Source organism: Uniformispora flossi (genome assembly GCF_049534875.1).
Classification (GTDB): domain Bacteria; phylum Actinomycetota; class Actinomycetes; order Streptomycetales; family Streptomycetaceae; genus Yinghuangia; species Yinghuangia aomiensis.
The window spans coordinates 744109-800207 of the sequence record NZ_JBMULZ010000001.1 but is presented as its reverse complement, the minus strand read 5'-3'; the positions used below and the strand labels follow the sequence as shown (position 1 = coordinate 800207).

At 69.7% G+C, this 56099-nt stretch carries 51 protein-coding genes, 1 tRNA gene and 1 pseudogene (2 of these 53 only partly in view); 25 read left to right on the top strand and 28 right to left on the bottom strand.

The window, feature by feature from the left end; all coding sequences use genetic code 11:
• The 3 genes in view from ACPA54_RS03560 to ACPA54_RS03550 are tightly spaced (each overlapping or abutting the next) and all read right to left on the bottom strand, a layout consistent with a single transcriptional unit that may run on beyond the window.
• Positions 1-771, bottom strand: the 5' portion of a protein-coding gene (locus tag ACPA54_RS03560; protein ID WP_423526630.1) for a protein NO VEIN domain-containing protein. It extends 87 nt beyond the left edge of the window; 771 of the gene's 858 nt are visible here — the first part of the coding sequence; its start codon is at positions 769-771; its stop codon lies off the left edge, out of view.
• Positions 755-2587 (bottom strand): DEAD/DEAH box helicase, encoded by a 1833-nt coding sequence (locus ACPA54_RS03555; RefSeq protein ID WP_423526629.1) that lies wholly within the window; start codon positions 2585-2587, stop codon positions 755-757. The genes ACPA54_RS03560 and ACPA54_RS03555 overlap by 17 nt, the downstream gene beginning before the upstream one ends.
• Positions 2584-3957 (bottom strand): transcriptional regulator, encoded by a 1374-nt coding sequence (locus tag ACPA54_RS03550; RefSeq protein WP_423526627.1) that lies wholly within the window; start codon positions 3955-3957, stop codon positions 2584-2586. The genes ACPA54_RS03555 and ACPA54_RS03550 overlap by 4 nt, the downstream gene beginning before the upstream one ends.
• A gap of 99 nt (positions 3958-4056) precedes the next feature.
• On the opposite strand from ACPA54_RS03550, the gene ACPA54_RS03545 reads away from it, so the two are divergent.
• Complete coding sequence (locus tag ACPA54_RS03545) at positions 4057-4800, top strand: hypothetical protein (RefSeq protein ID WP_423526626.1); 744 nt, start codon at positions 4057-4059, stop codon at positions 4798-4800.
• 367 nt (positions 4801-5167) lie between these two features.
• On the top strand, positions 5168-6469 hold the full coding sequence (locus tag ACPA54_RS03540) for a DNA cytosine methyltransferase (RefSeq protein WP_423526625.1): 1302 nt from the start codon (positions 5168-5170) through the stop codon (positions 6467-6469).
• Between the two features lie 22 nt (positions 6470-6491).
• On the opposite strand, the gene ACPA54_RS03535 is transcribed toward ACPA54_RS03540, so the two are convergent.
• Positions 6492-6968 carry a very short patch repair endonuclease gene (locus tag ACPA54_RS03535; RefSeq protein WP_423526883.1) on the bottom strand — a complete coding sequence of 159 codons (477 nt, stop codon included), beginning with the start codon at positions 6966-6968 and terminating at the stop codon, positions 6492-6494.
• Positions 6969-7218: 250 nt separating this feature from the next.
• Positions 7219-8394 (bottom strand): NaeI family type II restriction endonuclease, encoded by a 1176-nt coding sequence (locus tag ACPA54_RS03530; protein WP_423526623.1) that lies wholly within the window; start codon positions 8392-8394, stop codon positions 7219-7221.
• Between the two features lie 280 nt (positions 8395-8674).
• Between ACPA54_RS03530 and ACPA54_RS03525 the strand changes: the two genes are divergently transcribed.
• From ACPA54_RS03525 to ACPA54_RS03505, 5 genes are all read left to right on the top strand, one after another.
• Positions 8675-9292 (top strand): HD domain-containing protein, encoded by a 618-nt coding sequence (locus ACPA54_RS03525; protein ID WP_423526622.1) that lies wholly within the window; start codon positions 8675-8677, stop codon positions 9290-9292.
• A gap of 641 nt (positions 9293-9933) precedes the next feature.
• Positions 9934-10131, top strand: a complete 198-nt coding sequence (locus ACPA54_RS03520; protein WP_423526620.1) for a hypothetical protein — start codon at positions 9934-9936, stop codon at positions 10129-10131.
• 13 nt (positions 10132-10144) lie between these two features.
• The gene (locus tag ACPA54_RS03515) at positions 10145-11077 is read left to right on the top strand and encodes an ADP-ribosylglycohydrolase family protein (protein ID WP_423526618.1); all 933 of its coding nucleotides are present in this window, start codon (positions 10145-10147) and stop codon (positions 11075-11077) included.
• 653 nt (positions 11078-11730) lie between these two features.
• Positions 11731-13020 (top strand): hypothetical protein, encoded by a 1290-nt coding sequence (locus tag ACPA54_RS03510; RefSeq protein ID WP_423526616.1) that lies wholly within the window; start codon positions 11731-11733, stop codon positions 13018-13020.
• A 150-nt stretch (positions 13021-13170) separates the two neighbouring features.
• Positions 13171-13584, top strand: a complete 414-nt coding sequence (locus tag ACPA54_RS03505) for a VOC family protein (protein WP_423526614.1) — start codon at positions 13171-13173, stop codon at positions 13582-13584.
• A 143-nt stretch (positions 13585-13727) separates the two neighbouring features.
• Here the strand turns inward: ACPA54_RS03505 and ACPA54_RS03500 are convergent, their stop codons facing one another.
• A complete protein-coding gene (locus ACPA54_RS03500) occupies positions 13728-15143 on the bottom strand; it encodes an aldehyde dehydrogenase family protein (RefSeq protein ID WP_423526613.1) in 1416 nt (471 codons plus the stop codon).
• Positions 15144-15441: 298 nt separating this feature from the next.
• Here ACPA54_RS03500 and ACPA54_RS03495 point away from each other — a divergent pair, with 298 nt between their 5' ends.
• Together ACPA54_RS03495 and ACPA54_RS03490 are read left to right on the top strand one after the other, a co-directional pair.
• Positions 15442-16632, top strand: coding sequence for a thiolase family protein (locus ACPA54_RS03495; RefSeq protein ID WP_423526611.1), 1191 nt, complete (start codon positions 15442-15444; stop codon positions 16630-16632).
• Between the two features lie 68 nt (positions 16633-16700).
• Positions 16701-17462 (top strand): 3-hydroxyacyl-CoA dehydrogenase, encoded by a 762-nt coding sequence (locus tag ACPA54_RS03490; RefSeq protein WP_423526610.1) that lies wholly within the window; start codon positions 16701-16703, stop codon positions 17460-17462.
• A gap of 18 nt (positions 17463-17480) precedes the next feature.
• Here ACPA54_RS03490 and ACPA54_RS03485 read toward each other — a convergent pair whose 3' ends face one another.
• On the bottom strand, positions 17481-18107 hold the full coding sequence (locus ACPA54_RS03485; RefSeq protein ID WP_423526608.1) for a TetR/AcrR family transcriptional regulator: 627 nt from the start codon (positions 18105-18107) through the stop codon (positions 17481-17483).
• 129 nt (positions 18108-18236) lie between these two features.
• Entirely contained in the window at positions 18237-21011 is a 2775-nt protein-coding gene (locus tag ACPA54_RS03480) for an ATP-binding protein (protein WP_423526607.1), read from the bottom strand.
• Between the two features lie 239 nt (positions 21012-21250).
• Between ACPA54_RS03480 and ACPA54_RS03475 the strand changes: the two genes are divergently transcribed.
• The 3 genes from ACPA54_RS03475 to ACPA54_RS03465 all read left to right on the top strand — a co-directional run bounded on the left by ACPA54_RS03475 (position 21251) and on the right by ACPA54_RS03465 (position 24598).
• A complete protein-coding gene (locus tag ACPA54_RS03475) occupies positions 21251-21640 on the top strand; it encodes a nuclear transport factor 2 family protein (protein WP_423526605.1) in 390 nt (129 codons plus the stop codon).
• A 166-nt stretch (positions 21641-21806) separates the two neighbouring features.
• Positions 21807-23309 (top strand): MFS transporter, encoded by a 1503-nt coding sequence (locus ACPA54_RS03470; RefSeq protein WP_423526603.1) that lies wholly within the window; start codon positions 21807-21809, stop codon positions 23307-23309.
• A 473-nt stretch (positions 23310-23782) separates the two neighbouring features.
• Positions 23783-24598 (top strand): hypothetical protein, encoded by an 816-nt coding sequence (locus ACPA54_RS03465; RefSeq protein WP_423526602.1) that lies wholly within the window; start codon positions 23783-23785, stop codon positions 24596-24598.
• Positions 24599-24744: 146 nt separating this feature from the next.
• Here the strand turns inward: ACPA54_RS03465 and ACPA54_RS03460 are convergent, their stop codons facing one another.
• On the bottom strand, positions 24745-26706 hold the full coding sequence (locus ACPA54_RS03460) for a phosphocholine-specific phospholipase C (RefSeq protein WP_423526600.1): 1962 nt from the start codon (positions 26704-26706) through the stop codon (positions 24745-24747).
• Between the two features lie 698 nt (positions 26707-27404).
• On the opposite strand from ACPA54_RS03460, the gene ACPA54_RS03455 reads away from it, so the two are divergent.
• The gene (locus ACPA54_RS03455; RefSeq protein WP_423526598.1) at positions 27405-28346 is read left to right on the top strand and encodes a CAP domain-containing protein; all 942 of its coding nucleotides are present in this window, start codon (positions 27405-27407) and stop codon (positions 28344-28346) included.
• 506 nt (positions 28347-28852) lie between these two features.
• Positions 28853-28936 (top strand) — tRNA-Leu (locus ACPA54_RS03450).
• A gap of 178 nt (positions 28937-29114) precedes the next feature.
• Here the strand turns inward: ACPA54_RS03450 and ACPA54_RS03445 are convergent.
• The 6 genes from ACPA54_RS03445 to ACPA54_RS03420 all read right to left on the bottom strand — a co-directional run bounded on the left by ACPA54_RS03445 (position 29115) and on the right by ACPA54_RS03420 (position 36792).
• A complete protein-coding gene (locus ACPA54_RS03445) occupies positions 29115-29405 on the bottom strand; it encodes a hypothetical protein (RefSeq protein WP_423526597.1) in 291 nt (96 codons plus the stop codon).
• On the bottom strand, positions 29332-30120 hold the full coding sequence (locus ACPA54_RS03440; protein ID WP_423526595.1) for a recombinase family protein: 789 nt from the start codon (positions 30118-30120) through the stop codon (positions 29332-29334). The genes ACPA54_RS03445 and ACPA54_RS03440 overlap by 74 nt, the downstream gene beginning before the upstream one ends.
• A gap of 987 nt (positions 30121-31107) precedes the next feature.
• Positions 31108-32049 carry a hypothetical protein gene (locus ACPA54_RS03435; RefSeq protein WP_423526593.1) on the bottom strand — a complete coding sequence of 314 codons (942 nt, stop codon included), beginning with the start codon at positions 32047-32049 and terminating at the stop codon, positions 31108-31110.
• 521 nt (positions 32050-32570) lie between these two features.
• Positions 32571-33236: a hypothetical protein gene (locus tag ACPA54_RS03430; protein ID WP_423526592.1), complete on the bottom strand. Its 666-nt coding sequence runs from the start codon at positions 33234-33236 to the stop codon at positions 32571-32573.
• A gap of 104 nt (positions 33237-33340) precedes the next feature.
• Positions 33341-36076, bottom strand: a complete 2736-nt coding sequence (locus ACPA54_RS03425; RefSeq protein WP_423526590.1) for a hypothetical protein — start codon at positions 36074-36076, stop codon at positions 33341-33343.
• A 140-nt stretch (positions 36077-36216) separates the two neighbouring features.
• Positions 36217-36792: a hypothetical protein gene (locus tag ACPA54_RS03420; protein WP_423526588.1), complete on the bottom strand. Its 576-nt coding sequence runs from the start codon at positions 36790-36792 to the stop codon at positions 36217-36219.
• A 266-nt stretch (positions 36793-37058) separates the two neighbouring features.
• On the opposite strand from ACPA54_RS03420, the gene ACPA54_RS03415 reads away from it, so the two are divergent.
• Both ACPA54_RS03415 and ACPA54_RS03410 read left to right on the top strand, forming a co-directional pair.
• Positions 37059-37142 carry an SEC-C metal-binding domain-containing protein gene (locus tag ACPA54_RS03415; protein WP_423526881.1) on the top strand — a complete coding sequence of 28 codons (84 nt, stop codon included), beginning with the start codon at positions 37059-37061 and terminating at the stop codon, positions 37140-37142.
• Positions 37143-37714: 572 nt separating this feature from the next.
• On the top strand, positions 37715-39295 hold the full coding sequence (locus tag ACPA54_RS03410) for a hypothetical protein (RefSeq protein ID WP_423526586.1): 1581 nt from the start codon (positions 37715-37717) through the stop codon (positions 39293-39295).
• A gap of 295 nt (positions 39296-39590) precedes the next feature.
• Here ACPA54_RS03410 and ACPA54_RS03405 read toward each other — a convergent pair whose 3' ends face one another.
• The 4 genes from ACPA54_RS03405 to ACPA54_RS03390 form a co-directional block, all read right to left on the bottom strand.
• Positions 39591-39764, bottom strand: coding sequence for a hypothetical protein (locus tag ACPA54_RS03405; protein WP_423526584.1), 174 nt, complete (start codon positions 39762-39764; stop codon positions 39591-39593).
• Positions 39761-40297 carry a DUF5994 family protein gene (locus ACPA54_RS03400; protein ID WP_423526582.1) on the bottom strand — a complete coding sequence of 179 codons (537 nt, stop codon included), beginning with the start codon at positions 40295-40297 and terminating at the stop codon, positions 39761-39763. Before ACPA54_RS03400 ends, ACPA54_RS03405 begins: the two co-directional genes overlap by 4 nt.
• Positions 40255-40806, bottom strand: coding sequence for a DUF5994 family protein (locus ACPA54_RS03395; protein ID WP_423526580.1), 552 nt, complete (start codon positions 40804-40806; stop codon positions 40255-40257). The genes ACPA54_RS03400 and ACPA54_RS03395 overlap by 43 nt, the downstream gene beginning before the upstream one ends.
• 72 nt (positions 40807-40878) lie before the next feature.
• Positions 40879-42189: a PP2C family protein-serine/threonine phosphatase gene (locus ACPA54_RS03390; RefSeq protein WP_423526578.1), complete on the bottom strand. Its 1311-nt coding sequence runs from the start codon at positions 42187-42189 to the stop codon at positions 40879-40881.
• Between the two features lie 355 nt (positions 42190-42544).
• Between ACPA54_RS03390 and ACPA54_RS03385 the strand changes: the two genes are divergently transcribed.
• Positions 42545-43327 carry a ferritin-like domain-containing protein gene (locus ACPA54_RS03385; RefSeq protein ID WP_423526576.1) on the top strand — a complete coding sequence of 261 codons (783 nt, stop codon included), beginning with the start codon at positions 42545-42547 and terminating at the stop codon, positions 43325-43327.
• Positions 43324-44436 carry a ferritin-like domain-containing protein gene (locus ACPA54_RS03380; protein WP_423526574.1) on the top strand — a complete coding sequence of 371 codons (1113 nt, stop codon included), beginning with the start codon at positions 43324-43326 and terminating at the stop codon, positions 44434-44436. Before ACPA54_RS03385 ends, ACPA54_RS03380 begins: the two co-directional genes overlap by 4 nt.
• On the opposite strand, the gene ACPA54_RS03375 is transcribed toward ACPA54_RS03380, so the two are convergent.
• A complete protein-coding gene (locus tag ACPA54_RS03375) occupies positions 44408-45316 on the bottom strand; it encodes a slipin family protein (RefSeq protein WP_423526572.1) in 909 nt (302 codons plus the stop codon). The genes ACPA54_RS03380 and ACPA54_RS03375 overlap by 29 nt on opposite strands.
• A gap of 189 nt (positions 45317-45505) precedes the next feature.
• Entirely contained in the window at positions 45506-45754 is a 249-nt protein-coding gene (locus ACPA54_RS03370; protein ID WP_423526570.1) for a hypothetical protein, read from the bottom strand.
• Between the two features lie 151 nt (positions 45755-45905).
• Between ACPA54_RS03370 and ACPA54_RS03365 the strand changes: the two genes are divergently transcribed.
• Positions 45906-46460 (top strand): universal stress protein, encoded by a 555-nt coding sequence (locus tag ACPA54_RS03365; protein WP_423526568.1) that lies wholly within the window; start codon positions 45906-45908, stop codon positions 46458-46460.
• A gap of 79 nt (positions 46461-46539) precedes the next feature.
• Here ACPA54_RS03365 and ACPA54_RS03360 read toward each other — a convergent pair whose 3' ends face one another.
• The 4 genes from ACPA54_RS03360 to ACPA54_RS03345 form a co-directional block, all read right to left on the bottom strand.
• Positions 46540-46776: an SCO5918 family protein gene (locus ACPA54_RS03360; RefSeq protein ID WP_423526566.1), complete on the bottom strand. Its 237-nt coding sequence runs from the start codon at positions 46774-46776 to the stop codon at positions 46540-46542.
• A gap of 160 nt (positions 46777-46936) precedes the next feature.
• On the bottom strand, positions 46937-48010 hold the full coding sequence (locus ACPA54_RS03355) for a fatty acid desaturase family protein (protein ID WP_423526565.1): 1074 nt from the start codon (positions 48008-48010) through the stop codon (positions 46937-46939).
• A gap of 780 nt (positions 48011-48790) precedes the next feature.
• Positions 48791-49210, bottom strand: a complete 420-nt coding sequence (locus ACPA54_RS03350; protein ID WP_423526564.1) for an ATP-binding protein — start codon at positions 49208-49210, stop codon at positions 48791-48793.
• A 402-nt stretch (positions 49211-49612) separates the two neighbouring features.
• Entirely contained in the window at positions 49613-50449 is an 837-nt protein-coding gene (locus tag ACPA54_RS03345) for a recombinase family protein (protein ID WP_423526562.1), read from the bottom strand.
• 127 nt (positions 50450-50576) lie between these two features.
• Between ACPA54_RS03345 and ACPA54_RS03340 the strand changes: the two are divergent.
• Positions 50577-50768 (top strand): annotated as a pseudogene (locus ACPA54_RS03340) (transposase); the annotation flags it as partial.
• 168 nt (positions 50769-50936) lie between these two features.
• On the opposite strand, the gene ACPA54_RS03335 reads toward ACPA54_RS03340, so the two are convergent.
• Complete coding sequence (locus ACPA54_RS03335) at positions 50937-51341, bottom strand: hypothetical protein (RefSeq protein ID WP_423526893.1); 405 nt, start codon at positions 51339-51341, stop codon at positions 50937-50939.
• 46 nt (positions 51342-51387) lie between these two features.
• Here ACPA54_RS03335 and ACPA54_RS03330 point away from each other — a divergent pair, with 46 nt between their 5' ends.
• The gene (locus ACPA54_RS03330) at positions 51388-51585 is read left to right on the top strand and encodes a hypothetical protein (RefSeq protein WP_423526561.1); all 198 of its coding nucleotides are present in this window, start codon (positions 51388-51390) and stop codon (positions 51583-51585) included.
• A gap of 234 nt (positions 51586-51819) precedes the next feature.
• Here the strand turns inward: ACPA54_RS03330 and ACPA54_RS03325 are convergent, their stop codons facing one another.
• Complete coding sequence (locus tag ACPA54_RS03325; RefSeq protein ID WP_423526559.1) at positions 51820-53040, bottom strand: sensor histidine kinase; 1221 nt, start codon at positions 53038-53040, stop codon at positions 51820-51822.
• Complete coding sequence (locus tag ACPA54_RS03320) at positions 53037-53681, bottom strand: response regulator transcription factor (RefSeq protein ID WP_423526557.1); 645 nt, start codon at positions 53679-53681, stop codon at positions 53037-53039. Before ACPA54_RS03320 ends, ACPA54_RS03325 begins: the two co-directional genes overlap by 4 nt.
• Before the next feature lie 87 nt (positions 53682-53768).
• Between ACPA54_RS03320 and ACPA54_RS03315 the strand changes: the two genes are divergently transcribed.
• The 4 genes in view from ACPA54_RS03315 to ACPA54_RS03300 are tightly spaced (each overlapping or abutting the next) and all read left to right on the top strand, a layout consistent with a single transcriptional unit that may run on beyond the window.
• Positions 53769-54326: a hypothetical protein gene (locus ACPA54_RS03315; RefSeq protein ID WP_423526555.1), complete on the top strand. Its 558-nt coding sequence runs from the start codon at positions 53769-53771 to the stop codon at positions 54324-54326.
• Positions 54323-55369 (top strand): peptidoglycan-binding protein, encoded by a 1047-nt coding sequence (locus ACPA54_RS03310; RefSeq protein WP_423526553.1) that lies wholly within the window; start codon positions 54323-54325, stop codon positions 55367-55369. Before ACPA54_RS03315 ends, ACPA54_RS03310 begins: the two co-directional genes overlap by 4 nt.
• Positions 55366-56019 (top strand): ABC transporter ATP-binding protein, encoded by a 654-nt coding sequence (locus ACPA54_RS03305; RefSeq protein WP_423526551.1) that lies wholly within the window; start codon positions 55366-55368, stop codon positions 56017-56019. Before ACPA54_RS03310 ends, ACPA54_RS03305 begins: the two co-directional genes overlap by 4 nt.
• On the top strand, positions 56016-56099 hold the start of the coding sequence (locus ACPA54_RS03300; RefSeq protein ID WP_423526549.1) for an ABC transporter permease. 1128 nt of this gene lie beyond the right edge of the window; the window shows 84 of its 1212 coding nt (coding positions 1-84); its start codon is at positions 56016-56018; the stop codon falls past the right edge of the window. Before ACPA54_RS03305 ends, ACPA54_RS03300 begins: the two co-directional genes overlap by 4 nt.

The window sequence follows — 56099 nt, the reverse complement described above, 5'->3', positions numbered from 1 at the left end:
GACGTCGGGCGGGACGTCTAGGCGGCACGCTTCCCAGCGGCCGTGTCCGCGATCGGCCGGTGCTTGAGCCAGGATCCAATCGCGTCCCACAGATGCGATCGCGGAGGCTCGGAGTTCGGGACCTAGCCTGACGACCACGAGGTGCCACGTCGGGTCCCGGCGCATGGTCTCGAACTCGTGGCGGCTGATGAACACCGTGAGGCGCGTGCGGCGGGTCGTGGCCTTCACCTCGAGGCGCGCGTCGAAATTCGCGGCGCGCACGGCGATGTCGTAGCCGTAATGGTCGGAACGGGCCGCAACGTGTTCGACTTCGGCTGCTACCGCACCGCAGAGCAACCGCATGAGTTCGTGTTCCCCTGCCGACCCGACCCGGGCACGCTCGGCAGTGTCGACCTTTCCCCAGACTTCGAGGACACGGGCGAAAGCCTGCTCGGCATCGAGTCCGAGTGCTACTGCCGCCCGGAGGGCGTCGTCGGGCAGCTCGTCGGGGGACTGCACCAGCGTGTCCGCATCAGGAAGCCAGGCAGCGCCGCTGTCGGCGATGGCTGCATCGAACAGGAGAACCCGCGCCTCGATCGGTGCGGTGGTGTTCCGCTCAAGCAATCCCAGGGACCGAATCCAGGTGTAGGCGGTGTCGTACTGGGTCGGGGTGAGGTCGCTGAACTCCGCATGGGTGGTGAAAAGGGCACGGCAGCGCGCGGGACCGGAAGCGGGCAGACGCTCAAGCCACCGCCGCGCCGCGAGCAGGACCGGATCAGGGGGTACGGGCACGGACGTGGCCGATGAGCGCCTGGATATCCCGCATGTCCATCCCGCCGCCGATGGCCGGCTCCTCATCGAGGTCGGCGAGTTCTTGGACGGTCGGGTCGTCGAGGATGCGGCCCATGAACTGCAGTTTGTCGTTGAGCCGCTGGGCGACGACTTCGTCGACGGTGCCCTCCGACGCGAGGACGACCACGCGTGTCTCGGTGTCTGGCGCGAGGCCGAGCCGGTGGATGCGGTCGAGGCTCTGCAGGAAGCGTCCAGCCGCGAAGTCCCGGTCGACGTAGACCGCGTCGTGGCAGTCGTGGTGGAGACTGATGCCTTCGCCGAGGGTTGCCGGGTTGGACAGCAGCACCATGCAGTCGGGGTCGTCCCGGAAGCGGCTGATCTGCTGTTCGCGGTCCTCGGTGCCTCCGTGGACCACGGCCGGCGAGTAGCTTGCCAGAAGCCGCTGCAGTGTGTTGAGGCTGCGGATGAACGTCGACCACACCAGGGTCTTCCGGCCCAGGGCCGCGTTTGCGGCAACAATGGCCAGAACCTCCTGGTACTTCGGTGACATCTCGTAGCTGGGCAGATCCTGCATGAGGTCGTACAGCGGGGTGCCCTCGCCGGCGGTGAGAGGAGGCACGCGGTAGGCGAGCGGCTCGTACTTCGTGGTACCGACAGCGAGGAGGGCTGGGCTTGTCGCAGCCATCAGCATGTAGACGACAGCACGTCCGAGGGCGCGGAAGTCGTCCTCCCAGCCCGTGGCCCGGGAGGAGTAGCGGCCAGCCAGCGCGTCGTACACTTCTTGGTGCAACGGCGGCAGGGGAAGAAGGCGGATGCTCGTCGTTACTGGCGGGAGCCCGAGTTCGTGCTTCGTGGTGCGGGTGAACAGCGGCCGCAGCACTCTGCTGGCCTTGGCCAGGTCGCCACCCGCGACGGCTTGGACGACCTGCTGCCGCCCGTGCCCCGGCCAGACGAAGCCGAACAGGTTCTCCAGGTCTTTGACCCCGTTGGGGGCGGGCGTCCCCGTGAGGATGAGCCGACGGCGGGCCCGGGGGCCGAGGGCGAGGCATGCGGAGCCGTACGTGCCCTCCGCACCGAGCTTCATCCGGTGGGCCTCGTCGAGCAGGAGCAGGGATGGCCGCGCGGCCAGCCATGCGCCGAGTTCGTTCACGGCGCCGTCAAGGCGTTCGTAGTTCACGATCAGTGCGTCAGCAGCGGCGTCCGCATCCCGGGAGAAAACCTGCATCCGCAATGGCTCGCCCAGGCACTGCCGGTTCTCGTACGCCCAGGATTCGTAGCACGATTTGGGGCCGACGATCAGGAGCCGACGGACGTCGCCGGCGTGCCGCAGGGCCTGGAACAGAGCAAGGCCGACCCGGGTCTTGCCAGCTCCGGGCACGGAGAAGTTCGCGCCGTGCCGAAGCGAGAGCAGCTTGGCGGTGTCGCGTCGCTGGAACGGCGTCAGTGCTCCCATCCAGCCGGGGCCGAGGATCTCGAGCAGGTCGTCCGGGTGCACTTCGCCGTTGTGGTCCGCGGTCGGGTCAAGCCGTGCTGCGACGGCCTGCGCATCGGCAGCCGAGTCCGTGGCGAGCGCGGCCAACTGCGGGTCCCAGGAGACTGTGTCGTGCTGCGGCCAGTTGGCGAGAGCCGCAAGGTTGGTCAGCAGATCGTCGATCGCCACCTCCATCGTGCCCGCGGAGCGTTGCACGCTGGTGCGGAATCGCAGAGCGAGGCGCCGCAGATCGCTCTCGAAGCTCTTAGCCGCCCGCAGCCGGGCCTTGGTGACGTCCTCGCCGAAGCCGATGGCGAGGCTTGGTTCGGCCGACGGTGCGGTCACCGGGCATCCCGGGTGGAGTCGAGGAGCCAGGCCACGCCCTCACCCGGGTCGCTGAACGCTCGCCCGGCCTGTTTGGCCAGCCGTACAAGGCTTGCGCGCAGCGTGATCAGCGCCTCGTCGAAAGCCTCCTCATCCAGCGTCCGCTTGGCGCGGGCGTCGGCGAACTCGGCTGCGCATTGCGCGACATAGTCGGCAGCATCGGACAGCCGGGTAGGAACGGCGATCTTGCGCTTCTCCAGCATGGCGTTCTGGCCTGCGAGCCGGACAGCTGTGTCGAACGTTTCGCGCGCGGCACGCAGCAGGCCGTCAGCTTCGGAGACCCGCGCGGGATCGGCCTTGGCGTCGACCTGGGACGCTGCTTTGGCTTGGAGAAGCGTGTCCGTCAGCGCCCTCCCGGTCCTCACAGCCGTGCTGCCGTCGGCGATTGCGACTCCTGGGAGGCCCGGGATGGCGACCGACGAGGCTTCCTGGACGCTCGGACGCAGTTGCGGGGGAAGCCGCTCGTCGAGGTACCGCGCGTGGAAGTCGGCTTCAGCCAAACGGAGCGAGGTCTTCGGGAAGTTCAGCACGACCATGGCCAAGCGCGACTCCTTGAGCTGCTCGGCCGCGTCGGGGTCGACCTTGGCCAGCTTGGTGAAATCGCGGCACAGCTCGCGGAGCTTCTCCTGGTGGTCTTCGAAGTCCACGAGGCGCAGCGACGCCTTCCCTGCCGACTTGCTGCGTTCGATCGCTTCAAGGATCAACTGGTAGACCCATCTGTCCTGGTGGAGGGTGGGGGTCTTGATGTTGAAGGCCTTGGCGACGTCCTCCTCACGGCGCCCTGCCGCGAGTTCATCCTCGATGGCGATGAGCCTGTTGATATAGGAGTAGTCGCGCCGCTTGTCCCGCCGCAACTGGATGGACAGTTCGACGTCGTTGATGTCGGAACGCGACGTATCGGGCGGCAGGACGGCTACGCGGATGTCCTTGATACCCAGGTCGCGGAGTGCGGCGGCCCGGGTGTTCCCGTCGACGAGGATGCCGTCCGGAGTGATGATCCCCGGTTCCTTCTGGCCGAAGTCGTCCAACTCGTCGCGCAGGGCGATGTAGTCGGGGTCGATGTCCTCCTGCTTCGACGGGTTCCATCGGAGCAGGTCGCTGAGGTACTGCTGTCCCTCTTCGCTCCAGGGAGACTGCTCCAGAACCCGGTTGCGGTCCGGGTTGAGCGTGCGCTGGGCGCGGATGCGGTGGGTGTCCGGGTTGAAGTAGAGCGTGTGCACCGGCATCGTGATGACGTCCAAGTGCCTGGGCTCTCCCCGCCATTCGACGGTGAGCCGCGCGCCTCCCTCGCGGATGACCTGGGCGAGGCGCTCTTCCACCAACGAGCGCACGTTCTCAGCCTCAGGGGGGACGCCGAACCTCACAGCCATGCCAAAGCCTCCAGGGCAATACCAGCGCGTTGGTGTGCAGCATCATGTCAGGATTCGCCGATGACGGCGTCCAGCACGACGATTTGGGCCGACACGGCCTGGGGAACGGAGCGAACGGTGGCGCTGCCTGTCTGGAATGACCCGAATTCCAAAGCGGGAACCATGGTCCGCGGCGCACTCTGGCTTATGCAGGAAGTCGGTGAAGGCGGAACCTTCACCAAAGAAGACCTGAGGCAGGCATTTCCCGGTGTCGCGCAGGCCGACCGCCGGATCAGGGACCTCCGCACCCACGGCTGGGTGATCCTGGCAAGCACTGAGGATGCGACCTTGATGGCAGAGGAGCAGCGCTTCGTGCGGGCCGGGGTACCCGTATGGGACCCCGCCGCCCGCCGTGCCGGCGCCTCGAAGGCGGTCACTGCAAAAGAGCGTCTGGATGCCATGGACCGGGACGACTTCATGTGCACGGTGTGCGGCATCAGCGGCGGCGACGTCTACCTAGAGGACTCCAACCAGACGGCCGTGCTGTCGGCGACCCGCCGCGAAACCGTCATGCCCGACGGGCGGCGGGAGACGCTGCTCGTCACGGAGTGCAAGCGGTGCCGCTCCGGGTCCGGCGGGGGTACAGCCGACGCGGCCGGACTGCTCGGTGATATCCGGGCGCTTGATGCCGAGGACAGGCGACGCCTCGTCCGATGGATGGAGCGCGGCAGGCGGGGCTCGACCCCGCTGGACCGCGCGTGGAACGCCTATCGCCGGCTGCCCGCCGATGCCCGGGCGGCGCTGAAGGCATCGCTGGACGATTGACGCGCCGGCGCTGGCCGCGTTGGCGCACGGCGGATTCGGCCGTTTTGCGAGGTTGCTCTACCCTGTGGACTCGCACCTTCGAATGCACTTCACGGCGCCAGGCCACTGCTGCGCCCTCGTCTGCGGCGCAGCTGCGGCGTCTGCGTCGGCATGTCTGACCAGCGGGAATGAGGATTCGAGGCCGTGTCGGGGCGAGTCTCTAGAGTCGCACATATGATCGACTCGCGGTCCCGGGATCCGCTGGCGGAGCGGCAGCTGGGGATAGGGTTCTGGACGCGGCATGCCAAGGGTTGCGTTGCCGTTTGACCGGCAAGTCGTTGGTCACTTGACCCGGCCGGATCTGTCCGTGCGCATTGGGAGGGACGTCATGTCGGCATCGGAGGGCACTGGCCCGCTCGACGTCGTCGAAATCTGCGCTGGTGCCGGCGGGCAGTCGCTCGGCCTGCACCGGGCTGGATTCCGCCACCTCCTCGCTGTCGAATTGGATGCGAACGCCGCCGAGACGCTGCGCGTGAACGCTGCGAGGACCGGCGAGGACTGGGACATCCGGATCGGTGACGCCGCCGACCCGGATATCTGGGAGCCCGATGAGTACAAGGGAGTTGACCTCCTCGCTGGAGGTGTCCCCTGCCCTCCGTTCAGCATCGCCGGGAAGCAGATCGGCGCCGGGGATGAGCGGGATCTGTTTGCGTGGGCAGTGTCCGTCTGCACGCGGATCCAGCCCAAGGCGCTGCTGCTCGAGAACGTCAGGGGTCTCAGCACCGGCCGGTTCGCGGCGTACCGCCAGGAAGTCTGGAACCGGCTCCAAGACGCGGGCTACATCCCGTTCTGGCAGCTGATCCACGCTGCTGACTTCGGTGTGCCCCAGCTTCGGCCCCGGTTCGTGCTCGTGGCCCTGCAGGCTGAGTTCGCCCCGTACTTTGCGTGGCCGCAGCCCAAGGCCGGCCGCCCGCCGACGGTGGGCGAGACCCTCGTCGACCTCATGGCGGCCAACGGCTGGGAAGGTGCCGCTGCCTGGGCGGAAGGTGCGAACGACATCGCTCCGACCATCGTGGGCGGCTCCAAGAAGCACGGCGGCGCCGATCTGGGGCCGACACGGGCGAAGAAAGCGTGGGCGAAGCTGGGCGTCGATGCCCTCGGTGTCAACGACGCGGCACCGCCCGCGGGGTGGCGCGCCCCAGACGGCGTGCCAGGTCCCAAACTGACTACCGAGATGGTGGCCCGTATCCAGGGTTGGTCGGGCGACGACTGGGTGTTCCACGGGAAGAAGACAACGCGGTACCGGCAGATCGGCAATGCGTTTCCCCCGCCGGTCGCCCAGGCGCTCGGCGAGTCCATTGCCCGGGCGCTCCGCAAAGAAGGGGAGCCGCAGGCCCTCGTCGAATCCACCGAAATCGTGCTCGACCCGGTGTACAAGATCCTGCGGAGCGTCACAAAGCCGCTGAGTGTTGAACAGATCATTGCGCAGCTTGCCAAAAGCGGGGTGCAGTTGTCTGTGCCCGAAGTCGAGCGGCATCTGAGCCACATCAGCCGTGACTTCGCGCTGGACACCGTGGAGCGGGCATCCGGACGCCTGGGATACGAGCTCCGTGAGTTCAAGGCGTTCGTCGGACAGGAAGACCACGAGCGCCATGACTTGTTCACGCAGTTGCGGATGAAGATCAGCTGACCTGCCCTGGTTTCTGAGGAGATCAGCCCTCCAGTTTCTTCAGCCGCGTCACCGTGGCACACACCTGTCGTGCGCAGTCTGCGGCAGGCTGGTGCTCCCAGAACCGGAGGACCGTCCATCCGTTCTCGACGAGTTTCGCGTCCGTGTCGTGGTCCCGCTCGATATTGCGGGCGATTTTGTTGCGCCAGTAATCCGGATTCGTCTTCGGCGGGACGTAATGTTCCGGGCAGCCGTGCCAGTAGCAGCCGTCGATGAAGACTGCGACGCGGACCGGACGGAACACCAGGTCAGCCGTCCGGCGCATGCCCGGCAGGGGCTTGGCGGCGACTCGGTAGCGGAGGCCTGCGGCGTGCACGAGCTTGCGCAGCGCAAGCTCCGGAGACGTGTCCCGGCTCCTGTTGCCGCGCATGCTGCGCCGGTTCGCCGCTGAGGATGCCCAGGACCCGTCCGGCGCTGTCCACTCCGGGGGTGCGGCCGAGGAATCAGAAGAAGGCGTCATCGTTGTCTTCGGGGTTTCAGGAGCGGTGGTCACCGGGTCGTCGTCAGTTGGACGGCACCGAGTACCGTCCACTTCGACGGTACCTGGCCCACCCGCCGTCGACGGATGTGCGGCCGCATTTCGTATACCGGTGGATTCTCCGCCCATGGCGTCGGAACTCCGTGCTGCTAGGTGATTTCTGTCGGGATCTCTGAGACCCGGGCAGCTGCTAGTGGGTGCTGAAGCCGGAGCAGTCCGGCGCATCGATTTCTCAACTGTCAGGCAGGTCGGGCGCCGGAACCGGATCAAGCTGCACCGGGTCATCCCCACGAGCGCGTGCCCAGCACTGGCCGTCGAGCGAGAACTTCGGCCGCACATCGTCAGACGGGACTGGAACGAGGCGGGTGGAGATCCACTCACCCTTGACCGGTACCAGCAATCCGAGCGCACGGGCGATGTTCGGATGGGAGCCTTGGTGGCCCAGCACGACGATGCCCTCTCGGCGCAGCCGCTTCCGCGCGTCGCGGGCTCGCTTCGGCGCGTCATCCTGCTGACCCACGGTTAGCACGGTCTGTCGGCCGATGACCCGGTCCTGCACCTCGCGGAACAGCTGGTTCACCCGCTGCTGGCCCGACGAGGCGCGGCGCGGCAGCGATGCTGTGAGAATCCGCTCGCGTGCTGCGGCATCCAGGTGGAGCAGCAGGTTCGTCGGCAGATCCGACTGGAGCCCGCCCCAGAGCCAGTACACCTGGGACTTGGCGCTCTCGGAGATCTTGCGCTTGTTGTCCCGGTTGTAGGCACGGACACGGTTGCCGTCTGCGTTCCGCTCCTTCTTCCAGCGCAGGCGCTCATCAGTGATCCGCACTACGCCCGCGGCCCACTGGCTCGTGTCGTCGTTCATCCAGGTCAGCAGTGCGGCATGGTCGGCACGGCCGCTCCGCTCGCCGTGGTCGGCGCACAGGTACATCTCCATGGGGATCTCCCAGCCGCCGAGATCCTTGGAGAACTTGCAGTCGATGTCGAGGCCGGCGATGGACCAGTCGAGGTCTGCGCCGTTGTCGATGGCGAACTCCTTGGTGAGGTTCACCTCGACGGTCGTGCCGAGATGAGTCCTCTCAGTCTTCGTCAGATGCTGGTACGCCCACCGCCCCGTCCGCTGGCCGTCGAGCAACTCGTCGAGGGAGTCGCGGAGTGCCCAACGGAAACGCTCCCGTGCCTCCGGCTGCTCGGCGAACCACGTCACGAACGGAGCAAGGTCGTCAGGGATGTCCTGCGTGAGGCCTGCCGGGATCCGCCACTCGCGCGGCATCTTGCTCATGGCCCCGCGCGGGGGATCCCAGGTACGGAAGGTGTTACGGCGTGAGTGCTTCGCAGCCAACGCCCGCGACTCCTGCATGCCGGCCTGCGCAGCACCCTGCGGGAAAGGGAGGCCCTCTTGTGTCGTCACGCAGGAAAGTCTGGCAGGTTTCCGGGGTGGCGGATTCGGTGGCCTATCTGTGAACGGCACGATGAATCGTTCTGCTCCTGCAGGCCGTTGGGTTGTCTGTCACGATGCGGCTCCGCCAAAGAGAGGCCGTCGGGAGAGCGGCGCCCGGAGCGGGGGCGACGGCGATGCGTTCACGGGGATCCTGACTCGCTGGAGAGGCGGCCTAACCGCCGGACGAAGTTCATCCGTCGGCGGGGGAGTTGTTACGGGAGTGCAGGGGAGGGTGACGTACCGTTAGGTGATGGTGTCTGATGCGTTGCGGCGGGCGTTGGTGGATTCGGGGGATCCGGATCCGCGGCCCTTGCCGGTGTGGGTGGCGGAGTTGCTGTGTCGGGTGGAGGCGCCGCCTCGGCTTGCTGCGCATTTGCGGTTGGTGCACGACGTGGCGTGGCGCCTCGTGGGGTGGGTGGAACGGGCTTATCCCGGGTTGGAGTTCGACCGGGAGGCGGTGTTGTTCGGGGCGGCCACGCATGACATCGGCAAGGTGGCGCATCCGGAGGAACTGTCGGGGCCGGGGCACGCGCACGAGTTGGGCGGGTACGAGCTGTTGTACGACAGCGGTGTCGCCGCGGAGATGGCGCGGTTCGCGTGTACGCACGGGACGTGGGCGCAACCCGGCCTGCCTGTCGAGGACTTGCTGGTGTGCTTGGCCGACAAGGTGTGGAAGGGCGTACGGGTCGAGCAGCTGGAGAACCTGGTCGTCGCCCGGCTGGTCGCGGCGGAGGGCGGGCGGCGGGAGCCGTGGGAGGTGTTCGCGGGGTTGGACGATGTGCTGACGGACCTGGCGGCGGACGCGGACATGCGGCTGGCGTTCCAGGCCCGGCATCCGGTGGCGGGGGATGCCGTTCCGCGTTGGTAGACGTCGAGGGCGCGGTTGACGGCGACGCGTCCCGCCGAGACCCCACCCCGGCCGACCCTCGCCTCGCGCGGCATGATGCCCCCATGACGGGGACACACGCTTGGTTGCGGACGTGCCGGCGTATACGGCGCTCACGTGGACGTGCCACTGCCGTGCGCACCGCAGGCACGGCCGCAGCGATGGTCACGATCCTCACGCTTGGCCTTGGTGCGTGCGGCGAGGGTACGCAGGAGGCCGACGCCGCCGGTGGGCGGCAGCGGTGGGCCGAGCCGACTGGGGTGGTGGAGAGTCCGGGGGAGCGGGTGTGCGCTACGTGTGTGCCGGTGCCGGTTGCGGGACCGCAGGACGTTGCGCCGCCGGTGTGCGAGCCCCCCGGCCCCAGCCGTACCGCGGGCACCGGCCCTGCTGCCGGGTCGCCTACCCCTCGCCGCGAGGGGGGTGACGACGCGCCGCCCAATTACGAGGACAACACCGCGTGGAAGCGCCGTCAGCCGCTGCCGGAAGGGGATCGGGCGGCCGTCGAGGCGGCGCAGGTGGCGGTGCGGGCGGCGTTGGCGGGCATGTCGAGCGCCGGCGGTGGGAGTGGGAGCGGCAGCGCGAATGGGAATCGGAGCGGGAGTGGCAAGCCGACGCCCGAAGGGGTGACCTCGGCGCTGGTCGCGGCCGGGTTCGATGCGGCGCGGGTGCAGACTCGGGTGGCGGGGGAGTGGGTCGTGTACGGGCTGAAGGTCGGTGTCGCCGGGTGTGTGTACGGCGAGGTCGGCGGCCCCGAGCCGGCCGCCCGGGTCGGCGGCACGATCATGGAGTTCGGCTGTATGGAACCGCCGAACCCGCATTGAGCGGCGTGAGCGCATGAACCGATCCACGCACGCTGCCGCCTTCGTCGGCACCGCCATCGGGGACGCTCTGGGCGCGCCCTTCGAACTCACCGCGCCCGGCGGGCTCTCCGCGCGTTTCCCGTCCTGGGACGACGTGCAGCTCGACGGCGGCGGAGGCTGGGACCCGGGCGAAGCCACCGACGACACCCAGATGGCCGTCCACGTTGCCCTGTCGATCGTCGATCGCCGTGGTGTCGAACTCCCGGACATGTTCGGGCGGTTCGTGGCGTGGATGGCCGCGGATCCCAAGGATGTCGGGCTTCAGACCGAAGTGGTCCTCAGCTCCGGCCTGCCGTATGACCAGGCGGCCGACGACTACGTCGCGCACCATCACCTCGCGGCCGGCAACGGCTCGCTCATGCGGGCGATCGCCGGGGCGCTGTACGGGGCCACGCTGCCGCGTCCGCGGAGTGCCGAGGTGGCGCGGGCGATCTCGCGGCTCACGCATGCCGATCCGGCGACGGGCGAGGGCTGCGTGATCTTCCACGAGCTGACCCGGGTGGCCTTGGACGGTGGCAATCCGATCGCCGCCCTGCCGACGGCTCTTGCGCAGGTGCGGGAAGACGAACGCGACCGCTGGGAAACGGTGTTGGTCGAGGACTGGCACCCGGACAAGGCCACCGAGTTCAACGGTGCGGTGTGGCCCGCGCTCGGGTCCGCCGTGTGGGCCTTGCGGCATACGCGCACGTTCCGTGATGCGGTGTGTGTCGCGGTGGATCTGGGTGGCGATACGGACACCGTCGCCGCCATCACCGGCGGGCTCGCCGGGGCCGTCTACGGGTTCGACGGCATTCCGGCCGCCTGGCGCGCGGCCGTTCACGTCCCGCTCCCCGGCGCCCGGCCCGGCGAACGAGCTGTCTGGTGCGCCGACGACTTGGCGCGTTTGGCGGACGCACTGGCCGGATGACGCGCCCCACGCGGTAGGGTCACGGCGTCCGCTGACGGCACACCACACCGCGGACACCCAAGCCCGAGATCCACCGCATCGAGCGACGCATCACGCCGAAGAGCCGGCGGGCCACAGAACCACCGCACCAGTGCACCCCCGCACCACCGAACCAGTGCACGAGCACCACAGAACCACGGACGATCGCACCATCGAACGACCGCACCACCTGTACGCACCACCTGTACGCACCACCGTAACCAGACGCGGCACACGGGGAGTCGGCCATGGGGCGCGAGGCGAGGCATCGTCTGCCGAAGGAACTGCGCGGGGAGCGCCCGAGGTCCGAGCGGCGCAAGTCCGAGCGTTCGGCTTCCGGGCATGCCGCCCCCGAGCCTCCGGCCCCTGAGCTTTCGGCCATCGAGCGCGTGCGATCCGAGCGTCTCGCGCTCGAACGCCCGGATCCCGAACGCGCAGCGCTCGAAACCTCGAGGTCCGAACGGCCGATCCGCGAACGAGAAAGCCGTCAACGAGTCTTTCCCCAAAGTGCGTTCCGCGGCCGCGCGGCCTTCGAACGCCGTCCCGCCCCCGTTCCCGCCAAGCCGGACAGTCCCACACCGCCGCCACCCCCGCGCCGCCGCCGCTACCTCGTGTGGACCGTCTCCCTCCTCATCGTGGCCCTCACCATCACGACCGGCACGCTAGTCGCGCTCTCCTACACCGACTCCGGACGGGACGGCCGCGACCGGTTCGGGCCCAACTTCGACACGCTGCCGGCCGGGCCGCTCCCCAGCGAGACGTTCGGCTTCTACCGCGTGGACAAGGACGCGGACGGCCGCTGGGGGTTGCGCACGCCCGACGGGCGCCCGTTCTACTCGCTGGGCGTCGATGCGGTGCGGCCCGGCGAGGACACCGATCGTGCGACCGGCACCTGCACATACTGCGCCGCCATGTCGGCCGCCTATCCCGATCCGGCGGACTGGATCTCCGCGACGACCAAGCGGCTCGGTACGTGGGGCTTCAACACGCTCGGGGCCGGGTCGGACTATGCGATGTTCGGGCCGAGCTTTGCGTACGTTCCCCAGCTGGACTTCGACGGCGGCTGGCAGCCCGGCGGCCAGTCCGGCACCACGCATGACTGGTTCGATCCCGCGTTCGCCGACCACGCTGCCGATGTGGTGCGTGCCAAAGTGGCGCCGCTTGCCGTCGACCCGTACCTGATGGGCTGGTACCTCGACGACAAGCCGAATTGGGGCTTGGGCCAGAGCGGCAGTACGACGCTGCTCGAGGCGTACCTCGCGCTCCCCGACGGCGCGCCGGGGCGGCTGACGGCCGAGCAATACCGCGGCGATCCGCAGGGCTTCGTCCGGGTCGCCGCCCGGCGCTACTTCGAGGTGACGACGCGCGCGGTGCGCCAGGTCGACCGGCACCACCTCATCCTCGGGTTCCGCGCCTCGCTGCTGTCCACCCCTGTCGAGGTGGTGAAGGAAGCCGGTTCCTGGGTGGACGTGTTCAGTGTCGACGCCTTCCAAGCGACGGATGAAGCGAAAGAGTTCACCACCACGCTCGGCGGATCGTCGGTGGTCGCCGCGGAACCCGATCTGCGGGCGTTCCACGAGCTGAGCGGACGCCCGGTCCTGGTGTCCGGCTTCACCGCCCTCGCCGCCGACGCCGGACTGCCCAACACCGTGCCCGGCGCCCAGATTGTCGACGCCGACCAGGACCGGCGCGCCGAGCGCTACGCCCAAGTCGCGCAGACGTTCTTCGACACGCCGTGGATCGTGGGCGTGCACTGGTTCCGGTACGTCGACCAGCCCGCCGGCGGACGTACCCCCGACGGCGCGGACGGCAACGTCGGCGTGGTCGGCCTCGACGACCAGCCCTGGTCCGTCCTGACCGACCGCATGTCCGCCGTGAACGCGAAGGCGCCATACCACGACGGGTATGCCACACCGACACCATAAGTCGCCGGTAAGTCAGGCCGACACGGTAAGCCGCCGACAAGCCACGCCACCGGCAAGCCACATCACCGGCAGCCACGCCGCCGCCCGACCCGCCCCGTCCCGAGCGGGCCGCGCGCCCCGCCCTCGCCCCACCGCGCCTAGGATCGCCCCATGTCATCTTCTGTACGTCATGTCACGATCGACTGCCGTGAGCCGTACACGCTGGCGCTGTTCTGGGCCGAGGCGCTCGGCGGAAAGCTCGGCGAAGGCGATGAGCCCGGGGACGACGAGGTGCTCGTCGAGAACCCGGTCGTGGGGCTGCTGTTCGAGCGGGTGCCGGAGCCCAAGGAGATCAAGAACCGGGTGCACCTCGACCTCCAGCCGCGGGACCGCAGCCGCGACGCCGAGGTCGAACGGCTGACCGCCCTGGGTGCGACCGTCGTCGACGACCGCCGGACGCCGGACGGCAAGGGCTGGGCCGTCATGGCGGACCCGGAAGGCAACGAGTTCTGCGTCGAACGCAGCGCCGCGGAACTGGCAGCCACCGAGGGACCCACCGAGGGATCCACCGAAAGCGCCACCTGAAGCGCAATCTAAAGCGCGCCACCGAAAGCGCCACCGAAAGCCCAACCCAAGCCTGAACGCACCGGGGCAGGGCGGCACCAAGCCGCCCGGCCCCGGTGTCGAGCCCTACCTCCTCCGGCCGCGGTCGGAAACCGGGGTCCGGATCACCGCGCCCGGTGCAGCACCTGCAGCTCCGTGAACCCGTACAGTCCCCAAGGCCCGTTCTCCACGCCGATGCCGCTCCACTTCGCGCCGCCGAAGGGCTGGTTCGGGGCGAGGGCGAGGTGGGTGTTGACCCAGGCGGTGCCGACGTCGAGGCGGGCGGCGACGTCCGCGGCGCGGTCCGGGTCGCCGGACCACACCGAGCCGCCAAGGCCGAAGCGGCCGGTGTTGACGTGGTCGACGGTCGCCTCGAGGTCGCGGTACGTGACCACGGGCAGCGCGGGCCCGAACTGCTCCTCGTCGACGATGCGCGAGCCGTTGCCGACCCCGGTGAGGATGGTCGGCGCGTAGAAGTAGCCGCCGCCGTCGCCGACCTCCAGGCGCTGGCCGCCCGCCACGGCGACCGCGCCGCCGGCCAGCGCGTCCTCGACGAGTTCGTTCACCCGCTCGAACTGGGGCTTGTTGTTGACCGGGCCGAGCTGCACGCCCTCGTCGGTGCCGACGCCGACGCGTACCGCCTTGGCCTGCGCCGCGAGGGCCTCGACCAGGTCGTCGTGCAGGGACTCGGGGACGTACACGCGCTTGACGGCCGCGCACACCTGGCCGCTGTTGGTGAACGCGCCCCAGAAGATGCGCTCGGCGATCTTCGCCGGGTCGGCGTCGTCGAGGACGATCGCGGCGTCGTTGCCGCCGAGTTCAAGGGTGACGCGCTTGAGGTCGGGGGCGGCCGACGCGGCGACGTGCTTGCCGGTGGCGACCGAGCCGGTGAAGCTGATCTTGCGGGCGAGCGGGTGGGCGGTCATCCACGCGCCGAGTTCGTCGCCGCCGCTGACCGTGTTGACCACGCCGGCCGGGAGGACGTCGCGCAGGATCTCGCCGACGATCAGCGTGGACAGCGGAGTGTAGGGCGACGGCTTGATGACGACCGTGTTGCCCGCCCGCAGCGCCGGGGCGATCTTCCAGAACGCGAGGGTGAGCGGGAAGTTCCACGGGGTGATGGCGGCGACCACGCCGACCGGGCGGCGGACCACCTCGACCAGGCCGCGTTCGTCGTCCTGGATGACCTCGCGGGGCAGTTCGAGGCCCGCGTAGTAGTTCAGCCAGGCGGCGGCGGTGTAGACCTCGCGGACCGCGTCGCCCAGCGGCTTGCCCTGTTCGGCGGTGAGGATCGCGCCGATGTCGTTCGCGCGGGCGGTCAGCGCGGCGGCGCAGGCGCGCAGGGCGGTGCGGCGGGCATCCTCGTCGCGGCGCCACGCGGCGAACGCGCGGTCGGCGGCGGCGAACGCGGCGTCGAGCTGGTCGCGCGAGCAGTCCGGGGCCTGCGCGAAGACCGCGCCGGTCGCCGGGTTGACGACGCCGATGGTCGCGGCGGTCTCGACCGCCGCGCCGTCGATGGTCATGGAGGGGGTGGCGGTCATGGACGGCTCCGTTCTCGTGGTTCGTGGTCCCGACCCTGACCGGGCGGCGCCGGTAAGTCCAGAGGGACAGCTGTGCACTCTCCCCGCGATCCCGACTCGGCGGTCGGAAATCCGCCTTGTGCGTCGGTTCGATGCTTGACACCCCGAGCGAGGCCCGGGATAGGCTGGGCTTAGCGCCCGTTCAGTAACTCTGTGTGCCTATCGCCGCCCCGGCGTCACGCCGCGTCGGGGGCTGCCGATCGGCCCGTGTCACCGCAGTTCGCCCACCTCGCCCACCACCGCGACGGGAGACCGCCCCATGACCACCGCAGTGATCGTCGACGCCGTCCGCAGCGCTTCCGGCAAAGGCAAGCCCGGCGGCGCGCTGTCCGGCACCCACCCGGTGGCCCTGCTCGGGGAGGTGCTGCGCCACTTGGTCGAGCGCAACGGCCTCGACCCGGTGCTCGTGGACGACGTCATCACCGGCTGCGTCTCGCAGGGCGGCGACCAGGCCCTCAACATCGCCCGCAGCGCGCTCCTCGCCGCGGGCTTCCCCGAGTCGGTGCCCGGCACCACCGTCGACCGGCAGTGCGGATCCAGCCAGCAGGCCGCGCATTTCGCCGCGCAGGGCGTGATCGCGGGCGCGTACGACATCGCCATCGCGGCGGGCGTCGAGTCCATGAGCCGGGTGCCGATGGGCTTCACCGCGCAGGGCCGCAACCCGTTCGAACCGCTGGCCGAGCGGTACCCCGACGGCCTGATCCCGCAGGGCTACTCCGCCGAACTCATCGCGGCTCGTTGGAAGTTCGACCGCGAGGAACTCGACGCCTTCTCGGCCCGCTCGCACCGGCTCGCGGCCGAGGCCGCCGCCGCGGGTGCCTTCGACCGGGAGATCGTGCCGATCGCGGTCACCGGGCCGGACGGGTCGGCGTACGAGCACCGCGTCGACGAGACCGTGCGCGCGTCGACGACTCCGGAAGGGCTCGCCGGGCTGAAGCCGGCGTTCGTCCACGAGGCCATGGGCGCGCGCTTCCCGGAGATCGACTGGCGCATCACCCCGGGGAATTCGTCGCCGCTGACGGACGGCGCCTCGGCCGTTCTGATCATGAGCGAGGAGAAGGCGAACGCGCTCGGGCTGACCCCGAGGGCCCGGTTCCATGCGTTCGCGGTGACCGGCGACGACCCGCTGCTCATGCTCACCGGGGTGATCCCGGCGACCCGCAAGGTGCTGGAGCGCGGCGGGCTCGACATCGACGACATCGACGCGTTCGAGGTCAACGAGGCGTTCGCCCCGGTGCCGCTGGCTTGGGCGAAGGACACCGGCGCCGACCTGGCGAAGACCAACATCCGCGGCGGCGCCATCGCGCTCGGCCACCCGCTCGGCGCGTCCGGCGGACGCCTCATGGCCACCCTGCTCGGCGTGCTGGAGGCCACCGGCGGACGCTACGGCCTCCAGACCATGTGCGAAGGCGGCGGCATGGCGAACGCCACCGTCATCGAACGGCTCTGACGAAGCATCAGCGGTAATGGCGGGAGTTCCGCCCGACCCGGCCGGCCTCGACCCGAGGGACAGACATCATGCGTATCGAAGGAAACGTCGCCCTCGTCACCGGGGCCGCTTCGGGCCTCGGCCGGGCGACGGCGGAACTCCTGCACGCCAAGGGTGCGTCCGTCGTCCTGCTCGACCTGCCCGGCACGGCCGGCAAGGACGCGGCCGCGGCGCTCGGCGACCGCGCGGTCTTCGCGGCCGCGGACGTGACGTCCGAGGACGAGGTCGGCGCCGCGCTCGACATGGCGCAGACGATGGGACGTCTCGCCATCACCGTCAACTGCGCGGGAATCGGCAGCGCCGCCCGCACGGTCGGCCGCAACGGCGCCTTCCCGCTCGACCTGTTCGAGCGGACGGTCCGCATCAACCTCGTCGGCACCTTCAACGTCATGCGGCTGGCCGCCGAGCGCATGGTCGGCAACGACCCGCTCGACGGCGACTGCGGCGTGATCGTCAACACCGCCTCGGTGGCCGCGTTCGACGGCCAGATCGGACAGGCCGCCTACAGCGCCTCCAAGGGCGGGATCGTCGCGCTGACGCTGCCCGCCGCCCGCGACCTCGCCGCCCGGGCGATCCGCGTGATGACCATCGCGCCCGGCACATTCGAGACTCCGCTGCTCGGCTCGCTGCCGCAGGAGGCGAAGGACTCGCTGGGCAGCCAGGTGCCGCACCCCAGCCGCCTCGGGCAGCCGTCCGAATTCGCCGCACTCGTCGCGCACATCGTGGAGAACGGCATGCTCAACGGCGAAGTGATCCGCCTCGACGGGGCGATCCGGATGGCACCGAAGTAGTCCGGAGGCAAGCGGAAGTCAGTCCTTCGTGCGGTGCCCGACGGCGGCAAGCGCGATCTCCACGTACCGGCCGGCGATCTCCTGCGGCGTCAGGCGACCGTACGGCCGGTACCAGTTCGCCACCGCCTGCGCCATCGTCAGCACCGCACGCCCGGCGTCCACCGGGTACGGGGTGGTGAAGTCGCCGCGGGCCACCGCATCGCGCACGCTGGTCTGTACGAGGGCTTCGAGTTCGTCGCGCATCGCGATGTACCTGGCCCGGTTGTCCGGTTCGAGGCTGCGCGTCTCGGTGTCCAGGAACGCCATCGGTGCCCGGTTGGCCATGTACAGCACGATGCACTCGACCAGCGCGCTGAACCGCTCCACCGGGTCCGGCCCGGCTTCCTCGACGGCCGAACGGCAGCGGCCCAGCACCGCGTTCATCGAGCCGAGGAGCAGTTCGACGAGCAGTGCCTGCTTGTTCTGGTAGTGGTAGTAGAGCGCGGGCACGGTGACGCCGACGCGGCGTGCGATGTCGCGTACGGTCGTGCCGTGGTAGCCGTGCTCGTCGAACGCGTCCAGTGACGCGGCGAGGATGGGCGGCAGTCGGACCGGCTCGTAGGCCCGCCAGTCCGTGTGGCCGTCCGGCCGCAGATCCGCCACCATGCCCGTACGTCCTCCGCCTTGCCGTGGCCTGCGCCGACGCGCAGGCGAAATCCGAGTCTAGCGAGCGCTCGATATGCGCAGCAGGCACATGAGGCCGGCTGCGGCGCATTTTTGACGGTAAGTCAGGTGTCAGCCGCCGGACTGCGCCGCCGGCGCCAGGTCCGGGATCGCCGCAAGTTCGGTCCGGGAGAGAATGCCCAGCTTGGGATACGCCTTGTACAGGTGGTGTCCGACCGTGCGCGGGCTGAGGAACAGCTGCGCGGCGATGTCGCGGTTCGACAGCCCCTGCGCGGCGAGCCGGGTGATCTGCAGTTCCTGCGGGGTGAGGACGGCGAGCGCGCCGGTCGGCGGGGCGCTCGCGCGGGCGGCCGACGCGGTGCCGGACGCGTCCAGTTCGCCGCGCGCCCGCTCGGCCCAGGGGCGAGCGCCGAGGCGTTCGAACTCCTCCAGTGCGGTGCGGAGTTGGGTGCGCGCGTCGGTCTTGCGGCGCATGCGGCGCAGCCATTCGCCGTACAGGAGTGCGGTGCGTGCGCGTTCCATCGGCCGCCGGTCGGGCTCGTGCCGGGCGAGGGCGGCGGTCCACAGGTCTTCGGCGGCGTCGTCGTCGGCGAGGAGGGCCTGGCAGCGCAGCACCATGGCTTGGGCCCAGCGTTGGCGGGAACGTTCGGCCCAGCGTTCGAAGCGCGCCAACTGATCGGCTGCCCGTTCGGGTTCACCGATCCGGACGGCGGATTCGACGAGGTCGGGCGCGCTGCGGGTGGCGCAGATGTGATGGCGCAGGGGTGCCCGCGCGAGCTGTTCCAGGCGGGTGACGGCGGCGCCGGCACGGCCGAGGCCCAGGTCGAGGATGCCGAGTGCCCAGTAGGCCCAGGGGGTGCCCGCGGCCATGGCGCCGCCGGTTCCGGTGGCGAGGGCTGCGTCGGCGGACCGGTGGCAGGCTTCTTCGTCGCCTTCGACCGCGCGCAGCAGCGCGAGCACGCTGTGGAACTGGCTGATCCACTGCTGCTGCCCGGTGTCTTCCGCGAAGCGGAGGGCTTCGGTGGCGGTGGCGAGGGCATCGGTGTGCAGGTCTTGGAACTGCTCCGCTTCGACCTTGAAGAACAGCAGGGTGGGCAGCCGTCCGATGCCGCCGCGCTTCCGGCTGTCCTCGACGAGGCGCGCCGCGAGGTCGTGCGCGTCGGAGTCCTGGCCCTGGGTCAGGGCGAGCCCGCACAGCAACTGCAGGACCCGGGCGTCGACTTCGGCACCTGAGGCGTCCTCGATGCGGCGCACGTCGGCGAGGACGTCGCCGAGCAGCGGGGGCGGCGCTCCGTCGGGGTCCTCGGCGGCGCGGCCGAGTGCCGCGACCAGGTACTGCGCGACCGGGGTGATCGGGTCGTCCGCGGGCAGCTCGATCGCAGCCAACCGGTCGATGGTGGTGAGGAGTTCGGCTTCGCCGACGTACCACCCGGCGTGGGCGGCCTGGACGAGCAGGCGGGCGGCCTGTCCGGGGACGGCGTCCGCGGTCTCGTCGGCGCCCGCGACCAGCACCTTGTGCGCGCTGGGGAAGGCCCCTTGCCAGAAATCCGCGAGGCCGTGCACCAAGGCGAGGGTGGCGCGGTCGGCGGGATCGTGGGCGCCCGCGGCGCTGCGGGCCGCGAAGTCGCGGGCGCGGTCGAGGTCGCCCGCTTCGGAAGCCCACTGGGCGGCTTGGGCGAGGCGGCGTACCCGGCCGTCGGGATCGACGGTCAGACGGGCCGCGTACTCGTACGCGCGGGCCGCCGAGGCGTAGCCGCCGCGTTCGCGGGCACGCCCGGCGGTCGCCTCCAGGGCGTCGGCGACGTCTTCGTCGGGCCCGGTGGAGGCCGCGGCGAGCTGCCAGGCGCGCCGGTCGGCCTGGTCGGGTGCGTCGAGCGCGGACGCGAGGGCGCGGTGCGCGGCCAACCGACGGTCGAGGGGGGCGCGCTGGTGGACGGCGGCGCGGATCAGCGGGTGCCGGAAGCGCGGCACCCCGTCGGCGACGTGCAGCAAGTCGGCGGTACGCGCGGGCTCCAGGTCCGCGGCTCCGGCACCGAGCGTCTCGGCGGCCCGCAGCACCACTCCGAGGTCCCCGGTGTCGTCCAGCGCGGCGAGCAGCAGCAGCGACTGGGTGGCCTCGGGCAGCCTGCTGACCTGGCCGTGGAAGGCGAGTTGGAGACGGCTGGTGAGCGGCAGTTGGCCGGGCCGGAAGACCGCCGCCTTGTTCTCGCCCTCCAACGCGACGGGCAGTTCGCGCAGCGCCAGCGGATTGCCGTGCGCTTCGGCGAGGACCCGGAACCGGGCGGCGGGAGACAGGCCGGCCGCATGCGCGTCCAGCAGCGCCCCCGCGTCCGTCGCGGCCAGACCGGACAGCCGCAATTCCGGCAGCCCCGGCGCAGGGAACGAGCCTTCGCCGTCGCGGGCGCCGAACAGCATCACGACCCCCTCCGCGTGCAGGCGGCGGGCGGCGAACACCAGCGCGTCGGAGGAGACCCGGTCGAGCCACTGGGCGTCGTCGACGACGCACAGCAGCGGCCCGTCGCCCGCGTACTCCGACAACAGCGACAGCACGGCCAAGCCCACGAACATCGGCTCGGGGGCCTGCCCCGACGCCAAGCCGAGCGCGGCGTCCAACGCGCGGCGCTGCGGCTCGGGGATCGCGGCCGCGTGCCCGAGGGCGGGGCGCAGCAGCATGGTGAGGCCCGCGTACGGCAGGTCCGCCTCGAACTCGACCCCCGTGCCGCGCACGACGGGTACGCCGTCGGCGGCCGCGACCGCATGGTCGAGCAGCGTCGTCTTGCCGATGCCGGCTTCGCCGCGCACCACGAGGACCCCGCTCGTCCCGTCGCGTGCCGCGCCGATCAGCGACTCGACCGCGGCCTGTTCCTGCGCCCGCCCGTGGATCATGCTTCGCACCGTAGCGCCCCGCGCGGGCCGGCGTGCCGGGGGAGGCCCGCGGCTGTGACTTACGCCGGACTACCGGACGACTTACCCAAGTACTTATGCGTGACTGATTCCGTGCTTCGGCGATCTCCGTAGCTTCTTGACCTGCGGAAAGCACCCCGGAACACCGAGACCGGGGGCCGCGGACCGGCCCGGCGGATCCTCTCCGACCACGGCCGGGAGACACGGAAGGACCCACCGCCATGACCACCACCCCCGCCACCACCGTCGACTTCGCCGCCGCCGTCGAGCGCTACCTCGCCGCCTGGAACGAGACCGACGCCGTCAAGCGCCGCGCCCTCGTCGAAGCCGCCTACACCCCCGACGCCACCTACACCGACCCGCTCGCCGCGGTCGCCGGACACGACGGCATCGACACGGTCATCGGCGCGGTCCAAGGCCAGTTCGCCGGGCTGGTGTTCACCCTCGGCGGCCCGGTCGACGGCCACCACGACATCGCCCGCTTCCCGTGGCACCTCGGCCCCGCGGGCGGCGAAGCCCTCGCCATCGGCTTCGACGTCGTCGCCCTCGACCCCGCCGGCCGCATCACCACCGTCCACGGCTTCCTCGACAAGGTCCCCGCCGGACTGTGACGGCGCGCTTACCGCAGCCCGCCCGCCGCTTACCGACGCCTGCACCGACGCCTGCTCGCTTACCGAAGCCTGCGGGCTTACCGAAGCCCGCCCGCTTGCCGAGGCCCATCCGCTCGTCCAGGCCTGCCCGCCGACCGCCGGTCGGCCACCCGGAAAGGATCCGACCGTGTCGACCAGCACCACCACCCCGCGCGCCGCCGAGGCGGAGGCCGCCCCGCCGACGACCACGTCGTGGATGCCGCTCGCCGTCCTGCTCAGCGGCATCTTCATCACCACGCTCGACTTCTTCATCGTCAACGTCGCGATCCCCGCGACCCAGGCCGACCTCGGCGCGAGCGCCGCCGCGATCCAGTGGGTCGTCGCCGGCTACGGCCTGGCCCTCGCCGCCTCGCTGATCCTCGGCGGCCGCCTCGGCGACATGTTCGGCCGACGCCGCATGTTCGGCACGGGCATGGCGCTGTTCACCGTCGCCTCCGCGGCCTGCGGGCTGGCGCAGAACTCCGAACAGCTCATCGTCGCCCGCGTCGTCCAGGGCGTCGCCGCGGCGCTGCTGATGCCGCAGGTCCTCGGCTTGGTGAACGTGGTCTACGACGGCGCCCGCAAGGCCAAGGCGTTCACCGCCTACGGCATGACCATCGGCTTCGCCGCGGTCTTCGGCCAGCTCATCGGCGGCAGTCTGATCGCGATCGACCTGTTCGGCCTCGACTGGCGGAGCATCTTCTGGATCAACGTGCCCGTCGGCATCGCCGCCATCGTCCTCGCCCCGCGCTGCATCCCGGAGAGCCGCGGCACCGGCGGCACGCGCCTCGACCTGGTCGGTGCGGACCTGGTGGTGCTCGGGCTGGTCGCCATCGTGCTGCCGCTGGTGCAGGGCCGCGAGCAGGGCTGGCCGCTGTGGACGTGGCTGTCGCTCGCCGCCGCCCCGGTGCTCCTCGGCATCTTCGTCGCCTACCAGCGCCGCCTGGCCGCCCGCGGCGGGTCGCCGCTGATGGATGTGGCGATGTTCCGCGAGCGCTCCTTCTCCGCCGGACTCGCCGTCACACTGTCCTACCAGATGGCCATGGCATCCTTCTTCCTCGTGCTGGCGCTCTACCTGCAGATGGGGCAGGGCATGACGGCACTGCGCTCGGGCCTGCTGTTCACGATGCTCGGCGTCGGCTACTTCGTGGGCGCCGCCCAGGCCGGCAAGGTCGCAGCGAAACTCGGCCGCCAGGTGCTCGCACTCGGTGGCGGGCTGACCGCGATCGGCTACGCGATCATCGGCGACACCGTCCACATGATCGGCGTGAGCGGCTCCGTCGGCTGGCTGGTCCCGGGCTTCCTGATCGCCGGGTACGGCATGGGCTTCGCGCTCGTCCCGATGTCCCCGATCGTGCTCGCCGGGGTCAGCCCCCGGTATGCAGCCTCGGCGGCCGGCGTGCTCAACACCGCCCAGCAGGTCGGCGGCGCGCTCGGTGTTGCGGTGGTGGGGATCGTGTTCTACGACCGGCTCGGCGGCGGCCTGGCCGCCAACGACTACGCCCACGCCTTCACCTGGGCGATGATCCCGATGATCGCCTTCCCGCTGCTGACGGCGGCGCTGGTGCAGCTGCTGCCGAAGGCGGGAGCGGGGGCACGGGCGGAAAGCACCGCGGATCGGAACACTGCGGATCGGAAGATCGCGAGCTGACCGCCGGACCGGATCGCGGCCGATCGGAAGATCGCGAGCTGACGGCCGGACCGGATTGCGGCCCGGTGCCCGCCCCCTCGGAGGGGCGGACACCGGGCCGCTCTGCGTTGTCTGCGTTGTCTGCATCTGCGTTTGCTGGTCCGTGCGGCGCCTCCGGGCGGATTCCCGGAGTTTTCCGGCCGGAAGGGTTCCCGTCGCCGTGCCGGGGCATGCTGAGGATCACCGCTGCGGCGGTCGATCATCGGTGAGTCGACGGCATCCAAGGGTGACCGATTGACTACCCAAAAGGACTTATCCCAGTCGAATGCGCATCGGGTTAGTCTGAATCCGATCGAAAATCCGAGCGCACGGCCGGCTTCACGGCGGCTGTGTCGTGGAGTAGGTCGTTCCGTAAGTCGTTCTGTTAGTCGTTCCGTAAGTCGTTCTGGTCGTCGTTCGGGAAGTGGTCCTGGAACGCCCCTGGGAGGTCCGGCATGTCGAACACCGAAGTACGTCGACTGAGCCCGGTCTCCGGGTTCCCGTTCGCGGTCCGCGCGACATCCGGCGCGGAAGCCCGCGCCACCGAACTCGCCGCCCGCACCGAACGTGTCGTCACCTGGCTGACCGACGCCCTGCACTTCACCCCGAACTTGCGGCTGAGCGTCGCGGGCGAATCCGACTGGGCGGACGTCACCGACATGCCGCTGTACGGCATGCCCCACGCACATGCCGCGGAAATCGCCGTGCCGATCGGCGAAGCACCGTTCTACGCCGACCAACTTGCTTCGTATGAGCCGTACTTGACGGACGCCACGCGTGCCAACCTGCGCGAGGAATTCGGCGAGCAGGGATCGCTTACGCCGTACTACGAAGCGATCCACGTCCACGAACTGGTGCACCTCTACCACCAGCAAGGCTGGGACAAATATCCCGACCTGTGGCTCGTCGAACTGCACGCCAACATGGGCATGATCGGCTATCTCAACGAGATGGAACCGGACATGCTCCCGGCGGTGCAGGCCCTGACCGCCGTCGGGTACGACCTGGGCGCGGCCGACCTCCCGTACCGCGACCTCGCCGACCTGCCGAAGGCCCTCGACCGCGGCCTCTTCGACTACGCCTGGTACTTCTTCCACCTCACCGTCGCCGCCGACGAACTGTGGGAGACCGGCGGCACGCGCCTGTTCCGCCGCCTGTACGAGTACGTCCGGGCACGGCAGCACGCCGCGAATCCGGGACCGGTGACGCGGGACGAGATGTGGGCGGTGCACCCGGCGCTGGCGCAGATGATGGAGGAATGGCCGCCGTGAGGCGGAGCCTGCCGCAGGCCATGCCGCGCAGGCCCCGCCGTCGCGACGTGGTCGGTCATTCCGGTCGTTCGGGTCGTTCCGATCGTTCCGGTTGTCCGATCGTTCCGGTTGTTCGGTTTTAGAGGTGTGGCCGCTTGTCGGCGTGGTCAGCTGTAGAGGCGGCCGGCGAAGCGGCGGGTGAAGCCGTCGTCGGAGTCCGCGGTGACCGTGATGTCGTAGCGTCCGGCGGCGGTGGCGGGCAGATCGGTCTGGTACGTCTCGCCCGGCGCGACGGTGACCGTCGCCGCGGACCCGCCCGACGCACCTTCCGCCGCATTCGCCGCGATCGTGAACACGGCCGCCTTGCCGCCGGAGTTCGTGAGCGTGAGCGTCAGCTTGCGGCCCGGGCGATCGACGACCGCCGCCTCCGGGTGTGCCTTTCCGGCGTCGCGCCAGGTGCGGACGTCGCCCTTGAAACCGCGCAGGTAGCCGTCCGGGCCGTGCGCGTCGATGTCGTACGGCCCGCCGCTCACACCCAGCGCGCTGAAGTAGTCCTGCACGCTGCCGCCGGCCGGGACGGTGTACTGCCACGCGCCGAAGTTGCGGTGGTTGACCGTGTACATCGAGAACCCGGCGCCGAGCTGCCCGGTGTTGGTGACCTTGATCCAGAAGGTGCCGTTGTCGCTCTGCGTCCACGACGACGTCGCGAACCCGTAGGCGAGCGGCAACCCTTCGCGGTCGCCGCTCTCCTGCCCAGGCTGGTGCTGGATGATCGGCGGGGTGAGCGGCGGCAACTTCCAGCGCTGACCGGCGAGATCGTCGAGGAGCTTCTTGGTGTCCGGCAGTGTCGGGAACGACACGTTCGCGCCCGTGAACGCGAACGCGCTGAGCAGGTCGCCGCAGACGGTGCGGCGCCACTGGGAGATGTTGGTCTCGCGGACGCCCGTCCACCGTTCCAGGAAGCGCAGCACGGACGTGTGGTCGAACACCTCCGAACACGTCCGTGCCCCGCGGCTCCACGGCGAGATCACGATCATCGGCACCCGCGCCCCGAGGCCGATCGGCTGCCCGTTGACGAATTCGTCCGGCGTGCCCGCCGGGGGAGTAGGGGGAACGACGTGGTCGAAGAAGCCGTCGTTCTCGTCGTAGTTGAGGAACACGACGGTCTTCGCCCACACTGCCGGGTTCTTGGCGAGCGCGTCGAGCACGTACGAGGCCGTGAAGTCGGCCCCCTGCGCGGGCGCGTAGTTCGGGTGCTCGGACTGTGCCTCGGGCGCCACCACCCAACTGACCGCCGGCAGCCGCCCGGCGGCGACGTCGTCCGCGAAGGCGGTGGCGCCGCGGCGCGTCATGCCGTTGACCCACAGCGACGAGTCCTGCGGTGCGTTCTGGAACTGCTTGAACCACGCGAGCGCGTTGTCGTCGTAGTTGTCCTGCTGCTGGTACACGCGCCACGAAACCCCGGCCGCCTCAAGGCGCTCCGGGTACGTCGTCCACGTGTACCCCTTCTCGCTGTTGTCCGTCACCGGCCCGCCGGCCTCGCCGCGCGGGTCGATCGTGCCGGTCCACAGGAACAGCCGGTTCGGGTTCGTGGACGTCATCGACGAGCAGAAGTACTGGTCGCAGACGGTGAAGTTGTCGGCGAGCGCGTACTGGAACGGGATGTCGGCACGGGTGTAGTACCCCATCGTCATCCACGTCTTTGCAGGAATCCAGTTGCTGTACTGGCCGTTCGCCCAGGCACTGTGCCCGCCGTCCCAACTGTGGTCGAGCCCGTTGACGCGCTGCGCGTTGGTCTTCGCCGTGTCGAGGTGCCAAGGCAGCAGCGTGGTACCGCCGTTCAGTCCCAGCAGGCGCTGGTGCAGGGCATCACCGCCGTTGGCGAACCGGACGAGCGAACGGTCGTTGTACCCGCGCACACCCGCCAGGGTGCCGAAGTAGTGGTCGAAGCTGCGGTTCTCCTGCATGAGGATGACGACGTGCTCGATGTCGTCCAAGGTGCCCGGCATACCGTCCGTCGCGGCCACCGCCTCCGCAACCACAGGAGACAAACCGGACCCGGCGAGCGCCACACCCGCACCGGAAGCCGCCGCGGCACCGATGAAGCAGCGGCGGGAAAGCGGAGACATACGAAGTCCTCCCAGACGTCGGCGCGCCCCGGCCGCCCCTGTTGGGGACGGTTGTGGTTCGTGGTCTGTAGTTCGTGCTCGGCGGTTCGGGGTCCGTGGTTCGGAGGCGGTGGGTCGGTGGCGCCGGTCGAGCCTTGCGGCCCGGCCGTTCCCACCGTTCCTTCCGCTCCGCTTCCGTTCCTGCCGTTCCACCCCGTCCCTACCGGCCGGTAACGCGATCGAGGCCATCGTTGCGGGTCGGCGGGTGTGCGTGCAGGGGGTTTCGGGGGGCCGGCGTGTTAAGTGCGGGGGAATTTTGGGGCGGGGCGAGAGGTGACACGTGGGGGAGTGGAGGTGACACGTGTGGGTGCGGTGGGTGCGGTGGGTGCGGTGGGTGCGGTGGGGACGTGGGGGTGGGTGAGGGCGTGGAGCGAGGTTGTCGTGGGGTGAGGTTGTCGTGCGATCCGGTCTGCTTGGGGCATCCCGTTGTGCTTTCGGGGCATCCCGGTCTGCTTTGCCGGCATTCCGGTGTGTGCGAACCATCCGGGGCCGGGGTGCGTTCTCCTCCATGACAGGGGTGGCACGGAGGACGATCGGCTCGGCTGGGAGGGTGGCACATGCCAGGGAGCGTCAACGGCGGAAGGTCGGGGAGCAACGACATCGGGGGCGCTGATCTGACGCCCGGGGCGAACCGAGCGCTCCCGACCGGGACGCTGACCATGACCGTCCCCGGCCCCTTCGACCTCTCGCTCCTCATCACCGGCGACTCCGGCCGCGTCTCCGGCGACGCCGACTTCGTCTTCTTCAACCAGACCACCGCCCCCGGCGTCACCCTCCGCGACGCCACCACCGCGGCAGTCGACCCACCCCGTCTCCGCGCCGGGGCAACCCGCGTCACCCTCGTCGTCAGCCCCGCCGACCCCAGCGTCCGCCTCGGCGCCCTCCCGGCCCCCACCCTCACGATCGCCACCTCCGCCACCGGCATCGCAACCCGCTTCACCCCGCACCCGGTGACCCGCGAAACCGTCCTCCTCCTCGCCGAGCTGTACCACCGCAACGGCATATGGAAGATCCGCGCCATCGGCCAGGGCTACGCCGACGGCCTGGCGGGCATCGCCCGCGACTTCGGCGTCGACGTCACAGAAGACACCGAGTCCCCAACAGCCCCTCCCGCCTCCCCACCCCCCTCAACCTCTCCAGGCTCTCCCAACCTCCCCGCATTCGCCCCTGGGATCCCTTCCTCCCCCCTGGCCCAATGGCGTACCGAGGTCATCGCCCTCACCAACGCCGAACGCACCCGCGCCGGCCTGGGCACCCTCGCCGAGGAAGCCCGCCTCACCACCGCCGCCCAGTCCCACAGCGACGACATGGCCGGCCGCAACTACTTCGACCACACCGGCCTCGACGGCCGCCACCCCGCCGACCGAGTCACCGCCGCCGGCTACACCTACCGCCGCTGCGCCGAAAACATCGCCGCCGGCCAACAGTCCCCCGCCGAAGTAGTCGACGGCTGGATGAACAGCCCAGGCCACCGCGCCAACATCCTCACCCCCGACCTCACCCAAATCGGCATCGGCATAGCCCACGGCGGCACCTACGGCATCTACTGGACCCAGGTCTTCGGAACGCCGATGGGGAGTGCGAATCCGTTCGGGCGGTGAGGGTGGTGCGGGTGCGGGTGCGGGTGCGGGTGCCTGCCTGGGCGTAGGCCGGGCGCCGGACGAGTGTGCCGTCTCGGGCGGCCCTGACACGGGGGCTCCGTCGCGATGCGCGTCGGGTAGTCGGACGTCGAATCTGCAAAACGGCGAGTCCTGAGAACCAAGTCCGAGTCCTGAGTTGCAAGTCCGGGGTCGGCGTCCGGCGTCCGGCGTCCGGCGCCCGGCGGCCCGAGCCCAGGGCGCCGGGCCCTTGACCCCTGAACCACTCACGAGTGCCCGCCCCCCCCGCGGCACTCCCACATCCCCCGCCACTCAAAGCCGCTTGGCCACTCCCGCCTGCTCGGCTCGTCTCCGACCCTTCCCCCTCCGCGTTCTCGCGGTAGTCGCGCTGATGGGCTGTCCCCACCCGCACCACCTCCCACCAGCACCCCACCCCGATACCGCGTCGCAGGCACCTCCCGAACCTTGGTAAGGTTGTCCCAGACAACGCGGCCACGCCGCGGTCACCAGTCCGGGTGGCGGAATAGGCAGACGCGCTAGCTTGAGGTGCTAGTGCCCGAAAGGGCATGGGGGTTCAAGTCCCCCCTCGGACACATAATTGCCCCACGAGCTTCGGTTTCTGGGCAGCGTCGATTGGCACCCGTGCTTGGCCTCGGCCGAGGCGGGTGTTTGTCGTTGCCGGGGTCTGCTTCTGTCGATCACCTCCTTATTTCTCGGTACTGGCTGTCGGTTGCGCGCTGACCGGTGTCCGGTGCCGGTCGGCGCTGGGAGTCATCGGCCGATAGCGATCCTTTCCTTCCGTTCGGTGTCCGCAGTCACAGTGCGACCGGTCTGGTTGCAGATCAAGCCGATCCCGTCGGCGCGGAGGCAGGCGAGTGCGCCCGCGTGGTCCGGTGCCGTTTCCTCGCCGGTGCCCATCAGGTGGAGCGCTGGCAGATGGGCGAGGATCTGGTCTTCACGGGTGTATGCGTTCGGCGTCCGGTGTGGATCACGAGGCGTGGCGCTGGAGTGTCCGTGGCGGCAGCGGTACGCGGCGCGGCCGTTCGACCAGCACGACTCCATGAGTCGGCTGCACTGCCCACAGCGCAGGAGTCCGGCGAGCTGGTACGTCCGCCGGGCAGCCTTCCTCGCTGCTCGGATGGCCTGCGCGGCGGACGTACCCGGCTTCGCTGACCAGAGCCGGATGTGCCTGCTGCTCGGAGATCACCCACTCGTCCGGGGTATTGCGGCGCATGACGTCGCGGTGGCCGAGGGTGGTGTTGTCCGGGTCGATCAGCTCGTGGTCGGTGCGCTGCCGGTTCCACACCTGGCGGCCGGTGTAGCGCGGGTTGCTGAGAACCCCTTGCACCGAGGTGAGCGTCCAAGCCACAGCGGTTCGGTGCGGGTTGCGTTCGCGGTCTGCGGCGGCCGGGCACGGGATCTTCATGTCGTTGAGAGCACGGGTGATCCTGGCGACGCTGTGGCCGGCGAGGCGTTGCTGGAACATCCACGTGACGATGGGGCCGGTGTCCGGGTCGATGTCCATGCGCCGCAGTTGCACACCACGACGGGCGAGTGCGCGGTTCGGGTGCGGTCCGGCGTCCACGAGCCGGTAGCCGTACGGAGGCCGACCGCCGAGGTAGCGGCCTTGGTCGCGGGCCTGGACCAGCATCGCCGTGCGTGCCCGGATCCGTGCACGAGTGACCTCGCGTTTGGCCAGGACACCGAGCAGGACCATCAGTTCGTCGTGCGCCGCGAGCTGCGGATCGACCTCCCCGCCGAGCTCAGGCAGCCACACAGGGACGCCGTAGTGCTCGAAGACCGGGGCCATTGCGGCGAATTGCTGGCCGGAGAAGGCGCGTTCGCTTGATCCGATGATGATGGCGTCGAACCCGCGGTCCGGGTCGGCGAGGCCGCGAGCAGAGCAGCAGCCTCGGGGCGTCGCGCCCAGGGCAGCGAGCGGCTGTGGCCGACGTCGAAGAACTCCGCCACGATCCGCCCATGACCGGAGGCCACCGCATCGGCGCGCAACCGCTGCCACGCCCTTGACGTCACCGGGTCCTGGTGGTCCTCGGTGGAAACTCGGCCGTAGAACGCGAACCGCAAACCGCCTGCGGGTACCGCACCGTTCACCCGAGCCCCAGGCCGGCAGGCCCACGCGGCCAACTGACCTCGGGCGGCACCGGATTCGTTCCGGCTCGACACCGTGCTCGCTGTCATGGCCACCCCTCCGGAACGTCAACCGTCTTGCCCAGGAGCGTTTCCACGACGTACGGGAATCCCACCGTCCGCCAGGCCAGTTGGTCAGATCGAGCGGTCCTGGTTTCGGTTCGGGCGCGTTGGGACAGTCAGAATCTCTCGGCGATGTCGTGGGCAAGATGGGCCCTCTGCCAAGCGCAGCACAACCGGCCGGCCGAGCCGTTGCGCCGGTCAGCTTTGCGGGAGTTCACCAACGTCGGGGCGGTTCAGCTCAGACGAAAGTCCCTCGCGCGGACACAGGCGTCCAGCCTGGGGCCGAAGCCGCGATTGCCGGTGGTCGGCAGACGCCGCCAGTCTGCTACCGGGCCTCCTGGCAGCTGCCCGGACGTGATCGCCCACGCCACCAGCCTCGCCGCAGCCCCAGCTCACCTCCCGGGCCGACTCCCGGAAGAGAGACAGAACCGTCCCGCCCGCGCCAAGATGACGACGCCGATGGACGCCACCCGCCCCGCGGGCCCGGACGCCACGCCGTGGCGGCGTCGGGGATCCGGTGCGCAGACCGTCCAAGAGCGCATCCACCGACGCGTCAGAAGGTGGTCCCGGGGTTGGTGGGCCAACTGCCGATCGGTCCGGTGCGGGATCGCGGAGAGGTGCGGCTGGTAGGCGGCTGGGGCGACGTCGGGTTGGGCCGCCCGCTGCCCTCTGCGGCGAAGGAGATGGCCCTGCGCAGTTCCCACCAGCGGTCGCCGTCCCCGGTTCTGGGCGGAAAGACACTTCGGTCCTGCGCGGCGCAGTACGCGAACAACTGCCGGGCATCGGGGTCGGCTGCCTCGTAACGCTCCCACTGTTCGGTGGCGAACAGGAAGGCGGGGAGGCTGTCCTCGCCGAGCCAGGTCGGGGCGTACTGCGCCGAGGCCGCCGCAGCACGCGCCTCCGGGTCGCCCAGGATGGCGAGCCGGCACACGTCGTCGCGGGCGACGGGGTGCTCAAGCTGCCGGAAAGCGCGGCGGCAGGACGCTTTGAAGTCGTCCGACGCGGCGAGCGAGATGCCCTTGCGGAGCGAATTGACCGTGCCGTGAGGCCCACGGCGCCGGATGATCGGTTCGACGAGGTCGAGCCGGCCCTTGAGCGCGGCGATCAGGACCTCGGTCGCGGAGGTGTAACAGGGCGGTTCGCCGTCCGGTTCGGGGCCCAGCACCGGAAGGTTCGGATTCGCGGCGACGACGCGGGCGAGCGCGGTCGGGGATCCGTCCGTACGCCACAGGAGGTTGAGCAGGCGCTCCTCGTGTCGGTCGGGCTGCCGTGTGAGGTACGCCGCGACCTCCACTCCCGAGAAGAACGCCGCGTCGAGGGCGGCCAGAAGAGCGGGCTGGTCGGTCTCGGCGAGCAGACCCGACACCGGTCCGACGTCGCTGTGCGGCCCGGCGTCCTCGGTGCCGGTGGCGTCGACGATCCAGGTGGCGACGTCGCGATGTGCCGAGCCGCTCGGCGCCGGCAGAGGCAGTTCCGGATCATCGAGATACTTCACAATCCGCGTTCCCGGAGCATGCTCCGTGCCGGTGGCCGGCGCCAGCAGAAACTCGACGACCGGCCGCGGTGTGGGTCGCGGTTGCCTCCTGTGCAGCAGGTGTCCGTAGTCGTCCTCGCCCAGGCCACGCAGGACGGTGATGAATTCGCGTAACGCATAAGGACTTTCCACGACCCTGTCGGCGCAACGCGCAGCAATCACCGACGTCTTGCTGCCGTCGGCCGCCGCCCACAGTGTCTCGGCCAGCGCCTGCACCGGCCGCTGCTTGCGCGACCCGAACCTGTGCCGGCCGAACCCTCGATACAGCCGCCATCGCACCCGCCACACCAGCAACCACGCCGAGACCGGTCCACCCGCAGCAGTCCCGCTCCAGTTCCTATGACGCCTCATAGAGTGAGGTCTCCCCACGTCCCGACCTGGCGGAACGGGTCACCAGCTCGCACGGTGCGCAGGGGTGCTCGGCGGGGGCTGAATCGAACGGCGGCTCTGTACACAGATCTTCGCCGGGACGGGGTAGACGCTCAGGTGCCGCTCGAGGGAGGTTTGTCTGCAAGGTCGGCTAGCGTTTGTGCCACAGTGTCATTCCCGTAGACCCTGATCGCCTCGGCAAGGATGAGCAGTAGCTCTCTGCGCCCTTGCTCGGACAATTCGGCCACGAAGTCGTGGAGCAGTCGTGCGACTGTCACCCATTGTTGGTCGGGTTGCCACCGCTGGATCTCTTCGACGAGGCTGACTGGGTCCACGCCTGCGGGCGGTCCGGCGAGTCGATGCCACTCGACCGAGGACTTCTCGATCAAGGAGTACAGACGAGCCGAGGCCGGGGTGGCGAGGATCTCGGTTCTGAGGAACTCCTCACGGGCCCTCGCTTGACGTCGGGCGAGTTCATCGAGTTCAGCTTCTTGGCGGACGAGTTCGGCCTTCCGAACGAAGTCGTGGCGCAGATCTTGCGCGCGGAGAGCGGCCTTGCGCGTCACCTCGTCGACGGTGACGTGTACACGCACGCCAATGACCTCGACGTCATCGTCACGTATGGGAAGCTGGCGCCGCAGCGCGATCGCGATGTCTTGTTCGGCGACTTGGGGGCGCAGGACGTCGCATCGGGCCGCGACTTGGTCGATGACGGAGCGAACGAGTCGCGCAGCGGCGTACGCACCGTCCGCCGTCGCAGTGCTCTGTGAGCGCCACATCAGGTGTGTCTCGGTCGCGAAGCACAGCGAAGGGTCGTTACTGGCTGGACGGTCATCGAACGCGTAGGACCATGGTCCGGCTGGGGGTGATGATTTGCGGCGCCTCACCCCTTGTCGGTCTCCCCGATGCCGAGAGAGTTCGGCGTCGAGCCGACCAGGGGCTGCGCCTCGGTCTGACTGGCGGGCATCAGGTCACTGGCCCGACGTGGATGTCGACGCCCAGCCGTCAGCAGGTCCGTATCAAGCTGATCAGACAACGCCTTTTGGATGTCATCGCGTTCACGTGAGAACTCGCGCCCTTCACCCTCTACCCAGCGATACGCATGCTTGCGCAGCGCATCGCGCAGCTGTCGGCGATCCGAGCTGCCCACGTCGACGGCTTGGCGCAGGGACTCGAAGATCAGATTCCTCAGATCGGGTCGGCGTGCTGCGTCCAACCAGAGGAAGACAGCTGCCTCGGCCTCAGGCTCCGATGTGGAATCGTCGTCTTCCTTCAACAGGGTTCGCCACCCCGCGACAAGGTCGGGAACGGACGGTTTGAAGCCTTCGGCATCCTCCAAGTCGAGAGCTGCGAGTAGCAAGGGAAGCCCGTCGTCTTTGTCTCCTGTGTAAGCCGCCAAGGCAGCAAAGGTTCGTCGGCCCACAGTGTCCGCGGTGCCCTTGGTCCTGCACCACCGCGCGACGTAGTGGAAGAGCATCGTCCTGATCGACTCGTCCGCCCAGAGGGTCTGCACTGCCTCGCGGAGCCTGTCGATAATCTCCGGTTGGTCTGATGCTGCGATGTGCCGGATCCGGCGGAGTGCCTTGTCGGTGTGCCTGCGGCCGAATTCTCCGGTACATACCTCCACGACGGCTGCCTGCAGGGCGACGTCCTTGCGACCTGCCCAGGCCAGCAGCATGTTGTGGATGAACGGTGCACTGGTGGCCCGGACCGCTGCGCCGTCCAGGAGCTCGATCGCGAGCGTCCACAGTCCCTTGCTGGTGCCGAAGGCGTACCACGCCTTGACGATCTCTTCTAGCGGTTCCTTGCGCTGGTGACGCACCGCCCAGCGGAGCGCGAACTCTCCCACTCGTTCGGCCAGAGCACGCCGATCATCACGATCGACGGTCGCCAGCGTCTCTTTGCGCTCGTCCAACGGGGCCTTTGCCAGCCACCGCAGGAAAGTCATCCGGGCCAACGGGCGGTCGTTCCAGAAGTATTCCAGGGCCGCATCGTCCCAATGGGGACGCTCGAACACGAGCGTGTCGTCGGCCCTGCGTCGGGCCCCTACCGCGCGGGTCATGGCGATCACACCGGGCTCCTTCTGACCCAGTATGGAGATTTCCGTCTTCTCCAGGTGTTGCGTCAGTTCGGCGGCCTTGGCATAGATATGGCCTACGGTGTCCCCGCGCAGTACGGACGCTGCAAGAAGAAAGTTGCGATGGAAGCTGGTTCGGCCTGGCTCTTCATGCCACTTGTAGAGCCTGTCCTCCCAGTTATTGTGAGCGGCGACCACGTTGGCGACCTGTTCATCGAAGGACGTCGACGTCGGCTGTCCCGTGTCGGGCCCCCGCATGGTCTGTGTCAGGGAGTCCGCTGTACGCCCGGCGTTGCGGTGCTGCTCCAGGATCAGCTCAACCAGCCGCAGCACATCGACGGGCCGCTGCCCGTCCAGGAGGGGCGCGATTCGGTCGTGGCGCAGCCATTGATCAACTTGGAGATCAGGCTCTTGTGCGCATAGCCATCGAGCGGCTATGTCGTAGGGTTTCGATACCCCCAACCACGGGGCTACTCCCTCAGGTGCACCAAGGCTGACGCGCTGCCATTGCTCCGGCGTCGTCAGTACGATCAGGCGGCTTTCCCGCTTGCTGAGGATGTATTGGACGTTGCCAAGGCTCGCTCCGAACGCTGGATCGACCGCGAAGTCGTCTTCGTCGGGGGGAAGTTCCAGGAGGTACCCTCGGCGCTTGGCACGCGGGAGGCGCTTGGCTGGGAAGTGCCGCGACCCGCCGAACGGGATTGGCCACACTTCGTCGATGAAACGGTGGTCGACAAGCCAGGCCAACAGCGCATGCGCGGTGATCGTCCGTCCGGTTCCTGCCGGGCGAGGGAGCACGATGGTGGCACCGGGAGCCGTCAGCTGATCGCAAAGATCGGCAAAGCTGACACGCGCCGTTCGGGTCCGCGCCGGCGCGCCCGAAGCAGGTGGTACGGACGCGCTCGGCCGATTGTCCAGCCGAATCTCGTTGTGCGAGTCGCGCCCCGTGTCCTCCACGGGTGGTTCCGCGTAAACCTCTCGCACGATGTTCAGGTACTCGGGCGCAATCGGGGCGTGGTAGTCGAGGGTTTGCTCGAACACATACTTAACCCCGACCATTTCGCCGAGGTTGAGCCAAGCCCTTTGCATCAGTACGGCTTGGAGCGCGGCCTCAACGCCTTCAGGGGTGGGCGTCGACGTCGCAGCGTCCGCGTCGCCCGTTGGGCCAGGAAGCCCCTCGGGCGCATCGGGTGGCGATGAGTCGCTGCGGAACGCGTCGGAGGTGGGCGGGGAGTACGCATTCGACCGCTGGTCACCGACGTTCGTGACTGCGCGTTCGTTGGGTACGCCCTCAGGCTGTGGACACTCCGTTGGCTCGGCATCAGTGGCAGGAACCGGCTGCGGGTCAGAAGCCGCCGCGAGGGGCGAATGCCGAGGCGGCGTTGGCACATCGGTCTGGTGACGCCACGGCTCGGGCTCCTCGATCGGCGCGGGAATACCGCCTGACGGTGGCTCGTCAGGCGGACGGCCACCGTCGGCCTGATTCGGACCGGACTCGTCAACCGGCAAGTTGAACACGCCTGTTGCCAGCTCGTATGTCACGACATCTGGCTCTCCTGCAGTGACGTCGCCGCTTGGGGAGGGGGCCTCGGCCGCAGGCTGTTCCCAGAATCGGGGGAAGGGATTGCGCCGGTTGCGGTGCTGTTGGCTGCTATCGAAGCCCATCGTGTCGTCGTCCCGGGTCAACCGATCTGGCCTTCGATCTCGAAGCCGACTTGTTCACCGGAGTCGTCGATGATTCGCGCCTCCTGTTCCACTCGCGCCCGCCCTGCGGCGCTGATGCCTTGGGCACGCACGCCCACCTGGCGACCGCGGACGTGTTCTGAGCGCTGAACCGCCTCCACACCCGGCCGGGCCGAAAGTTCTTCCCCGAACGGGAGGCTTCGGCCGTAGACCGCCTCCAGGTCCGTGCGCAGCCGACCGAGCAGTTCGCGCAGCTCAGGGTTGTCCCCGCGCAGCAGATCGGGGTGGGAGAGGAACACACCCAACGCACCGTGCGCCTGCGTGAGGCGCTCGACCCGCCCATCGGTGAGCTCTGACGGCTGCACGCGGAACAACTCGGAATGCCCCGAGACCTGATCGGGCTCCTCCAGTGGAGTACGCCCAGAACGCCGATCAAGTACGGCGCCGGCCCGGTCAAACAGGAAGCGCACCGCTTCGTTCAACACCGTCCCGGCGAGTATCGGAAACGCGATCGGATCCATGTCAGTACCTCCCCCGTCCTTGCGCTGTGCGACCGTCCCGGTGAGGACGGCCACAGAGAATCCGTCACTCACGGTATCGACCAACTAACCGAACAGGAAGATCGGATCAAGTCGACTCGACTCCAACGGCGCTCGGATCGCCGCTGCGGCGTCCCCAGGCACCGGCGTGCTCCTCCTCGATCGGCCGTTGCGCCACACCATCTGGGTGATGCCTACGGTCGCGGGGCTGATCGCCTTCGGCGACGACGAAGGGCTCGACCCGGGGCAACCACACACACGCCGATTTCGCCGCCGACCTCACTGCCCGGGGCCGGTTCACCCTGTGGCCGCCGCGCAACGGGCCCTGCTGGTGTGGATCCGACCGCAAGTACAAGAAGTGCTGCGGAAGCCCGGCCGTCCGCTGACGACCACGCCACACGGGCCAAGCAGGCGCTCTGGCATCGCCGACCCAGGGCGGCAGGCCCACGCGTCCAAGTGGCCCTGGACAGCACCGGATTCGGTCCGATGTTCGCCGTCATGACCACCCTCCAGAACGTCAACCGTCTTGCTCAGCAGCGTTTCCACGGCGTACGCGAATCTCACCGACCGCCACGTCAGTTGGCCATATCGAACGGTCGTGGTTTCGATTCGGGCGCGTCGGAACAGCCGAAATCTCTCGGTGATGTGGGCAAGGCAAGCGTCTTTGCCCAGCGCAACACGACCGCCCTGCCGGGCCGTTGCACCGGCTGGCTTCCGCGGTCGATCGACAAGCGAGCCGTCGATCACCCGCCACGAGAGCGCATCGTAGTGCCCGGTGACACACCGTGGAGATCTGCTCGGCGCCGTCGCCCCGATGGGTGCCGAAATCCATCCGCGCAGGTGAGCAGACCAGACGCGCAGGCTCGCTGGGTGCAGCCACCCGGAGGTTGGGACGAGGCGCGAACGCTCTTGTGCGAAGCGCCGACGCGCTGTCCCTCTTCGGTGCCAGCCTGTAATCATGCGTAAATGGGATCCGTTGAACGCCGCTCAACTCGAACTGCTCAAGCGCGTCGGTGCGGGGGCGGACCTCAGCGCTGCCGATGATTCTCCGTATCGGACCTCGGCGTACGCGCTGAGCAACCGCGGGCTGGTGACGGTCAGCAAACGCGGCGGGGTGTTCCGCGCGCTGATCACCGATGCCGGACAGTTCTACTTGGAGCACGGCCACCATCCCGACCGCCCAGACCCGGTGGCCCGACTGCGCCGCACCTCGGGTCAGCCGCCGGCGACCACCGCCGGATCGAACCACGACCCAGATGCTCCAACATCCCCCCAGCCGCCCCGAGAATTCGTCGTCGGCACGCCAGCGAAGGGCGCGAACGCCAGGCCCGTGGCAGCCAACGCCGCGGCACGGGACCTGCTCGATCGGATCAGCGCGTCCGGCGGCGTGCTGCGCTTCGAGAATCTGGACGCTGGAACGAGGTCTGCGCACATCAAAGCGGTCACCCGGGCCAACAGCACCGGCCTGGTCCCATCGGGCCACCACCTGCGACATTCAACCCGCAGCAGCGGCGAGTTCGTCATCGTGCTCGCCGACGTTGCCAAGCCGGACACGCTGTCCTGGAATCCGCCACGGCGTAGTCGCGCGGCTGGCGCGGTAGGCGTGGTCGTGGCGACCATGCGCGACCACCCGACCGTCTTCGACGTCTCGGAAGCGGCACGGCCCCGCGCACTGGAGATCCTCCAAACACTCGCGGATGAGGCGGAGGCGCGTGGACACCGGTTGTTCGTCCCGAGGAGACGCAAGCGCCCGGAGCCGGTACTTAACGTGAACAGCTACGAATGCGAACTGCGCTTCGTCGAAGAGAAGGACCGGGTGCAGCACACGCCGACAGCTGACGAGCGTCGCAGGTCTCGTCGATACGGCTGGAACCCGGCACCGGAGTTCGATCTTGTGCCCTCAGGACGCCTGCGGCTGGAGGCCCGCGAGATGTACCACTACGAGGCGACCCATCACTGGGCTGACACCAATCGCACCGTGTTGGAGAAGCAGATACGCAAAATCTTCGCCGACCTGGAAGCCAAAGCCGAAACCAGGCGCCAAGAGCACCTCGCGCGCGTGCGTGAGGAGGAAGAGCGGCGGGAACGGGAACGTCGCGAGCAGGCCGTACGGCAGGCCCAATGGGAAGAGGCCATGTGTAAGGCCCGCAAGGCCGCCATCGCTACATTCCGTCGTCGTACGTTCGCCACGGCACTTGACGACTGGAACACCGCTCTGGAAATCCGAGCGCTCTGCGACGCACTCGAAGAAGCCGCCACCCGAACCCCAGAGCATCACCACGCGGAACGGCTGCGGCAGTGGAGCGCCTGGGGGCACAACCAGGCTGACCGACTGGATCCGACGACGTCCGTAGGACTGGCGCACACGCCCTTCGATCATGAGCCCGGACCGGACGATCTGCGCCCCCACCTGGGTGAGTGGAGCCCGTTCAGGGCCGAGCGCGAGCACCGGTACGAGCCGAGAGCCCGAGAGTCGAACCAGCCGACGCCCACGGAGAACTGGTTCACGCGTCGGGCTCGCCAGTGGTGGCGACGTTGAGGCCATAACCCTTTCGAGTGACTTCACCCGGACCTGCCTGAGGAGTATTCTCATTCACAGAACGGGCATCATGAGCGGCTCGAACCTTGTGGGCAAACGGAGTTCACTCCCGCCGGCCCGACCGGAGATGACGGTCCGGTTCCAGGGCAGCAGCGATTGGCACCCGTGCTTGGCCTCGGCCGAGGCGGGTGTTCGTCGTTTCCGGGGTCTGTGTCCGGTGGTTTCCTCCTGACGGTCGGGGTGGGTGTCGGTCGCGCTTTGACCGGGTGTCCGAGACCGGTCGGCGCAGGGTGGGTTATCGACCGATAGCGATCCTCTCGTTCTTGTCGGTGGCGGCGGTCCGGGTGCGACCGTTCTGGTCGTAGATGAGGCCGATGCCGTCGGCGCGGAGGCGGGCGAGTGCGCCCGCCGCGAAGCCGTCGGCCAAGATGCCGACAGTGGTGAGCGGCATCCGCAGTCGGCTGTTCATACGCCGACCAGTGCGCCGCCTTCGTCCTCCCATCGGTCCGCGGCCCGGTCCTGGTTGCCGTGGTCGGGGGCCGCGGCTGCCGCGAGCAGCACCGGCAGGGGGGCGGCGTTGCCGGTGCGGACGGCGAGGGCCATGGCGGTGCCGGCGGCTGCCGTACTGGTAGGTGGCGGGAGGACAAGGAGAAGGAAGTGGTCCATGCGGCCGCGGACGACGGACATGGTGCCGTCGCCGACGGCGTAGGGGATTATGCGGACGATGTGTCCGTCGACGGTGATGCGGGCGGGGATGTCAGTCCACGCTGCGGTGTCCACACCGACGGCGACGACCGGACCGAGTATGGCGGCCAACGTGGTGACCAGGCCCGGGAGTTCGGCACGCAGGTTGCTGGTGCGCGGCCACCAGGCCCCGTCCACGGTGCCGGTGCGGTCCAGCGTGGGTTCCATGCGCAGGCGGGGGCGGGCCCGGTCGGGCAGGAGTGCCGCGGCACGTGTCAGGTCACGGCGTGTGATGGCGAGGGTGGGTGGGTTCGGCATGACGGCCGCCCCTCTGCGGGCCCGCATAGGCGGGCCCACGCTGTCCGGGGTGGCGCGACTTGGTTGCCTACGTACGAAAAACCTCGGTGCTCCCACCTTACGCCCGTACGGCGCCGGGCGGGCGTGGGAAGGGACGGTGCAGGCGTCGACGACGGCCGCTGTCCGCCGACAGATGTCGAGGAGGTCTGCGGTGTTGGTCCGACTGTCGGCGGTGGCCGCGGCAGTATGGCCGCCAGTGCCGCGCCGGTTTCGGTGTCGGCGGGACGTCGAGCTGCAGGACTTGGTCGCGGAGGCTGCGGGTCGGCACGGCGGTGTAGGCGGTGGTCGAGACTGCGTTGACCCGGACGAGGAGGCCCGCCGATCAGCACGGTGTGCGGGATCCGGTGCCAATGCGGCCAGTGGATCCCGGCCCGCACGATCCGGCCGCCGTGTGCGCTGACCGCCGCAACCAGGCCCGGCAGTTCCTCGGTGGTGTCGTCCGAACGCGGCCACCCGGCTCCGTCGAACATCCACTCGCGCGTGGGAGCCGAATCTCGTACGTGGGGCCGGCCGTGCAGCGGGGGTCGGGGACGAGAACCGTTTCAGGGACCGGTGGGCCTGCGCTGCGGCCGCTTCGAGGCCTGTGTCGTGCGCTTGGCAGGGCGCGCGGCGGCTGGTTCCATCTTGGCCAGATGGTCCGTCGAGCCGCCCCGCCACTCGACGAGGAGGATGGTCGCGTCGTCGCTGGTGATCCCGCCGCGGGCCTGTTTCAGGGCTTGGGAGAGTTCGCGCACGGTGGTGCGCACTCCGTGTCGTCGGTGTTCGGCCTCGGAGACGTTGTCGATCAGTTGGTCGAGGCCGAACTCGGCGCCTCCTGCGGAGTGTTCCTCGATGAGTCCGTCGGTGAAGCACAGCAGGCGATCCCCTGGACGGAGCGTCAGAGTCGCGACGACCGGATCATGGCCGCCGAAGCCCACCGGCAGCGTCGTCTCGACGGTCAGCTGACGGACGACGACGCCGTCCCGGATGAGCAGCGGCGGAGGGTGCCCGGCATTGACCCAGTCCAGCCGACCAGTGGCGATGTTCAGGCGCATCATCTGCGCGGTCACGAACTGTTCGGGGCTGAACTGCTCGGCGATCACCATGTCCATATACCCGTAGATTTCGGCGAGGCCGACGAAGGCCCGGCGCGCGTGGCGGTAGGCGCCGATCGCGGCGGTGGCCATCACCGCGGCGTCCAAGCCGTGCCCCATCGCGTCGATCACGGCGATGTGCAGGATGTCGTCGTTCAGCGCGTAGTCGAAGCTGTCGCCGGCGACTTCGTACGCGGGCTCCAGGAAGCCCGCAAGCTCGACCTGGGGCACCGACATGCGCAGCGGCGGCAGAAGCGACCACTGGATCTCCGCCGCCACACTCATCGGAGCCCGCCGCCGGGCCAGCGTGAAGATGTCGGTGTAGTTGTTCTTGGTCACGAGGATGTCCGCGACGAGTCCGGCGAGCCGTCGCAGCAGCCGCCGGTCGTTGTCGTCCACGCGGTCCCAGGTGGCCGCCATCACACCGACCTGGTCGGTGCCGTCCAACAGCGGCAGGTACATCCTGACACCGCCGGGCTGGGGCACCTCGACCGCCATGGCGTCGAGAAATGCCCGGCCGGCGTGCGTTCCGTCGATCGGCTGCGGCGCCTCCGCCACCAGCCACAGGCCCGGAAGCGGCACGAGGGTCAGTTGTTCGTAGTCCTGGAGCAGGATCGCGACGTCTCGCCCACCCATGCGCGTGATTTCCTCGGCGACCAGCGGGGCCACGAGATGGGGCGGCATCTCGTGCGCCCGGTCCAGCAGCAGACCGAGCAACCGTTCCCCGAAACCCTCGGACCGGTCGATCTCGATCCCGAGCGGTTCGTCGCCTTCATCCATAGCACTAGATATCACCACACCTCCGGCGGCTGTCCGGGCAGGTCGGGGGCTCCTCGCGGTTTCACCGGCATGAACGCCTGCATCGTGGGCCTATGCCGACGGTGCGCGTCGATGTGACGGGTGACCGGCAGGCGGACGTGCGGACGGTGTGTATCGAGATCACCACGTCACTCGGGCGCTCCCGCGTGGAAGCACTCGGCGGAGTCGGGCGGGTTCGGTGCATTCGGCCCTGCGTGCGGACCTTTTCGGGTGACGGGTGGCGCTGGCTCTGGTGTGTCGGCCCATCGAGGGCGGGGGCGGCGGCGAACCTTGCCGCCTGCGCCTGTATTCGACGGGCTTGGCGAAAGGAGCCGTGGTGACGGGCGATTCCCTCGATACCCGGCTGCTGGCGGAGTTGACCGAGCAATCCGAGGATCTGCACAGCGACGCGTCGCGGCTGACGCGGGCGTCGCTTGAAGAGTTCGAGGAGACCAGGAGTGAACGGCCGCGGCGCTGGTGGCGGCCCGGCCTGCTGGGCGGTGCGGCGGCCGGCGCGGTGCTGCTGGGGTCCGGGCGGGCTGCGGCGGCGAACGCGGACGATGTGATGGCGTTGCAGACGGCGGCGTCGATCGAGAACCTCGCTGTCAACGTCTACACGACCGCGGCGGGGCTGGACTTCGTCAAGAACGGCAACCCGGTGGTGAAGACGTTCGTCGAGCGGACTACCGCGCAGCACAAGGCGCACGGTCAGGCGTTCAACGCGGCGGCGGTGAAGGCGGGCGGCAAGGCGCAGACGCAGCCGGACCCGAAGTACGCGGCGATCGTGCAGCAGGCCCTGCCGACGATCAAGGGCCCGGCGGACGTGGTGAAGTTGGCGATCACGCTTGAGGACGTGGCCGCGCAGACGTACACGAAGAATGTCACGCAGGTGTCCGACCCCGTGCTGCGGCAGTTGTTCGGGTCGGTGGCGCCGGTGGAGGCGCAGCACAAGGCGGTGCTGCTGTCGGTGCAGGCGCTCCTCGCCGCGAACCTCGCCGATCAGATCACTCTGCCGCCGAACGCGGCGGCGTTGCCGGCCGCGGCCGGGTCGGCGGGGATTCCGGACACGTTCTACCCGACGGCCAACGCCTCCCCGATCAGTGAAGGGGCGGTGCAGTGACGCGCAACAGCAAGCCTGCCGCGTTCGAGGGCAGCGAGAGGGAACTTCGGGCGCTGACCGCGCAGGTCGACGAGGCGCATCGGGCGACGTTGCCGCAGATGCACGCTGCGGCGGTGTCGCTCGGCGAGGAGGTCCGCGAACGGGAGGCCGGGCTGCCGTCGGGCGGGCTGGACCGGCGCCGGTTCCTGGCCGGCTTCGGCGCCGCGGGTGTGGCGGCGCTCACCCTCGCCGCGTGCGGCGACGACGGCAAGTCGTCGTCGGGCAAGGCGTCGCCGTCCGCCTCGAACGCGCCGCAGGCCGCGCCGATGCAGCCGGGCGCGTACACCGGGGACCTGCTGGTGGTCGCGCTCGCCGTCGCGTTGGAGAACCAGGCGGTCGGTGCGTACCAGGCCGCGATCCAGGCGGCGGGTGCGGGCAAGCTGGGGGCGGTGCCGCCGGCGGTGGCGACGTTCGCGACCACCGCGATGGCGCAGCACGCCGACCACGCCAAGGTGTGGAACAACGTGCTGACCCAGGCCGGCAAGGCGCCGATCACCGGGGTGCCGCTGAAGAGCCAGGCCGCGGTCACCGACGCGCTCGGCAAGGTCACCGACGTCCCCGGAGTCGCCAAGCTCGCCCTCCAACTGGAGGACCAGGCGGCCCAGACCTACCTGTTCGCCCAGTTCAACGTCACCGCGCCCGCCGGGATCGCCACCGCGGCGACCATCGCCCCGGTCGAGGCGATGCACGCCGCGATCCTGAACTACCTCCTCGGCCAATACCCCGTCCCCGACGACTTCCTGCCCATCGACAAGGCCGCCAAGACCAGCGACCTCACCGACGACATCACCGGCGGCACGTCGGCCGGTCCCTCGCCGGGGCCCGCGTCCATCACGATCGACAACTTCGCCTTCTCCCCTGCGACTCTGGCGGTGGCCCCCGGGGCCACGGTCACGGTCGTCAACAAGGACACGGCAGCCCACACCGTCACCGCCGCCGACAAGTCGTTCGACACGGGGACCATCGCGCCCGGCGCCACCAAGACCTTCAACGCGCCGAACAAGCCCGGCTCTTACGGCTACAGGTGCACCATCCACCCGTTCATGACCGCGGGTCTGACGGTGGGCTGAGCCGCAAGCCCGTCAGTCGGCTTCGGTCGGCCGCACCGGAGTCGGCGCGGCGCCGGACCCGGGGCGAGGCTTGGTCGGGTCGGCGGGTGCTGCCGGGTGCGCGGCGGCCGTGGACTCCCTGGCCAGGAACGCCCCCAGTTCCCCGATGGATGGTGCTCATGAGCGGGGCGGGGAAGACGACGGTGGTGTTCTTGTCGACGCCGATCTCCACCAGACTCTGCAGGTTGCGCAGTTGCAGCGCCAAGGGGTGGTCCATCATGGTGTCGCTCGCCTCGCCGAGTGCCGCCGCGGCGAGCGACTCGCCCTCGGCGTTGATGATTTTCGCCCGCTTTTCCCGCTCGGCTTCCGCCTGACGGGCCATGGCGCGCTTCATGCTCTCGGGGAGTTGGATGTCCTTGAGTTCGACGAGGGTGACCTCGATACCCCATTCCGCGGTGGTGACGTCGAGGATCTCGCGGATGTCCAGGTTGATGCGGTCGGTTTCCGACAGGGTGTCGTCGAGGTTGTGCCGGCCGACGACCTTGCGCAGCGTCGTCTGGGCGATCTGGTTGATCGCCGCGTCGACGTTCTCGATCGCCACGACAGATTTCACCGCGTCCACCACCCGGAAGTACGCGACCGCCGATACGTCGACACTCACGTTGTCGTGGGTGATGATGCCCTGGGACTGGATCGGCATCGTGACGATGCGCAGGGAAACCCGGTGGGGGCTGTCCGCGACGGGGAAGACGAACCGCAGACCTGGGGGCCGCGGCCCGACAAGGCGTCCGAACCGGAAGAGCACGCCCTGCTCGTACTGTTTGACGATCTTGATGGCCAGGGCCAGCCACAGCACCGCCAGGACCCCGACGACGACCGCGAGAATGATCAGGGCCTTCATGGCGCCGCTCCTCATCATGGCGGCCGTACGGCCGCCGGGCCCGTCCCGTGATCGCGGCGGGAGGCGCCACCGGTTGCGGACAGGTGCAGCGAAATTCGGAATTGCGGCCCGAACGGATTCGCCCTCGGATCGATCCGGTATGGCTTTTCCGAATATTTGGCCAGGGATTTCCAGAGAAGTATCAGGGGGTTACTCGGTGCCGCCGTGCCACTTTCCCGAAACGCGGAACCACATCCCTGGAGCGTAGACCGTATCGACGGCGGCGGCTTCCCCCCTCCCGGTGCGCAGGACCCGCAGGGCGCCGCTCGGAAGGAGGTCGTACTCGTACGTGGCCGGGGATCCACCTTCGGTGACGTCCTCGTAAGAGATATTCGTTTGCCGGTGCTCCGCGCCGTCCGCGGGCGGCCGGTTTTCTGCCAGGTCGATGAATACACTCATGATTCGACCATAGATCCATCAAGGGGTTCCCGCCCCTGGTCGTCGGCCTGGGAGGACCGGATGGTGACCCTGTGGGAGTTCGGAAGCCCAGGGTGCGGGAATCGCGTTGGCGGGTAGGGCCCAGACAGGGGTGGGGGACAGGAGACGCAGGATGCATTCCGCTACGCACGCCGGCACGTCGCCGCAGGTTCCCGAAGTGCCGAACGAGGAACTCCGCACGCGTCCGGGCCGGATCGTGGTCGGCGTCGACGGTTCGTCCGGCGCCGACGCGGCGCTGTCGTGGGCCGCAGCGCAGGCCCGCGAGCACGGTCTCGTCCTCGACATCGTCGCGGCATGGGAGGACATCGCGGACGAGGACTCGCCGTACAGCCGGCAGCAGGCCGCCCGCTCAAGGGTGGAGCGTGCGCTGGAGTCGCTGGGGCGACGTCGGCTGCTCCCCGGGGAAGTGATCACCGCCCCGCTGCACGGGCCCACCGGGGAGCAACTGATCGCCCGGGCCCACGGCGCGGGCATGCTCGTGCTCGGCACGACCGGGATCAGTTCGCCGCGTGAGCCGCACAGCCTTGGGCTGTACTGCCTTCGCCACACGCCGATTCCTGTGGTGTTCGTTCCCCCCGAGCCTTCGCAGCAGCATGTGGTCGATTCCCGGCACGGCGGGTCCGACCCCGACGCGGGGACGGCCGGCCGGGAGGCATCGACGACATGAGCGACGCCGGCCGCCGGACGTCTGTCGGCGGCCGATGGTCGGGCGTGCGCCGACTACCGGTGCGAGGCGACCTGACGCACTACTCGGCCGCTTGTACCGGGAAGCCGAGGCGGTCGAGTGCGCGGGTGACCTCCCGGGCCGAGAAGTCCCGGCGGTCCTGACCGCTGATCACCTCGCCGACCTGCTTGACCGGATAGACATGTCCGCCGATGGTGACGACGTCGCCGGGGCCGTTCTCGGGCTCGACCCCGCTGATCAGCTTCTGCACCTCGTCCCGGTTGAGATCGAAGGCGAAGCCGGCGATGACCACACGCATGGTGCCTCCGGGACGCGGCTGGGGCCCGGAAGGAACGGCCGACGGGGGCAGTGGTTCTGCGCGCATTAGCGGTCTCCTGACTTGAGCGGCGGAACCGGGGTGTGTCCGACGCCGCGGCGTCGATCGGCCTCCGTCGAATCGGTGAGGTACGGGGGTCGCGTCACGCCGGGTCGCCGGCCACGGACTCGGGAGTCGCCGCGGGACGGCGGCGGATCGGTGCTCCCGCACGGTGAAGGCTCGCCACGGCCTGCCGATAGGAGTCGATCAGGCCGGTCTCGTGGTAGGCGACTCCGTGTTCGCGGCAGTAGTCGCGGATGATCGGCTGCACCTTCCGCAGGTTCGGGCCGGGCATCCGCGGAAAGAGGTGGTGCTCGATCTGGTAGTTGAGCCCGCCCATGACGACGTCGGTAAGTCGGCCGCCGCGGATGTTGCGGGAGGTGAGGACTTGGCGGCGCAGGAAATCCATGTGGTCCACCCCGCTGCGCATCGGCATCCCCTTGTGGTTCGGGGCGAACACGAGTCCCAGGTAGACGCCGAAGACCGCCTGGTGCACCGCCAGGAACGCGACGGCCATGCCAGGCGGGAGCACCAGGAACAGCGCGGTCAGATAGGCCGCGAGATGGCCGGTGAGCAACCCGCCCTCCATCCTGCGGTTCTTCAAAGAGGGGTCGGCCAGCGCCCGCATACCGGCGACGTGGACGTTGAGGCCCTCCAGCATCAGCAGCGGGAAGAACAGGAACGCCTGCATGCGGCCGAGGAGGCGGGGGATCCCGCGGGCCGCACGGGCCTGGTCCGGGGACCACACCAGCAGATCGGGGGCGACATCGGGATCCAGCTCGGCGTGGTTGGGATGCGCGTGATGGCGCGTGTGCTTGTCCTGCCACCACTCGTACCCCATGCCGACCGCAGCCCCGGCCACGCGGCCGACCGCGTCGGCCGCGGCGCGGCCGCGGAAGACCTGGCGATGGGCGACGTCGTGGGCGACCAAAGCCGCCTGCCCGAACGCCACACCCAGCAGCGCCGCGACCGCAAGCGTCCACCAGCCGGGCCCCACCAGAACGAATGCCGCCCAGCAGCCGGCGTAGAAGACGGCCACCAGCCCGATCCGGGCGGCGTAGTAACCGGTGCGGCGATCCATCAGGCCCGCCGCCGCGACACGCTTGGACAGGACCGCGAAGTCCGCCCCGGAACCGTCTGCCTGTCTGGGGCGCGCGTCGCGCATGGTGTCGGTCATGTATGCCTTTCGAGGAGTGGCCGTGCACCCGGGGGAAGGGGTGGCCGACCGGGGCGACGGGCGGGGCGTTTCCCCCGACCGGTCGTGGTTCTGCTGCGTAGGAGCCGCCGGGTGCCCCGTCCCCGCGAGGCCGAAGCAGTCCCCCCGGTGGCCGAAGGTCGGCCGATGCGGAGGGCGGCGAGGCCGCTCGGCGAATCCCGGGAGACCGCTCGGGTCAGGTGGACGGCTGGTGCCGGCTTCCGGGAACGGCGCCAACGGCGGCGATCGTCACTGTCCCGACGGAGAGCGCGTCAACGTCCGCGGTTGCGGGGACAGATGGGAAAGGGAACGCGGATTGCTGCTGCGGCCTGGCTGTACGTCGTCGCGGAGTGGCCGGAGTCCGGCACGCTGGTCGCCCCTCCGCGACGCCGGGGAGGAACGCCGCACATCGGAGGTGACGTCAACTCGGAGCGCCAACGAAGTCCCTCGCTTGCAGCCTAGCCGGAGCGAGTCTGGAAGCAGAAGGTCTGCCGGGCGCCGTGGGCCCGAAGCGCCCCGAATCCCGCGCGTCGGCGGCGGTGGAGCATGCCCCCGGAGCCCTGTGGAAGTACCGAAGTTCGGCGTACGCAGGCATTTCGGGCGGGCCCTCGGGGATCGCTCGCCCGTCGACACGGGTGCGTACGGGCGGCCGTCATGCCGGAGCGACGATCACTGCGCGACGCGCCGCGACTCGGTCCGTGCCGGGGTCCGATCGCCCGAGGGGCCACCCGAAGGCTGCATGTGGTGTCGTGAACCGCGCCATCAGGGCCGGAGGACGGGGACGTCGGCCCAGACGGCCTTGCCGTTGTCGGCGGCAAGGCTGCCCCAACGCGTGGTGAGACGCTCGACAATGGCCAGCCCGTACCCGCCGAGACCTTCTGTACTCGGGGGTTTCGGCAGGGGCGGGTCGGGCGAGGCGTCCGTGACACAAATCCGCACAGTGTCTCCGGCCGGCATTTCGAGGACCAAGTGGCGAGGGCCGCCGGCGTGCCGAGCGGCATTGGCCACGAGTTCCGCGGTCACCAGTGCGGCATTGCCGACAATCTCGTCCGGTAGGCCGGGAATCCATCGCGCGAGTGTGGTGCGGCAGAACGCGACGCCCGCTCGGGTGCACCCGGCAGTCACTCCAGGGGCGAAAGTGTGCCGTCGGTGAAAGGTCGTGGAACTGCGTGGTGACCACATCGTGCGCCAAGTTCCTGAGCAGTGGGCAGACTGTGACTTGGCGGCTGCCCCGCGCGCTTCGCCCAACACGTGCGCGGCATGATCGCCGTACGGGGCCGCGCGTCGAGCGGAACGCAGTGGAGAGCGGAGAACGGGCTCGCGGCGTCTGCCGGCCGATCCTCCGGACCGGATCTTCCGGACTGCCGGTCCGCGGCACCGGGTCCGACCGGCCGCCGAGGAGATGCGTGGTCGACGCCCCTGGCTGCGCCCCGACCGCTTGCGGGTGGTTCCGGGCCTGCTCGGCCCCGCTGGGGGTCGGTGTCCCGGGTCGTCCGGGGTGGGCGCCCCAGGGCGCTCCGACCGGACGTCCGTGTTCGCCCCGAGGCCCGTCGAGTCAATACCTGTCGCACATTTCATGTTTTATCATGCATGAAGGAACTTTCCGCTTTGGGGGTTGACCTTGATCGCCGCGGGGGTCAGGCTGGAAGGCAACGAGCCGTTCACGCCCGAGTCCATCGGAGTCGAACGATGCGGAAAGCATGGGAAAGCCGCCGCGAGTACGTCGTGGGCGACGATCTCGGGGTCGACTTCGCCGCCGAGTTCGGGCAGCCATACGGGGACGCCGTAGTGGGCGAACAGCGGGGCCATGGCCGCGAACTGCTGTCCGTTGAAAGCACGTTCGCTTGACCCGATGACGATCGCATCGAAGCCGCGGTCGGGGTCCGCGAGTGCCGTGACCAGCGCGGCGGCATCCGGACGGCGGGCCCAGGGTAGCGAGCGGCTGTGCCCGACGTCGAAGAACTCCACGACGATCCGGCCGTGCCCCGACGTCAACGCCTGCGCGTTGAGAAGCTGCCAGCCCCGCGACGTCTCGGGGTCTTGATGGTCCTCGGTCGACACACGGCCATAGAACGCGAAGCGCGTGCCATGCGGCGCAGCAGCTGACACCGTCGGGCTCGGGCGGCGCGCAGCCCAAGATCCCAGCACGGTCTCCTCGACGAGGCCCTTCTTCGGTGTAGGCATGGCGGTCGGATCCTTGGCCCTCACAGCATTCGCGGTCGCACGCTCCATCCGATCCTGCATCAGCACGTCAGACATGACTACGGCGCGAGGAAGCACATGCGACAGGCGAGCGCCTCCCGCCACGCCGACTGATGCGATGCACGCCGTCGTCGATCCGCTGATCTCCAGGAGGTGCTCGTTGGCGTCCGAGCCGGCCAGCCGGAGTGCCACCTCGCCGTGACGATCCAAAGCGCTCATAGCTGTGACGCGACACCTCAAAGCCGATCGCGGGGCTGTGCGGTTCATGCTGTAACGGCTGGATCTGAGGAGGCCTCCGGTTTCCGAACGTCCCAGCGAATTGCATGGGTTACCTGTTCCGCCCCACGCGGAGGGGCTTGCGCTGACCGGGGCGGGGAGCCTGTTGCAGCAGCTGACCAAGCTGGTGCTCGAGGCCGCCCTCGAGGGCGAGATAGACGACCACCTCGGCAATGCGAAGCACGCGGTCGAGGGCCGGGACGGCGGCAACTCCCGCAACGGGCGCGGCGCCAAGACGGTCGCCCTACGTAGTGATGTGGGGTGCCGCGATGCCGGAGGCCGGCGGCAATGGAATTTCCGAACCACCCACAAGTTTGGAGATAGGGAACGAATCCCCCTCCCGAGACGAGCGAGACCCCTTTCACTGTCCGTAAATCGGGTTGGAACGGGCGGTGCGAGCACCGCCCTCGGCGGAGCTGATCGGGCCCGGTCAGCCGCGCAGCAGCTCGCTGGCCCCCACCTGTGCCAGGAGTGGGGGCTCGGCTCCCCCCTCATAGGCGAAGTGAAGTTCGCGCTTGGCTCGCGTGCTCATCACGTAGTACTCCATGCGCAGTGCCGCCGAGGTGGGATCGGTGGCGGCATCGGTGTGCGTGTCGGGGACGACGACGGTGTCGAAGCCGAGGCCCTTGGCGCTCTTGCGGTGGACGAGGACGATGCCGGGTCGGCCCAGGTCCAGTCTGCGGTAGCGGCCTCCGTGGGCCTGAGAGGTGTACAGCTGGGGTTTGAGTCTGGATGCCCGGCGTTCGACCGTGCCGAGCAGCGAGAACTGGGTGTGCTTGGAGTGCGCTATTACGCCGATGGTGTGCCGTGGGTGCTGTTCTGCGAGCAGGATCAACAGGTCGGCGGCGCCACGCTCGGGGATTCTGTGCAGCGTGCTCGTGATGGCTGCCGCCCCCGCCCCGTACTCGGGCCTCCCCGCTGACGCACTCCGCCTGCACTGCCTCGGCCTCCTGGGTGCCGCGGAGGCGATCGCCGCGGAACTGACCCGGGGGCGGGTCACCGTGGACGAAGTCGTCTCGGCGCTGGCCGACTTGATCGCGAGCAGTACTCCAAACCTGGCCCGCGGACCGCAAGGGTGACTTCGCCGTTGCGGCAGCCGCAAAGCCGGTGCGAACCCTGGATGGGCGACGTGATGGGCACCCCGGCCAGGACCGGCAGCAACGGGCATGGCGGGCATGGTGGGCATGGCGGGCACGACATCGCTCATCAGGTCCGCTCGTGACCGCGGGCGCGATGCCTGACGAGTTCGCGGATGCGCTGCGGATGCCGGTGAGTGGCTCACAAGGAACTCGCCCCTGCCGCGGGCACCGTCGCTACCGGCTCGCCGTGGTTCTGCTCGGGTCCTGGATCTTGACGGCCGGGAGGCGCACCACCACGATCAGCCCGCCGCCCGGTCGGGGATGGGCCTCGACGGTGCCGTGGTGGATGGCGGCGATGGACGCGACGATGGCCAGGCCCAGTCCGAACCCGGTGCTGCCGACCCGGTCGTCGAGGCGGCGGAACGGTTCGAACAGGGTGCCGACCAGGTGGGGCGGGACGACCGGGCCGGTGTTGGTGACGGTCACCGTCGCCCAGGCGCGGTCCGACGTGAGCCCGGTGGTGAGCCGTACGTGGCCGTCCGGGACGTTGTACCGCACCGCGTTGTCGACCAGGTTCGCGACCAGTCGCTCCAGCAGGACCGCGTCCCCCGCCACCGTGGCGGAGGCGAGCACCGCCTCCGGGCGCGGGGGGCCCTGCCTGTCCGCGTCCAGGACGTCCTCGGCGACGGTGGCCAGGTCGACGTCCTCGCGGACGGTCAGGCCGCGTTCGTTGCGCGCCAGGGTCAGCAGCGCGTCGATGAGGTCCTCGGCGGCGCCGACAGCCGCGCGTACGTCCCGGCCCATGGCGGTGAGTTCGGCATGGCTCGCCGTCGGCTTGGCCAGGACGACGTCCACGGTGGTGCGCATGACGGCCAGCGGTGTGCGCAGTTCGTGGCCGGCGTCGGCGATGAACCGCCGCTGGCTCGCGAACGCGGCCTGCAGGCGCGCGAGCATGTCGTCGAAGGTGTCGGCGAGTTCGCGCAGTTCATCGCGGGGCCCGGTGGCGGCGACCCGCGCCGAGAGGTCGAACCGGGAAGCGGTGCGCGCGGTCGCGGTGATGTGGTGCACCCGCCCCAGGACCCGGCCCGCGACGAACCAGCCCGCGACCGCGGCGAGCACGGTGGCGGTGGTCAGGGCGATCAGCGAGTAGCGCAGCAAGTGGTCGAGGGTGGCGTCGTGTTGGATGCGCGCGCCCGCCAACACGCCCTCGTCGTAGACGCGGAGGCACTTGATGCGGAAGTCGGCGTCTTCTCCGCTGACTTGCATCTCGCGGCGGCAGCGCTCAAGGAAGTCCGGAGGCATGCGGTTCGAACCGTCGTTCCCGGTGGGGCTGCCCTCCGGCAGGCGGGCGACCAGCGTGTACGTGATCGCTGCCAGCGTGCCGCCGCACGCCGCGAACATCACGGAGTACAGCAGGGTCAGCCGGGCGCGGATGGTCAACCAGGACCGGCTCACAGCCGGTACCCCCGGCCCACCACCGTCTCGATGAGCGCGGGCGCCCCCAGCTTGCGGCGCAGCCGGGCCATGGTGACCGACACGACGTTGCTGAACGGGTCGGCGTTGGCGTCCCACACGTGTTCGAGGAGTTCCTCGGCGCTCACCACGGCCCCGTCGGCGGCGGCGAGCATCTCCAGGACGCCGAACTCCTTGCGGGTCAGCGACAACGCCCGGCTGCCTCGGGTGGCGCGATGCCGGGCGCGGTCCACCTTCAGGTCGCCGCGCAGCACGATCGGCGGGGCGGACGGCGCCCGGCGTCCCACCGCCCGCACCCGGGCGACCAACTCGTGGAAGGCGAACGGCTTTCCGAGGTAGTCGTCGGCACCCAGTTCGAGGCCGTCCACCCGGTCGTCGACGGACACCGCGGCGGTCAGCATCAGGATGCGGGCACCGCGTCCGGCGAGGGAGCGGCACACCCGGTCGCCGTGCACGCACGGCAGGTCGCGGTCCAGGACGACGACGTCGTACTCGGTGTGCGCCGCACGTTCGAGTGCGGCGGCACCGTCGTTGACCGTGTCGACCGCCATCCCGGCGTCGCGCAGTCCCTCGGCGATCCGCTCCGCCAACCTCACGTGGTCCTCGACCACCAGCACCCGCATGAACGCCATTGTGGGGCGCGATACATGACATTCGTACGACAACCGGTGTCGCGCTGCTGCGGGTGTCCGGCGCGTAGACCTCGACACATGAGACGAACACTCGTGACACCCCTCTTGGTGGGCGCGCTGGCGCTCACCGCCGCATGCTCGTCCTCGGCCTCCGACGACGGCATCGCATCGATCGGGAGCACCGGATCGGCGCGTCCGACGGCGTCCCCGTCCGTGGACCCCGTTGTCCGGTTCGCCGGGTGCATGCGCGACCAGGGCCAGAATGTCGCCGACCCCGAGCCGAACGTCCCCTACCAGGTCGCGCCGCCCGGCGGCGGCGTCCCCACGGACGCGTGGAAGGCCGCGCTCCAGCAGTGCCGGCACCTCCTTGTCGACGGCGGCGACGGCCTCGGCGCCGGCCTGACCAACGAGGAGCTTGAGGAGTTCCGGGCGTTCGCGGTGTGCATGCGCGCCCACGACATCCCGATGACCGATCCGACACCCGACGGTGACATGACCATCGGGGGCCGGTTCGCGTCCGTCAGCCGCACCCAGTTGGAGGCCGACCCCGGATACCAGAGCGCGTTCACGGCCTGCAAGGACAAGCTCCCGTCCGGGGATTCGCACCGCGCCGGCGCGAAGGGCGGTGTCACGTGAAGCGGCCCACCCGTACGGCCGCGGCCGTCGGCGCCGCCGTGCTGGCCGGCGGCGGAGTGACCGCGGCCGCGCTCGGGTTCGGCGGTGCGGGCGGCCAGGGCGCGTCCGCCGCCGCACCGCCCGCGACCGCGCCGGTCACCCGGATGACGCTCACCCAGACGCAACTCGTCAACGGCGTCCTGGGCTACGGGCCCACCACTCCGGTCGCCGCACGCGGCCAAGGCATCATCACCTGGCTGCCGCCACTCGGCTCCACCGTCGTGCGCGGCGCGCCGCTCTACAAGGCCGACAACCACCCTGTGGTGCTCTTCCATGGTGTTCTGCCGCTGTTCCGGGCGCTGCACCCGAGCGATGCGGGCGACGACGTCGCCGAGGTCGAGGCCAACCTCGCGGCGCTGGGCTACACCGGCTTCGCCGTCGACGCGGCGTACACCGCCGAGACGGCGACCGCCGTCAAGAAGTGGCAGGCCGACCTCGGACTCGCCCAGACCGGCACCTTCGACCCGGCCGGTGCGGTCGTCGCGCCCGGCGACGTGCGGGTGGCGTCGCACACCGCACACCTGGGGGATCCGGCGAACGGTCCCGTGCTGGGTTCCACCGGTACCGTCCGGCGGGTCGACATCGACCTCGACGTGGCCCTGCAAGGCCTCGTGCGGACCGGTATGTCCGCTGTCCTCACGCTGCCGAACCGCACCACCGTGGACGGCACGGTGACCTTCGTGGGCACCGTCGCCACGCCCGGCGCGGACGACCACCACCCGGCGACCATCGCCGTGACGGTGGATGTGGCCGACCCGACGAAGCTCGGCGGGCTCGACCAGGCGCCGGTCGTCGTCGCCGTCGTGTCCGCCACCGCCGAACGGGTGCTGACCGTGCCCGTCACCGCGCTGGTCGCGCTCGCCGAAGGCGGCCACGGCGTCCAGGTGGTCACGAACTCCGGCAACCGCTACGCGGCCGTCCAACTCGGCATGTTCGCGAAAGGCCGGGTGGAGATCACGGGCGCCGGCATCACCGAGGGCACCGTCGTGGGGGTGGCCTCGTGATCACGCTGGAGGACGTCGGCAAGTCCTATCCAGGCGGCGTCGCGGCGCTGCGCGAGGTGTCGCTGAGCATCGACGAGGGCGAACTGGTCGGCGTGGTGGGACCGTCCGGCTCCGGCAAGTCCACGATGCTGCACCTGATCGGGGCGTTGGACACACCCACGACCGGACGTGTGACCGTGGCCGGCCACGACGTGGCCGGGCTCTCACCGAGCGGACTGGCCGCGCTGCGCGGCGGTGTCATCGGGTTCGTGTTCCAGCAGTTCCACCTCGCGGCCGGGGTGACGATCATGGACAACGTCGCGGACGGCCTGCTGTACGCCGGAGTCCCGATAGGCGAACGCCGCCGTCGGGCCCGTGCCGTCCTCGACCGGGTTGGCCTCGGCCACCGGCTCACCCACTGGCCGCACGAGCTGTCGGGCGGCGAGAAGCAGCGCGTCGCGATCGCTCGCGCCGTCGTCGGCGAACCCCGACTCCTGCTCGCGGACGAACCCACCGGGAACCTCGACTCCGTCTCGGGAGCCGAGATCCTGCGGCTGCTCGGCGACCTCCACGCCGGCGGCACGACCATCGTGGTCATCACGCACGACCTGGACATCGCGGCCGCCCTGCACCGCCAGGTGCGCATGCGGGACGGCCGGGTGACGGCATGACCGCGGCCCCGCCAGGCGTCCCCCGCTCGCGGCTGTTGCGTCGCGACGTCCTCCGGGTCGGCGCCGCCGGCCTGCACACC

Excerpts from the sequence above, each read along its gene's own strand:
- ACPA54_RS03545 (WP_423526626.1), top strand. The coding sequence starts at position 4,057 with ATGACGGCGTCCAGCACGACGATTTGGGCCGACACGGCCTGGGGAACG.
- ACPA54_RS03540 (WP_423526625.1), top strand. The coding sequence starts at position 5,168 with ATGTCGGCATCGGAGGGCACTGGCCCGCTCGACGTCGTCGAAATCTGC.
- ACPA54_RS03535 (WP_423526883.1), bottom strand. The coding sequence starts at position 6,968 with ATGACGCCTTCTTCTGATTCCTCGGCCGCACCCCCGGAGTGGACAGCG.
- ACPA54_RS03525 (WP_423526622.1), top strand. The coding sequence starts at position 8,675 with ATGGTGTCTGATGCGTTGCGGCGGGCGTTGGTGGATTCGGGGGATCCG.
- ACPA54_RS03515 (WP_423526618.1), top strand. The coding sequence starts at position 10,145 with ATGAACCGATCCACGCACGCTGCCGCCTTCGTCGGCACCGCCATCGGG.
- ACPA54_RS03505 (WP_423526614.1), top strand. The coding sequence starts at position 13,171 with ATGTCATCTTCTGTACGTCATGTCACGATCGACTGCCGTGAGCCGTAC.
- ACPA54_RS03500 (WP_423526613.1), bottom strand. The coding sequence starts at position 15,143 with ATGACCGCCACCCCCTCCATGACCATCGACGGCGCGGCGGTCGAGACC.
- ACPA54_RS03495 (WP_423526611.1), top strand. The coding sequence starts at position 15,442 with ATGACCACCGCAGTGATCGTCGACGCCGTCCGCAGCGCTTCCGGCAAA.
- ACPA54_RS03490 (WP_423526610.1), top strand. The coding sequence starts at position 16,701 with ATGCGTATCGAAGGAAACGTCGCCCTCGTCACCGGGGCCGCTTCGGGC.
- ACPA54_RS03485 (WP_423526608.1), bottom strand. The coding sequence starts at position 18,107 with ATGGTGGCGGATCTGCGGCCGGACGGCCACACGGACTGGCGGGCCTAC.
- ACPA54_RS03480 (WP_423526607.1), bottom strand. The coding sequence starts at position 21,011 with ATGATCCACGGGCGGGCGCAGGAACAGGCCGCGGTCGAGTCGCTGATC.
- ACPA54_RS03475 (WP_423526605.1), top strand. The coding sequence starts at position 21,251 with ATGACCACCACCCCCGCCACCACCGTCGACTTCGCCGCCGCCGTCGAG.
- ACPA54_RS03465 (WP_423526602.1), top strand. The coding sequence starts at position 23,783 with ATGTCGAACACCGAAGTACGTCGACTGAGCCCGGTCTCCGGGTTCCCG.
- ACPA54_RS03460 (WP_423526600.1), bottom strand. The coding sequence starts at position 26,706 with ATGTCTCCGCTTTCCCGCCGCTGCTTCATCGGTGCCGCGGCGGCTTCC.
- ACPA54_RS03455 (WP_423526598.1), top strand. The coding sequence starts at position 27,405 with ATGACCGTCCCCGGCCCCTTCGACCTCTCGCTCCTCATCACCGGCGAC.
- ACPA54_RS03445 (WP_423526597.1), bottom strand. The coding sequence starts at position 29,405 with ATGGAGTCGTGCTGGTCGAACGGCCGCGCCGCGTACCGCTGCCGCCAC.
- ACPA54_RS03430 (WP_423526592.1), bottom strand. The coding sequence starts at position 33,236 with ATGTGGCGCTCACAGAGCACTGCGACGGCGGACGGTGCGTACGCCGCT.
- ACPA54_RS03410 (WP_423526586.1), top strand. The coding sequence starts at position 37,715 with ATGCGTAAATGGGATCCGTTGAACGCCGCTCAACTCGAACTGCTCAAG.
- ACPA54_RS03405 (WP_423526584.1), bottom strand. The coding sequence starts at position 39,764 with ATGAACAGCCGACTGCGGATGCCGCTCACCACTGTCGGCATCTTGGCC.
- ACPA54_RS03400 (WP_423526582.1), bottom strand. The coding sequence starts at position 40,297 with ATGCCGAACCCACCCACCCTCGCCATCACACGCCGTGACCTGACACGT.
- ACPA54_RS03395 (WP_423526580.1), bottom strand. The coding sequence starts at position 40,806 with ATGTTCGACGGAGCCGGGTGGCCGCGTTCGGACGACACCACCGAGGAA.
- ACPA54_RS03390 (WP_423526578.1), bottom strand. The coding sequence starts at position 42,189 with ATGGATGAAGGCGACGAACCGCTCGGGATCGAGATCGACCGGTCCGAG.
- ACPA54_RS03375 (WP_423526572.1), bottom strand. The coding sequence starts at position 45,316 with ATGAAGGCCCTGATCATTCTCGCGGTCGTCGTCGGGGTCCTGGCGGTG.
- ACPA54_RS03370 (WP_423526570.1), bottom strand. The coding sequence starts at position 45,754 with ATGAGTGTATTCATCGACCTGGCAGAAAACCGGCCGCCCGCGGACGGC.
- ACPA54_RS03365 (WP_423526568.1), top strand. The coding sequence starts at position 45,906 with ATGCATTCCGCTACGCACGCCGGCACGTCGCCGCAGGTTCCCGAAGTG.
- ACPA54_RS03360 (WP_423526566.1), bottom strand. The coding sequence starts at position 46,776 with ATGCGTGTGGTCATCGCCGGCTTCGCCTTCGATCTCAACCGGGACGAG.
- ACPA54_RS03355 (WP_423526565.1), bottom strand. The coding sequence starts at position 48,010 with ATGACCGACACCATGCGCGACGCGCGCCCCAGACAGGCAGACGGTTCC.
- ACPA54_RS03350 (WP_423526564.1), bottom strand. The coding sequence starts at position 49,210 with ATGTGGTCACCACGCAGTTCCACGACCTTTCACCGACGGCACACTTTC.
- ACPA54_RS03345 (WP_423526562.1), bottom strand. The coding sequence starts at position 50,449 with ATGAGCGCTTTGGATCGTCACGGCGAGGTGGCACTCCGGCTGGCCGGC.
- ACPA54_RS03330 (WP_423526561.1), top strand. The coding sequence starts at position 51,388 with ATGGCTGCCGCCCCCGCCCCGTACTCGGGCCTCCCCGCTGACGCACTC.
- ACPA54_RS03320 (WP_423526557.1), bottom strand. The coding sequence starts at position 53,681 with ATGCGGGTGCTGGTGGTCGAGGACCACGTGAGGTTGGCGGAGCGGATC.
- ACPA54_RS03315 (WP_423526555.1), top strand. The coding sequence starts at position 53,769 with ATGAGACGAACACTCGTGACACCCCTCTTGGTGGGCGCGCTGGCGCTC.